Annotated in this window: 57 protein-coding genes and 1 pseudogene (2 of these 58 cut by a window edge); 34 read left to right on the top strand and 24 right to left on the bottom strand. The window is 63.9% G+C overall.

What is annotated here, in order from left to right; all coding sequences use genetic code 11:
* From tkt to P6U29_RS30600, 8 genes are all read left to right on the top strand, one after another.
* On the top strand, positions 1–1,909 hold the 3' portion of the coding sequence (tkt, locus tag P6U29_RS30635) for a transketolase (RefSeq protein ID WP_407114085.1). 107 nt of this gene lie to the left of the window's left edge; 1,909 of the gene's 2,016 nt are visible here — the last part of the coding sequence; its start codon lies beyond the left edge, outside the window; its stop codon occupies positions 1,907–1,909.
* A 14-nt stretch (positions 1,910–1,923) separates the two neighbouring features.
* Positions 1,924–3,009 (top strand): class II fructose-bisphosphate aldolase, encoded by a 1,086-nt coding sequence (fba, locus tag P6U29_RS30630; protein ID WP_407114084.1) that lies wholly within the window; start codon positions 1,924–1,926, stop codon positions 3,007–3,009.
* A gap of 31 nt (positions 3,010–3,040) precedes the next feature.
* Entirely contained in the window at positions 3,041–4,501 is a 1,461-nt protein-coding gene (locus P6U29_RS30625; RefSeq protein ID WP_407114083.1) for a form I ribulose bisphosphate carboxylase large subunit, read from the top strand.
* 11 nt (positions 4,502–4,512) lie between these two features.
* Positions 4,513–4,920, top strand: a complete 408-nt coding sequence (locus tag P6U29_RS30620) for a ribulose bisphosphate carboxylase small subunit (RefSeq protein WP_407114082.1) — start codon at positions 4,513–4,515, stop codon at positions 4,918–4,920.
* A 98-nt stretch (positions 4,921–5,018) separates the two neighbouring features.
* Positions 5,019–5,954 carry a CbbX protein gene (gene cbbX, locus P6U29_RS30615; protein WP_407114081.1) on the top strand — a complete coding sequence of 312 codons (936 nt, stop codon included), beginning with the start codon at positions 5,019–5,021 and terminating at the stop codon, positions 5,952–5,954.
* Positions 5,951–6,688 carry a ribulose-phosphate 3-epimerase gene (rpe, locus tag P6U29_RS30610; RefSeq protein WP_407114080.1) on the top strand — a complete coding sequence of 246 codons (738 nt, stop codon included), beginning with the start codon at positions 5,951–5,953 and terminating at the stop codon, positions 6,686–6,688. Before cbbX ends, rpe begins: the two co-directional genes overlap by 4 nt.
* A 253-nt stretch (positions 6,689–6,941) precedes the next feature.
* Positions 6,942–8,792, top strand: a complete 1,851-nt coding sequence (locus tag P6U29_RS30605) for a putative bifunctional diguanylate cyclase/phosphodiesterase (RefSeq protein WP_407114079.1) — start codon at positions 6,942–6,944, stop codon at positions 8,790–8,792.
* Between the two features lie 177 nt (positions 8,793–8,969).
* Positions 8,970–9,182: a hypothetical protein gene (locus tag P6U29_RS30600; RefSeq protein WP_407114078.1), complete on the top strand. Its 213-nt coding sequence runs from the start codon at positions 8,970–8,972 to the stop codon at positions 9,180–9,182.
* Positions 9,183–9,202: 20 nt separating this feature from the next.
* Here the strand turns inward: P6U29_RS30600 and P6U29_RS30595 are convergent, their stop codons facing one another.
* Entirely contained in the window at positions 9,203–10,039 is an 837-nt protein-coding gene (locus P6U29_RS30595) for a universal stress protein (RefSeq protein ID WP_407114077.1), read from the bottom strand.
* A gap of 203 nt (positions 10,040–10,242) precedes the next feature.
* Between P6U29_RS30595 and P6U29_RS30590 the strand changes: the two genes are divergently transcribed.
* Both P6U29_RS30590 and P6U29_RS30585 read left to right on the top strand, forming a co-directional pair.
* Positions 10,243–11,778, top strand: a complete 1,536-nt coding sequence (locus P6U29_RS30590; RefSeq protein WP_407114076.1) for a Do family serine endopeptidase — start codon at positions 10,243–10,245, stop codon at positions 11,776–11,778.
* Between the two features lie 272 nt (positions 11,779–12,050).
* A complete protein-coding gene (locus P6U29_RS30585; RefSeq protein ID WP_407119457.1) occupies positions 12,051–12,413 on the top strand; it encodes a hypothetical protein in 363 nt (120 codons plus the stop codon).
* Positions 12,414–12,425: 12 nt separating this feature from the next.
* On the opposite strand, the gene P6U29_RS30580 is transcribed toward P6U29_RS30585, so the two are convergent.
* Both P6U29_RS30580 and P6U29_RS30575 read right to left on the bottom strand, forming a co-directional pair.
* Entirely contained in the window at positions 12,426–12,713 is a 288-nt protein-coding gene (locus tag P6U29_RS30580; RefSeq protein WP_407114075.1) for a DUF6496 domain-containing protein, read from the bottom strand.
* Positions 12,714–12,801: 88 nt separating this feature from the next.
* On the bottom strand, positions 12,802–12,996 hold the full coding sequence (locus tag P6U29_RS30575; protein ID WP_407114074.1) for a DUF3072 domain-containing protein: 195 nt from the start codon (positions 12,994–12,996) through the stop codon (positions 12,802–12,804).
* A 115-nt stretch (positions 12,997–13,111) separates the two neighbouring features.
* Here P6U29_RS30575 and P6U29_RS30570 point away from each other — a divergent pair, with 115 nt between their 5' ends.
* Complete coding sequence (locus tag P6U29_RS30570; protein ID WP_407114073.1) at positions 13,112–13,333, top strand: hypothetical protein; 222 nt, start codon at positions 13,112–13,114, stop codon at positions 13,331–13,333.
* A 202-nt stretch (positions 13,334–13,535) separates the two neighbouring features.
* Here P6U29_RS30570 and P6U29_RS30565 read toward each other — a convergent pair whose 3' ends face one another.
* Both P6U29_RS30565 and P6U29_RS30560 read right to left on the bottom strand, forming a co-directional pair.
* A complete protein-coding gene (locus P6U29_RS30565; RefSeq protein ID WP_407114072.1) occupies positions 13,536–13,775 on the bottom strand; it encodes a hypothetical protein in 240 nt (79 codons plus the stop codon).
* A gap of 94 nt (positions 13,776–13,869) precedes the next feature.
* Positions 13,870–14,127 carry a hypothetical protein gene (locus tag P6U29_RS30560; protein WP_407114071.1) on the bottom strand — a complete coding sequence of 86 codons (258 nt, stop codon included), beginning with the start codon at positions 14,125–14,127 and terminating at the stop codon, positions 13,870–13,872.
* Between the two features lie 141 nt (positions 14,128–14,268).
* Here P6U29_RS30560 and P6U29_RS30555 point away from each other — a divergent pair, with 141 nt between their 5' ends.
* Entirely contained in the window at positions 14,269–14,490 is a 222-nt protein-coding gene (locus P6U29_RS30555) for a hypothetical protein (RefSeq protein ID WP_407114070.1), read from the top strand.
* On the opposite strand, the gene P6U29_RS30550 is transcribed toward P6U29_RS30555, so the two are convergent.
* Both P6U29_RS30550 and P6U29_RS30545 read right to left on the bottom strand, forming a co-directional pair.
* The gene (locus P6U29_RS30550) at positions 14,487–15,974 is read right to left on the bottom strand and encodes an HWE histidine kinase domain-containing protein (RefSeq protein ID WP_407114069.1); all 1,488 of its coding nucleotides are present in this window, start codon (positions 15,972–15,974) and stop codon (positions 14,487–14,489) included. The two genes, P6U29_RS30555 and P6U29_RS30550, sit on opposite strands and share 4 nt — an antisense overlap.
* Before the next feature lie 13 nt (positions 15,975–15,987).
* Positions 15,988–22,284: a HAMP domain-containing protein gene (locus tag P6U29_RS30545; protein ID WP_407114068.1), complete on the bottom strand. Its 6,297-nt coding sequence runs from the start codon at positions 22,282–22,284 to the stop codon at positions 15,988–15,990.
* A 284-nt stretch (positions 22,285–22,568) separates the two neighbouring features.
* Between P6U29_RS30545 and P6U29_RS30540 the strand changes: the two genes are divergently transcribed.
* Positions 22,569–22,865, top strand: coding sequence for a hypothetical protein (locus P6U29_RS30540; protein WP_407114067.1), 297 nt, complete (start codon positions 22,569–22,571; stop codon positions 22,863–22,865).
* A 6-nt stretch (positions 22,866–22,871) separates the two neighbouring features.
* Here the strand turns inward: P6U29_RS30540 and P6U29_RS30535 are convergent, their stop codons facing one another.
* A complete protein-coding gene (locus P6U29_RS30535) occupies positions 22,872–23,384 on the bottom strand; it encodes a DUF4142 domain-containing protein (RefSeq protein WP_407114066.1) in 513 nt (170 codons plus the stop codon).
* 93 nt (positions 23,385–23,477) lie between these two features.
* Here P6U29_RS30535 and P6U29_RS30530 point away from each other — a divergent pair, with 93 nt between their 5' ends.
* The 3 genes from P6U29_RS30530 to P6U29_RS30520 all read left to right on the top strand — a co-directional run bounded on the left by P6U29_RS30530 (position 23,478) and on the right by P6U29_RS30520 (position 24,182).
* Complete coding sequence (locus P6U29_RS30530) at positions 23,478–23,675, top strand: hypothetical protein (protein WP_407114065.1); 198 nt, start codon at positions 23,478–23,480, stop codon at positions 23,673–23,675.
* Entirely contained in the window at positions 23,672–23,908 is a 237-nt protein-coding gene (locus P6U29_RS30525; RefSeq protein WP_407114064.1) for a hypothetical protein, read from the top strand. The genes P6U29_RS30530 and P6U29_RS30525 overlap by 4 nt, the downstream gene beginning before the upstream one ends.
* Positions 23,909–23,978: 70 nt before the next feature.
* A complete protein-coding gene (locus tag P6U29_RS30520; protein ID WP_407114063.1) occupies positions 23,979–24,182 on the top strand; it encodes a hypothetical protein in 204 nt (67 codons plus the stop codon).
* Between the two features lie 133 nt (positions 24,183–24,315).
* On the opposite strand, the gene P6U29_RS30515 is transcribed toward P6U29_RS30520, so the two are convergent.
* A complete protein-coding gene (locus tag P6U29_RS30515) occupies positions 24,316–24,564 on the bottom strand; it encodes a hypothetical protein (RefSeq protein ID WP_407114062.1) in 249 nt (82 codons plus the stop codon).
* Between the two features lie 172 nt (positions 24,565–24,736).
* On the opposite strand from P6U29_RS30515, the gene P6U29_RS30510 reads away from it, so the two are divergent.
* On the top strand, positions 24,737–24,904 hold the full coding sequence (locus P6U29_RS30510) for a hypothetical protein (RefSeq protein ID WP_407114061.1): 168 nt from the start codon (positions 24,737–24,739) through the stop codon (positions 24,902–24,904).
* On the opposite strand, the gene P6U29_RS30505 is transcribed toward P6U29_RS30510, so the two are convergent.
* The 7 genes from P6U29_RS30505 to P6U29_RS30475 all read right to left on the bottom strand — a co-directional run bounded on the left by P6U29_RS30505 (position 24,901) and on the right by P6U29_RS30475 (position 30,188).
* The gene (locus P6U29_RS30505) at positions 24,901–25,386 is read right to left on the bottom strand and encodes a hypothetical protein (protein WP_407114060.1); all 486 of its coding nucleotides are present in this window, start codon (positions 25,384–25,386) and stop codon (positions 24,901–24,903) included. The two genes, P6U29_RS30510 and P6U29_RS30505, sit on opposite strands and share 4 nt — an antisense overlap.
* Positions 25,386–25,733, bottom strand: a complete 348-nt coding sequence (locus P6U29_RS30500; RefSeq protein ID WP_407114059.1) for a DUF3147 family protein — start codon at positions 25,731–25,733, stop codon at positions 25,386–25,388. The genes P6U29_RS30505 and P6U29_RS30500 overlap by 1 nt, the downstream gene beginning before the upstream one ends.
* Positions 25,730–26,317 carry a phosphatase PAP2 family protein gene (locus P6U29_RS30495; RefSeq protein ID WP_407114058.1) on the bottom strand — a complete coding sequence of 196 codons (588 nt, stop codon included), beginning with the start codon at positions 26,315–26,317 and terminating at the stop codon, positions 25,730–25,732. The genes P6U29_RS30500 and P6U29_RS30495 overlap by 4 nt, the downstream gene beginning before the upstream one ends.
* 99 nt (positions 26,318–26,416) lie before the next feature.
* Positions 26,417–27,415 (bottom strand): SDR family oxidoreductase, encoded by a 999-nt coding sequence (locus tag P6U29_RS30490; RefSeq protein WP_407114057.1) that lies wholly within the window; start codon positions 27,413–27,415, stop codon positions 26,417–26,419.
* A gap of 109 nt (positions 27,416–27,524) precedes the next feature.
* Positions 27,525–28,076 (bottom strand): DUF4142 domain-containing protein, encoded by a 552-nt coding sequence (locus P6U29_RS30485; protein WP_407114056.1) that lies wholly within the window; start codon positions 28,074–28,076, stop codon positions 27,525–27,527.
* Positions 28,077–28,164: 88 nt separating this feature from the next.
* A complete protein-coding gene (locus P6U29_RS30480; protein WP_407114055.1) occupies positions 28,165–28,392 on the bottom strand; it encodes a hypothetical protein in 228 nt (75 codons plus the stop codon).
* A gap of 8 nt (positions 28,393–28,400) precedes the next feature.
* A complete protein-coding gene (locus tag P6U29_RS30475; protein ID WP_407114054.1) occupies positions 28,401–30,188 on the bottom strand; it encodes a thiamine pyrophosphate-requiring protein in 1,788 nt (595 codons plus the stop codon).
* A 147-nt stretch (positions 30,189–30,335) separates the two neighbouring features.
* On the opposite strand from P6U29_RS30475, the gene P6U29_RS30470 reads away from it, so the two are divergent.
* The 4 genes from P6U29_RS30470 to P6U29_RS30455 all read left to right on the top strand — a co-directional run bounded on the left by P6U29_RS30470 (position 30,336) and on the right by P6U29_RS30455 (position 33,861).
* On the top strand, positions 30,336–30,710 hold the full coding sequence (locus tag P6U29_RS30470; protein WP_122404716.1) for a PRC-barrel domain-containing protein: 375 nt from the start codon (positions 30,336–30,338) through the stop codon (positions 30,708–30,710).
* Positions 30,711–30,732: 22 nt separating this feature from the next.
* On the top strand, positions 30,733–30,891 hold the full coding sequence (locus P6U29_RS30465; RefSeq protein WP_407114053.1) for a hypothetical protein: 159 nt from the start codon (positions 30,733–30,735) through the stop codon (positions 30,889–30,891).
* A gap of 199 nt (positions 30,892–31,090) precedes the next feature.
* Positions 31,091–32,245 (top strand): HlyD family secretion protein, encoded by a 1,155-nt coding sequence (locus P6U29_RS30460; RefSeq protein WP_407114052.1) that lies wholly within the window; start codon positions 31,091–31,093, stop codon positions 32,243–32,245.
* Positions 32,242–33,861, top strand: a complete 1,620-nt coding sequence (locus P6U29_RS30455; RefSeq protein ID WP_407114051.1) for a DHA2 family efflux MFS transporter permease subunit — start codon at positions 32,242–32,244, stop codon at positions 33,859–33,861. The genes P6U29_RS30460 and P6U29_RS30455 overlap by 4 nt, the downstream gene beginning before the upstream one ends.
* Positions 33,862–34,055: 194 nt before the next feature.
* On the opposite strand, the gene P6U29_RS30450 is transcribed toward P6U29_RS30455, so the two are convergent.
* Positions 34,056–34,529 carry a winged helix-turn-helix transcriptional regulator gene (locus P6U29_RS30450; protein ID WP_407114050.1) on the bottom strand — a complete coding sequence of 158 codons (474 nt, stop codon included), beginning with the start codon at positions 34,527–34,529 and terminating at the stop codon, positions 34,056–34,058.
* Between the two features lie 174 nt (positions 34,530–34,703).
* Between P6U29_RS30450 and P6U29_RS30445 the strand changes: the two are divergent.
* The 5 genes and pseudogenes from P6U29_RS30445 to P6U29_RS30425 all read left to right on the top strand — a co-directional run bounded on the left by P6U29_RS30445 (position 34,704) and on the right by P6U29_RS30425 (position 39,610).
* Positions 34,704–35,191: pseudogene (locus P6U29_RS30445) on the top strand (SDR family NAD(P)-dependent oxidoreductase).
* Between the two features lie 63 nt (positions 35,192–35,254).
* Positions 35,255–36,256, top strand: coding sequence for an NAD(P)H-dependent flavin oxidoreductase (locus tag P6U29_RS30440; protein ID WP_407114049.1), 1,002 nt, complete (start codon positions 35,255–35,257; stop codon positions 36,254–36,256).
* A 109-nt stretch (positions 36,257–36,365) separates the two neighbouring features.
* Positions 36,366–36,785, top strand: coding sequence for a hypothetical protein (locus P6U29_RS30435; protein ID WP_407114048.1), 420 nt, complete (start codon positions 36,366–36,368; stop codon positions 36,783–36,785).
* A gap of 296 nt (positions 36,786–37,081) precedes the next feature.
* Entirely contained in the window at positions 37,082–38,647 is a 1,566-nt protein-coding gene (locus tag P6U29_RS30430) for an alkaline phosphatase D family protein (protein WP_407114047.1), read from the top strand.
* Between the two features lie 144 nt (positions 38,648–38,791).
* Positions 38,792–39,610, top strand: a complete 819-nt coding sequence (locus P6U29_RS30425; protein WP_407114046.1) for an aldo/keto reductase — start codon at positions 38,792–38,794, stop codon at positions 39,608–39,610.
* Between the two features lie 63 nt (positions 39,611–39,673).
* Here the strand turns inward: P6U29_RS30425 and P6U29_RS30420 are convergent, their stop codons facing one another.
* From P6U29_RS30420 to P6U29_RS30405, 4 genes are all read right to left on the bottom strand, one after another.
* The gene (locus P6U29_RS30420) at positions 39,674–39,907 is read right to left on the bottom strand and encodes a hypothetical protein (RefSeq protein ID WP_407114045.1); all 234 of its coding nucleotides are present in this window, start codon (positions 39,905–39,907) and stop codon (positions 39,674–39,676) included.
* Between the two features lie 102 nt (positions 39,908–40,009).
* A complete protein-coding gene (locus P6U29_RS30415; protein WP_407114044.1) occupies positions 40,010–40,462 on the bottom strand; it encodes a hypothetical protein in 453 nt (150 codons plus the stop codon).
* A gap of 243 nt (positions 40,463–40,705) precedes the next feature.
* Positions 40,706–41,938, bottom strand: coding sequence for a PLP-dependent aminotransferase family protein (locus P6U29_RS30410; protein WP_407114043.1), 1,233 nt, complete (start codon positions 41,936–41,938; stop codon positions 40,706–40,708).
* Between the two features lie 52 nt (positions 41,939–41,990).
* A complete protein-coding gene (locus P6U29_RS30405) occupies positions 41,991–42,518 on the bottom strand; it encodes a DUF3124 domain-containing protein (RefSeq protein WP_407114042.1) in 528 nt (175 codons plus the stop codon).
* A gap of 67 nt (positions 42,519–42,585) precedes the next feature.
* On the opposite strand from P6U29_RS30405, the gene P6U29_RS30400 reads away from it, so the two are divergent.
* The 4 genes from P6U29_RS30400 to P6U29_RS30385 all read left to right on the top strand — a co-directional run bounded on the left by P6U29_RS30400 (position 42,586) and on the right by P6U29_RS30385 (position 47,974).
* Positions 42,586–44,313: a cation:proton antiporter gene (locus tag P6U29_RS30400; RefSeq protein ID WP_407114041.1), complete on the top strand. Its 1,728-nt coding sequence runs from the start codon at positions 42,586–42,588 to the stop codon at positions 44,311–44,313.
* Between the two features lie 176 nt (positions 44,314–44,489).
* Positions 44,490–45,566: a 3,4-dihydroxy-2-butanone-4-phosphate synthase gene (gene ribB, locus P6U29_RS30395; RefSeq protein WP_407114040.1), complete on the top strand. Its 1,077-nt coding sequence runs from the start codon at positions 44,490–44,492 to the stop codon at positions 45,564–45,566.
* A 132-nt stretch (positions 45,567–45,698) separates the two neighbouring features.
* Positions 45,699–46,913 (top strand): acyl-CoA dehydrogenase, encoded by a 1,215-nt coding sequence (locus P6U29_RS30390; protein WP_024340297.1) that lies wholly within the window; start codon positions 45,699–45,701, stop codon positions 46,911–46,913.
* A gap of 140 nt (positions 46,914–47,053) precedes the next feature.
* Entirely contained in the window at positions 47,054–47,974 is a 921-nt protein-coding gene (locus P6U29_RS30385) for an MBL fold metallo-hydrolase (RefSeq protein WP_407114039.1), read from the top strand.
* A 108-nt stretch (positions 47,975–48,082) separates the two neighbouring features.
* On the opposite strand, the gene P6U29_RS30380 is transcribed toward P6U29_RS30385, so the two are convergent.
* Together P6U29_RS30380 and P6U29_RS30375 are read right to left on the bottom strand one after the other, a co-directional pair.
* On the bottom strand, positions 48,083–48,937 hold the full coding sequence (locus P6U29_RS30380; protein WP_407114038.1) for a DUF1499 domain-containing protein: 855 nt from the start codon (positions 48,935–48,937) through the stop codon (positions 48,083–48,085).
* A gap of 206 nt (positions 48,938–49,143) precedes the next feature.
* Positions 49,144–50,772: a fatty-acid--CoA ligase gene (locus P6U29_RS30375; RefSeq protein ID WP_407114037.1), complete on the bottom strand. Its 1,629-nt coding sequence runs from the start codon at positions 50,770–50,772 to the stop codon at positions 49,144–49,146.
* A gap of 65 nt (positions 50,773–50,837) precedes the next feature.
* Here P6U29_RS30375 and P6U29_RS30370 point away from each other — a divergent pair, with 65 nt between their 5' ends.
* The gene (locus tag P6U29_RS30370; protein ID WP_407114036.1) at positions 50,838–51,947 is read left to right on the top strand and encodes an extensin family protein; all 1,110 of its coding nucleotides are present in this window, start codon (positions 50,838–50,840) and stop codon (positions 51,945–51,947) included.
* 36 nt (positions 51,948–51,983) lie between these two features.
* Here the strand turns inward: P6U29_RS30370 and P6U29_RS30365 are convergent, their stop codons facing one another.
* Positions 51,984–52,670 carry a L,D-transpeptidase gene (locus tag P6U29_RS30365; RefSeq protein WP_407114035.1) on the bottom strand — a complete coding sequence of 229 codons (687 nt, stop codon included), beginning with the start codon at positions 52,668–52,670 and terminating at the stop codon, positions 51,984–51,986.
* 337 nt (positions 52,671–53,007) lie between these two features.
* On the opposite strand from P6U29_RS30365, the gene P6U29_RS30360 reads away from it, so the two are divergent.
* From P6U29_RS30360 to P6U29_RS30350, 3 genes are all read left to right on the top strand, one after another.
* The gene (locus P6U29_RS30360) at positions 53,008–53,985 is read left to right on the top strand and encodes a magnesium transporter CorA family protein (protein ID WP_407114034.1); all 978 of its coding nucleotides are present in this window, start codon (positions 53,008–53,010) and stop codon (positions 53,983–53,985) included.
* A gap of 205 nt (positions 53,986–54,190) precedes the next feature.
* On the top strand, positions 54,191–54,409 hold the full coding sequence (locus P6U29_RS30355) for a hypothetical protein (protein ID WP_122404698.1): 219 nt from the start codon (positions 54,191–54,193) through the stop codon (positions 54,407–54,409).
* A 190-nt stretch (positions 54,410–54,599) separates the two neighbouring features.
* On the top strand, positions 54,600–54,915 hold the 5' portion of the coding sequence (locus tag P6U29_RS30350; protein ID WP_407114033.1) for a Uma2 family endonuclease. It continues 314 nt past the right edge of the window; the window shows 316 of its 630 coding nt (coding positions 1–316); its start codon is at positions 54,600–54,602; its stop codon lies beyond the right edge, outside the window.

Raw genomic sequence — 54,915 nt, 5'->3', positions numbered from 1 at the left:
CGGCCATCCCGGCCTGCCCATGGGCATGGCCGATGTCGCGACGGTGCTGTTTTCGCGCTTCCTGAAGTTCGACTCGGCGCACCCGAACTGGCCGGACCGCGACCGCTTCGTGCTGTCGGCGGGCCACGGCTCGATGCTGCTCTATGCGCTGCTGCACCTGACCGGCGGCGACGTCAGCCTCGACGACATCAAGGCTTTCCGCCAGTGGGGCTCGAAGACGCCGGGGCACCCCGAATATGGTCATACGCCGGGCGTCGAGACCACGACGGGCCCATTGGGGCAGGGGATCGCGACCGCGGTCGGCATGGCACTCGCCGAGCGCATGGCGAATGCGCGGCATGGTGACGGGCTTGTCGATCACTTCACCTACGTCATCGCGGGCGACGGCTGCCTGATGGAAGGCATCAGCCAGGAGGCGATCTCGCTTGCCGGCCATCTCGGGCTCGGCCGGCTGATCGTGCTGTTCGATGATAATGGCATCTCCATTGACGGCCCGACATCGCTGGCCACGTCCGATGATCAACTCGCGCGCTTCGCTGCCTCCGGCTGGTCGGTGCGCCGCGTCGACGGGCATGATCCCGAGGCCGTTGCGCAGGCGATTGCCGAAGAGCGCGAAACCGCAAAGCCGTCACTGATCGCCTGCCGCACCATCATCGGCTATGGCGCGCCTGATAGACAGGGCACCGAGAAGGCGCATGGCGCGCCGCTCGGCACGGAGCAGACGGCGGCGGCGCGCCGAGTGCTGGGCTGGGACTATCAGCCGTTCGTGGTGCCGATTCCGATCCAGAAGGCGTGGCGGATGATCGGGCAGCGCGGGCAGATCGAACGTCTCGCCTGGCTCGATCGCTACGAAGGTGCGACGCCAGACCAGCGCGATCTGTTCGTCGAAGGCAAGGCCGTGACTCTGCCCGCAGCCTACGCGCTTGCCGCGGCGAAATTGCGCGAACGCTTCGCCAGCGAGCGGCCAAAGCTCGCGACGCGGCAGGCCTCGCAACAGGTGCTCGATGCCATCGCCGGGACGATTCCCGGCCTGGTCGGTGGCTCCGCGGACCTGACGCATTCGAACCTGACGCATGCAAAGGCGCAGGCTCCGGTCAAGAGCGGTGCGTTCGCCGGCGACTACATCCATTACGGCATTCGCGAGCACGGCATGGCCGCCGCGATGAACGGCCTCGCGCTGCATGGCGGCTTCATTCCCTATGGCGGCACGTTCCTCGCGTTCTCGGACTACAGCCGGCCCGCGATCCGCCTTGCGGCCTTGATGCGGCTGCGCGTGATCCATGTGATGACGCACGACTCCATCGGTCTCGGGGAGGATGGGCCGACGCATCAGCCGGTCGAGCATCTCGCGGCGCTGCGCGTCATTCCGAACCTGCTCGTGTTCCGGCCGGCTGACGCCGTGGAGACGCTGGAGGCCTGGGACTGCGCGCTGGCGGCGGAGCATCGTCCGTCCGTGTTGTGCCTGTCGCGGCAGGCGTTGCCGACGTTCCGCAGCGATGTGCGCGGCAGAAATCGTGTCGCGAATGGTGCCTATCTCGTCGTCTCGCCGGATGGTGGTCGCGACGTGACGCTCATCGCGACCGGCTCGGAAGTCTCGATTGCGCTGGAAGCCGCGCGCCTGCTCGCGACTGAGCACATTCGTGCAGCCGTCGTCTCCGCGCCCTGCTTCGCGCTGTTCGAGGAGCAGCCGGAAGATTACCGCGCCTCCGTGCTCGGCACCGCGCCGCGCGTCGGCATCGAGGCGGCCGTGCAGGGCGACTGGTCGCGCTGGATCGGGATGGACGGCGAATTCGTCGGCATGCGCGGCTTCGGCGCCTCAGCGCCCGCGCCCGTGCTGTATCGCGAGTTTGCAATCACGCCGCAAAGCATTGCGGAAGCAGCCCGCCGGGCGATCGCCCGCAAGAGCTAATAAGGAGGACGACCTTGGCCCGTATCACCCTTCGCCAATTGCTCGATCACGCCGCGAGTCACGGCTATGCCGTGCCGGCGTTCAACATCAACAACATGGAGCAGGGCATCGCGATCATGCAGGCGGCGGCCGAGGTGGACGCGCCCGTGATCATCCAGGCTTCGCGCGGCGCGCGCAGCTATGCCGGCGATCTCATGCTCTCGCACATGATCGACGCGCTGGAGCGGACCTATCCGGACATTCCGCTCTGCATGCATCAGGACCACGGCAATGACGAAGCGACCTGCGCGTCCGCTATCGCCCACGGTTTCACCTCGGTGATGATGGACGGCTCGCTCAAGGCCGACGCCAAGACGGCGGCCGACTATGACTACAACGTCGCGATCACTCGCCGCGTCGTCGATCTCGCGCATTGGGTCGGCGCTTCCGTCGAAGGCGAGCTCGGCGTGCTCGGCTCGCTCGAGCACGGCGGCGGCGAGCAGGAGGATGGTCATGGTGTCGAGGGCAAGGTCAGTCACGACCAGCTGTTGACCGATCCGGACCAGGCCGTGGACTTCGTCCGCGCGACGAAGGTCGATGCGCTCGCGATCGCGATGGGCACCTCGCACGGCGCCTACAAGTTCAGCCGCAAGCCCGATGGTGACATCCTGGCGATGCGGGTGGTCGAGGAGATCCATCGCCGGCTTCCGAATACGCATCTCGTCATGCACGGCTCCTCCTCGGTGCCGCAGCCGCTCCAGGACATGTTCAACCAGTTCGGTGGCGAGATGCCGCAGACCTGGGGTGTGCCGGTCGAGGAGATCGTCAGGGGCATCAAGAGCGGCGTGCGCAAGGTCAATATCGATACCGACTGCCGGCTGGCGATGACTGCGGTGTTCCGGAAAGTGGCGGCGCAGGCGCGCTCCGAGTTCGATCCGCGCAAGTTCCTCAAGCCCGCGATGGATGCGATGCGCGAGCTGTGCCGCGAGCGCTTCGAACAGTTCGGCACGGCGGGTCACGCTAGCAAGATCAAAGTCGTTCCGATGAGCGAGATGGCGCGGCGCTATCGCGTCGGCGAGCTTGATCCGCGCATCGACGCCCGCGAACCGGTTGCAGCCTAGTCATTCAGAGAGAGAAGAGCAGGAGAGAGACATGAACGCACATGCAGGCACGGTCCGCGGCAAAGAGCGCTATCGCTCCGGCGTGATGGAATACAAGCGCATGGGCTATTGGGAGCCCGATTACACGCCCAAGGACACCGACGTCATCGCGCTGTTCCGCGTCACGCCGCAGGAGGGCGTCGACCCGATCGAGGCCTCGGCTGCGGTTGCCGGCGAATCCTCGACCGCGACGTGGACGGTGGTCTGGACCGATCGCCTGACGGCGGCCGAGAAATATCGCGCCAAGTGCTATCGCGTCGATCCCGTCCCGGGTTCACCCGGCTCGTACTTCGCCTACATCGCCTATGATCTCGACCTGTTCGAACCGGGCTCGATCGCCAACCTCTCGGCCTCGATCATCGGCAACGTGTTCGGCTTCAAGCCGCTGAAGGCGCTGCGCCTCGAGGACATGCGCTTTCCCGTCGCCTATGTGAAGACGTTCCAGGGGCCGGCGACCGGCATCGTGGTCGAGCGCGAGCGGCTTGACAAGTTCGGCCGGCCGCTGCTGGGCGCAACAGTGAAGCCGAAGCTCGGTCTGTCCGGCCGCAATTACGGCCGCGTGGTGTACGAGGCGCTCAAGGGCGGACTTGACTTCACCAAGGACGACGAGAACATCAACTCGCAGCCCTTCATGCATTGGCGCGATCGTTTCCTCTACTGCATGGAGGCGGTGAACCGGGCGCAGGCGGCCTCGGGCGAGGTGAAGGGCACGTACCTGAACGTCACCGCGGGCACGATGGAGGACATGTACGAGCGCGCGGAGTTCGCCAAGGAGCTCGGCTCGGTCATCGTCATGATCGACCTCGTGATCGGCTACACCGCGATCCAGTCCATGGCCAAATGGGCGCGCCGCAACGACATGATCCTGCATCTGCACCGCGCCGGTCACTCGACCTATACGCGGCAGAAGAGCCATGGCGTCTCGTTCCGCGTCATCGCCAAATGGATGCGGCTCTCCGGCGTCGACCACATCCACGCCGGCACCGTGGTCGGCAAGCTCGAAGGCGATCCCAACACCACGCGCGGCTATTACGATGTCTGCCGCGAGGACTTCAACCCGACCAAGCTCGAGCACGGCCTGTTCTTTGACCAGTCCTGGGCGAGCCTCAACAAGATGATGCCGGTCGCCTCCGGCGGCATTCATGCCGGCCAGATGCACCAGCTGCTCGATCTCCTCGGCGAGGACGTCGTGCTGCAGTTCGGCGGCGGCACCATCGGCCATCCCATGGGCATTGCGGCTGGCGCGACGGCCAATCGCGTGGCGCTGGAAGCGATGATCCTCGCCCGCAATGAGGGCCGCGACTATGTCCACGAAGGGCCGGAGATCCTCGCAAAGGCGGCCCAGACCTGCACGCCGCTGAAGGCCGCGCTCGAGGTCTGGAAGGACGTGACTTTCAACTATCAATCCACCGACACGCCGGACTTCGTGCCGACCGCGCTGGAAACCGTCTGAGGAGAATGGACATGAAGATCACCCAGGGCTGCTTCTCGTACCTGCCCGATCTGACCGATGACCAGATCTCCAAGCAGGTGCAATACTGTCTCGCCAATGGCTGGGCGGTGAACATCGAGTTCACAAACGATCCTCATCCCCGCAGCACCTATTGGGAGATGTGGGGCCTGCCGATGTTCGATCTCCAGGATGCCGCCGGCGTGATGATGGAGCTCGCCGAGTGCCGCAGGGTCTACGGCGACCGCTACATCCGCGTCAGCGGCTTCGATTCCAGCCACGGCTGGGAATCGGTGCGGATCTCCTTCCTCGTCAACCGGCCGAAACAAGAGGCGGAGTTCGAGCTGGTGCGGCAGGAGGTGGGTGGCCGCGCAATTCGCTACACTACGGTGCGCCGGCCGGCCGCGCACGCGTCAGCTTAAGTCATCCGCTTCCGCGCGGAGCTCTCCCTGCTCCGCATCCTTGGCGGACCACTGCTTCGCGGCTCCCCTGCGGCGAAGCCCTTTTATTCGAGGTGCCGATGCTCGATGTGCCCCACGCAACCACGACCGAACACAGCGAGACCCAATTCGATCTCCGCAAGGAGGCTGAAGCGGCCGGGATCACCGATACGCTGCAACAGCTCGATCAGGAGCTGATCGGGCTCAAGCCGGTGAAGAACCGCGTGCGCCAGATCGCCTCGTTGCTGCTGATCGAGCGCATCCGGCAGCGCGCGGGCCTTGCCGCCGCGCCGCCGACGCTGCACATGTCGTTCACGGGAAACCCCGGCACAGGCAAGACGACCGTCGCGCTGCGCATGGCCAAGATCCTGCACGGCCTCGGCTTCGTGCGCCGCGGGCAGGTGATCTCGGTGACGCGTGACGATCTCGTCGGCCAGTATATCGGCCACACCGCGCCGAAGACCAAGGAAATCCTGAAGAAGGCGATGGGCGGCGTGCTGTTCATCGATGAGGCCTACTATCTGCATCGTCCCGACAACGAGCGCGACTATGGCCAGGAATCGATCGAGATCCTGCTCCAGGTGATGGAGAACCAGCGCGAGGACCTCGTCGTGATCCTCGCCGGCTATGGCGAGCGGATGACGAGCTTCTTCGCGTCAAATCCCGGCTTCCGCTCGCGCATCGCGCACCACATCGAATTTCCGGATTATTCGGAAGCCGAGCTGCTCGTCATCGCCGAGCTGATGCTGAAGGAGCGGGGTTATCGCTTCTCGGCGGCAGCGCGCGATGCGTTCGAGAAGTACATCGCGCTGCGCCGGACCCAACCGTTCTTCTCCAATGCGCGCTCGGTCCGCAATGCCGTCGATCGCATCCGCTTGCGGCAGGCCGATCGCTTGGTGTCCGATCTCGACCGTTTGCTCGATGTCGCCGACCTCGAGACGATCGACCCGGCCGATGTCCTCGCAAGCCGCGTCTTCAACGGTGGTCCGGTTGCGGAAAGGAACGTGAAGGCATGACCGGCGAGATCCTTGTTGCCCCTTCGATCCTGGCCGCCGACTTCGCCCGTCTCGGCGAGGAGATCGCGGCCATCGATGCCGCCGGCGCCGACTGGATCCATTGCGATGTCATGGACGGACATTTCGTTCCGAACATCAGTTTCGGCGCCGATGTGATCAAGGCGATCCGGCCAATGACGAAGAAGGTCTTCGACGTGCATCTCATGATCGCGCCGGTCGATTCCTATCTCGAGGCGTTCGCGAAGGCAGGCGCTGACGTCATCACGATCCACGCCGAAGCGGGTCCGCATCTCGACCGCTCGCTGCAGGCGATCCGCGCGCTCGGCAAGAAGGCCGGCGTCAGCCTGTGCCCGGCGACGCCGGAAAGCGCGATCCAATACGTGCTCGATCGCGTCGATCTCGTGCTTGTCATGACGGTCAATCCCGGCTTCGGCGGTCAGTCCTTCCTCGAGTCCCAGATCGAGAAGATTAGACGAATTCGAACCATGATCGGCGACCGGCCGATCCGGCTCGAGGTCGATGGCGGCGTCACCGACGACACTGCGGCAGCGGTTGCTGCGGCCGGCGCGGATACGCTCGTGGCGGGCTCTGCCGTATTTCGCGGCAAGAATGGCGCGGAATATGCCGCAAACATCGCGGCCATTCGCCTCGCCGCAGAGGCGGCGCGGGTTACAAGACTGCGGGATATTTCCGGGCAGCCGTTGCGGACCAGGGAGACTTCGCGCATCCGATAGGGGGCGGACCACACCGTTCCGGTGCCTGTTGTCTCAAAGCGTGTCAATTCTCTCCGGGCTTTTACGGGACTTTCCGCGCAATGCCGTCCCCTCCTTCAGGCCAGGCTAACCAACGTCTTTGAGACGAACGCACGATTAACGCTTGCGCAACTCTAATCGTCTCAATCTCTGGTTTAGGAACGCGAGAGAGCGCGGGGATGCGGACTGAAGAAATTTGCGGGCGTGACGTCTGCGTGCGGCGTGGAGCGATGATTTGAGCCTACATCGCTTGTACGCCGAGCAGCTTCGTTGCGCGACCGATACGACTGGACAGGTCGATCTCGGCAAACTGGGTGAGCTCGTCAGCGCGGCCTACGAGACCCGTGAGTGTCAACGCATCACGGACTGGCACGCGCAGGCGCCGGGCGAGGCCGAGCAGGATTTGTTGGGGACCCGCGAATTCCTCGACACCATCATCGAGAACATCCCGATCGCCGTCTTCGCAAAATGCGCGAAGAGTTCGCGCTACATCCTGCTCAATCAGGCCGGAGAAGACTATTACGGCATGCCGCGCGAACAGATGCTGGGCCGAACGTCCGAAGAGATTTTCCCGGCCGACGTCGCCCGGGCGGTCAATGAGCAGGATCGACGCGTCGTTGCCACCGGCATGCCGATGTTCCTCGAGGAGCATCTGCTCGAAGTGGGCGTCAAAGGCCGCGACCGCGTCGTCAATTCACGCAAAATGCTGATCACAGATGGCGACGGGAATCCGCAATATCTGGTTGGCGTGATCGAGGACGTCACAGAGCGCGTCACTACCCGGCAGCGCATCAGCCATCTCGCGCATCATGACGTGCTGACTGACCTGCCGAACCGCAGCGCCTTCAACGCGGCGCTCGGCGAACGGTTGGAGCGTGCGCAGGAGGCGGCGACCAGCTTTGCCGTGCTGAGCCTCGATCTCGACCGCTTCAAGGAGGTCAACGACGTGTTCGGTCACCCCGTCGGCGACATGCTGATGCGAGCGGCGGCTGACCGACTTGCCACGGAAGCCGAAGGCGCCTTCGTCGCCCGCGTCGGCGGCGACGAGTTCATGGTCCTGATGCCCGAGAACACACGTCGTGAGGACGTTCTGGCGCTGGCTGAACGCCTGGTCGAGATGATCGGCAAGGAGCTGGAGGTCGACGACTATCTCTCCAACGTAGGCCTCAGCGTCGGCATCGCGTTCTATCCGGACGACGGCATGAACGCCGCGACGCTGCTCGCCAATGCTGACTCGGCCCTCTATCGTGCCAAGCGCGAGGGCAGGGGCCGGGTTCGCTGCTTCGTATCCGAGATGGACCAGGAGCTGCGCGACCGCAGGCTATTGCAGCACGATCTACGACAGGCGCTGGAGCAGAACCAGCTCCTCGTTCATTTCCAGCCGCAGGCGCGGGTGGATGGTGAGGTCATCGGTTTCGAGGCGCTGCTGCGCTGGAATCACCCGACGCGCGGCTTCGTGCCACCGGACCAGTTCATTCCGCTCGCCGAGGAGAACGGGCTGATCGTCCAGATCGGCGAATGGACCTTGCGCGAAGCATGCCGCGAGGCGGCATCCTGGCCACGGCCGCTCCAAGTCGCCGTCAATCTGTCGCCGGTCCAGTTCCAGGCCGGCGATCTCGAGCGGTCGATCCACCAGATCCTGTTGGAGACGGGGCTCGCGCCGACGCGGCTCGAGGTCGAGATCACCGAGGGCGTGCTGATTGGCGACTTCACCCGCGCGCTCAATCTGCTGCGGCGGCTGAAGGCGCTCGGCCTCCGCATTGCGATGGACGATTTCGGCACCGGCTATTCCTCGCTGTCCTATCTGCAGTCGTTCCCGTTCGACAAGATCAAGATCGATCGCAGCTTCATCTCGAATCTCGAGGCGACACCGCAATCGGCCGAGATTGTCCGCGCGGTCCTGAGCCTCGCGCACGCCCTGAATATTCCGGTCATTGCCGAAGGGGTGGAAACGGAAGCGCAGCGTACATTCCTGGCGCGGGAGGCCTGCGAGGAAATACAGGGCTATCTCGTCGGCCGGCCCGACCTGATCGAACGCTATCTCGACCTCGTCGGCGTGACCGTGCAGCGCCGCCTCTACGCCTAGCGCCTGGCCTGTGGCGGGGTTCCGGGCATCCGTCGGCGCTATTTGGAACTTTGGCCTGAATACTCATGACCCAAGAACGAGCCGAGTTCAGGTGCGGGGCGCAGCAAATCTTTTGCACAACCGCCATCGACCTGACGCAAATCAGGGCAATAACCCTAGCAAGCGAGGGAGAGTCTCATGGAGAACGTACGTCGCTATCGGGCGCTGGCGTCCCTCTGTCGCCAGCAGGCGGCCTATCGGCCGCTCCAGAATTGGGAACTCCTCGGCCGGGCCGAACATTTCGAACATCTCGCCGAAATCGAACTCAAGGCGCATTTCGACGCCTGCAACGTGCAACGCGACAAGGACGCTGCCGCGCCCGCAACATTGGAGGCTCCCGTCGCGGCGTGACGGCGCCAAACCGGCGCGGCTCAATGCGACATCTGTGTCGGGACCGTCATGGCTTCCAGCATGGCGCGCGTGACGCCGCCAAGAACGCGCTCCTGCAACCGCGAATGGCCGTAGCCGCCCATCACCAGGAGATTGAGACTCTCGTCCGCCGCCAGCGACAGGATGGTCGGTTGAATGTCGGCGCGCGTTGCCGAGAGGGCGACCGTGCGGGTCGACAGTCCGCGCCGGCGGAGATGCTTTGTCAGACTGTTCGCTGACGCTTCGCTGGAGGCGGCGTCGGTCTCGTTGATGGTGATGATCACGATCTCTGCGGCGCGCGCCAGGAACGGTGCTGCGTCGCGCACAGCGCGGGCAGCGAGGCGGCTGCCATCCCAGCAGATGCCGATCCGGTTTGCCTTGAAGGCTCCACGGAAGGTGTAAGGCAGGAACAGCACCGGGCCGCCCGCCTGGAACAGGATCTCGCGCGGCATGTCGTTGTCGAACGAGCCTTGCGTCGGATCAGGCTGGAGCACGATGCTGAGGTCGTGCAGTCGCGCCATCTCGCCGACCGAGCCGGCTGCATCCGCCGGGATCGCGCCGAGTGCGTGGCAGGCATAGGAGATGCCGGCGTTCGCCGCCTCGCTCTTGAACACGGCTAGCGCGGCCTCGGCCCGCTCTACGGCGCGCTCGCGTTCCAGTTCGAACACGGCCGCCATCGCGGCGCCGCCCTCCATCACGTAAGCTGCACTGGTTGCGACATAGCCGACCGCGACCGCGTCGAGATGCGCGTTCAGGTTCGCCGCGAGCGAGATCGAGCCTTCGATCGCCGAACGCATGGGACGTTCGGTGGGAATGTGGACGAGAATGTCTTTGTACATGGCGTGCCTCCAGTGGACATCATCCGGTGGTTGCAATTTTTCACTGCACCGTGTTGAGCTGCATCAAACGGCCAGCGACCATTTGCCTGCTGCGCCCGCTCACCCATTCTTTGCCGAGATTTAATCGGGTGGACGGGACGCCGTAAGGTAGCAACGACCATGTTGAGGGCAAGGCGACATCAGCTCAACATGGACATTTCGACATGAACGATCGCGTCAATTCCAACATTACCACGTCTCGCAAGATCTTGAGGCCGCGCCGGCTCGCGCTGCTCGGCACCGCGGCCGCGCTGGGCGTGGCCGCCCTGTCAATTGTCCCAGGCACTTCGCCGTTCGGGATGAACTCCTTCATTGCGCCGGCTCAGGCCACCGAAGCCGCCGTGACGCCGCCCGGCTTTGCCGATCTTGTCGCCAAGGTCAAACCCGCGGTGATCTCGGTGCGGGTCAAAATCGACCAGGACACTGACAAGAGCGCGATGCTGCAGCAGAATCGGATGGATTCGGACGAGGACACGCCGTTCGACCAGTTCTCGCGACAGTTCGGCTTCCGCTTCCCGGGCGGCCCGAACGGCATCCCGCGCCAGCGCCATCAGGTGATTACGGGCGAAGGCTCCGGCTTCTTCATTTCCGCGGACGGCTATGCCGTGACCAACAACCACGTCGTCGACCACACCGAGTCCGTGCAGGTGACGACCGATGACGGCACCATCTACACCGCAAAAGTGGTCGGCACCGATCCGAAGACCGACCTTGCCCTGATCAAGGTCGACGGCAAGAAGGACTTTCCGTTCGTCAAGTTCTCCGACCAGAAGCCGCGCATCGGCGACTGGGTGGTTGCGGTCGGCAACCCCTTCGGTCTTGGCGGCACTGTGACCGCCGGCATCGTCTCGGCCAGCGGCCGGGATATCGGCAACGGTCCTTATGACGACTTCATCCAGATCGATGCGCCTATCAACAAGGGCAATTCCGGCGGCCCGGCTTTCGACATGAACGGCAACGTCATCGGTGTGAACACTGCGATCTTCTCGCCCTCGGGCGGCTCGGTCGGCATCGGCTTCGATATTCCGGCCTCGACCGCCAAGCTCGTCGTCGCGCAATTGAAGGACAAGGGCGCGGTCACCCGGGGCTGGCTCGGCGTGCAGGTGCAGCCCGTGACCTCCGAGATCGCCGACAGCCTCGGCCTGAAGCAGGCGCGCGGTGCCATCGTCGATAATCCGCAGGACGGCAGCCCGGCGGCCAAGGCTGGTATCGAAGCGGGCGACGTCATCACCGCCGTCAACGGCAATGCGGTGAAGGACTCCCGCGATCTCGCCCGCACCATTGCCACGTTGGCGCCGGGCACCTCGGTGAAGCTAGAAGTCTTCCACAAGGGTGAAAGCAAGACCGTGACGTTGACGCTCGGCGAGTTGCCGAACGAGCGGCAGGCCAAGGCGGACGTCGGCCAGGTGCAGCCGAACGCCGGTACGCCGCGGCTTGGGCTCAGCCTGGCTCCGGCTGGCGAGGTGCAGGGCGCCGGCCAGGAGGGTGTGGTCGTGACCGAAGTCGACCCGCAAGGGCCGGCGGCGCAGCACGGCATCCAGACCGGCGACGTCATCCTCAATGTCGGCGGCAAGGCTGTCAGCAATGTCGGCGAGGTGCGTTCGGAGCTGGCGCAGGCCAAAGCGTCGGGCAAGCGCAGCGTTCTGTTGCAGGTCAGAAGCGCGGATGCCACCCGCTTCGTCGCGGTGCCGCTCGCGTAAGGCGAAGCTCGACCGGTACGAGTCCAGAAGGGCGGCCCTTGGGCCGCCTTTCGCATAAGCAATCAAGGTCGCCAAGGCCCGATAACATTCTCGTTAGCGGCAGGGATGATGAGCCCGTGCGTCCGAAAAAGCCGTGTTCGCCGGTCACAGTTCCACGGTGCCTCTGTGCTCTGCTGCAGCGTAGCAGCGGAGTCGAGTTGCAAGGGTGGAACTTCGAGCCTTCCCGGCGCTTTGTGGAACTGGCCGGTGGTTCACATTTGATCGGTGCCGACATGGATCGATTGAAGCTCTCGCTGAGGAGTGCGCTGCTCCTGGCGCCGTTGGTCTTCTGGAACGGAAACGCGCTCGGGCGCGACGACGGCCGCTACGCCGACTCGCCCCTCAAGCCATGGTTCGACAGTTTGCGCAGCCATCTGGGTCCGTGCTGCTCGGATGCGGATGGGGTCGCCGTTGCCGATCCCGACTGGGAGTCGCACAACGGGCGTTACCGCGTGCGTCTTGATGGACAGTGGATCGAGGTGCCGGACGAAGCCGTCATCACCGAGCCGAACCGGGCCGGCCGCACCATGGTGTGGCCGGTGAAGACTGCGTTCGGGATTTCGATCCGCTGCTTCATGCCGGGGAGCATGATCTGAGACTTGTCAGCGTCAGCGCTTGCTGGATTTGCGCTTCGACGACTTCTTCGACGACTTCTTCGATGACGTCCTGGACGTCTTCCTGGCGCTCTTGCGCTTCGAAGCCTTCTTCGGGACCTTCTTGCCCTTCTTGCGTGCCTTCGACAGTCCGATCGCGATCGCCTGCTTGCGGCTCTTCACGCGGCCGCCGCGTCCCCCACGGCCGCTTTTCGCGGTGCCCTTCTTGTAGCGCCGCATCTCGCTTTCGACATCGCTGCCGGCGCTGCGTGAGTAACGGCGTTTCTTTGCCTTGCGTGCCATGCATGTTCTCCCTTGGCCGAAGAAAAACCATTCGGCACCGCCATGGTTCCGGGAGCGCCTATGCAACGTTCCAGACGCGAACCGCTGCCTAGAAGGAATTCGCCAGCTCGATCTCCGCTTCGAGGGCCTGGATGCGCCGTGCGGCCTCGCTGAAGGACAGATCCCGCGCGTATTGGGCGGGTTGATAGGCCTCTTCACTCAGCCGTTTCAGCCTGAGGCCCTGCGCTCGCGTCATCTGCTCGCTCAGAAAAGCCCTGGCGTCGTATTTACCTTGAACCTGCATGCCGCTCCTCCGTCCTGAATTCGTGACTTGACTATATGTTCTTATTTTGTTCTAACAAGCCATGGACAACAGAATTAATGAAATTCGACGTAAAATCAGAGCTTTGAGGCTTGAGATGGCCGACGTCGAGGCGTCGGTGCGCGACCTCGTCGAGCGCGACCGCGACTGCACAGAAAGGGCCTTGGCGCAGATGGATCTGCGCCGGAAAATCAACCTCCTGATCGGCGAATGGAGGGCGGCTGGTGGCAGCGACGTTCTGCCTGATGTCCGCGACCGGGTTCGCCTTCGTCCCGTGAAGACAGTCGGCAATCCCGCACGCGCAATCGGACGCCGCTGAGATCTTTGGAAGCGTGTGGGGGAGGAAGAGCAGGACCCGTACCGGATCTCGCAACTGCGCGTCGAACCGCGATCGCGGTTGAATGTGCGCGTCCAACGCGAGTGCCCGAAGCTCGCGGATGCCGGATCCTGACAGCTTGGAGCGTCGAGCCCAGGGCAAGGGCTCCGCAATGGCGGAGCCCTGCATGGATTCCAGGGAGCGTCTATTTGGTATTGGTCATGCCGCCTTTTTTCGTCATGGTGCCGCCCTGATCGGAGCCGGGACCAGAGCCGCCTTGGCCGGAAGGATCAGCGCCCCTGGTAGACTTGGTATTGGCGCCGGTGGTCTGCGAGGATGACATCGAGGATCCATGCTTGGCCTTCGACTTGGCCTGGGCGGCGAACGGCGCGGCGGCTAGGCCGGTTGCCAACATCACGGCGAGAGCGAGCTTGGTCGTCTTCATGCGGGAAACTCCCTGAGTTAAATTGACGCAGGCAGCCAACCGCTATTCGCCGCAGGAGTTCCCAACGAAGCATTTCCCACGCGTCACGCACGCTTCAAGATTGCTTGTCCTCTGCGAGGATGAACACGACGCCAGTGAGCGTCGCGCCGATCGCGAACGTCGTCACCAAGGTGACGACGAAGACCGCAACGGCTTGGCTTCCGCCGTTATTGAGCAGGTTTGCCACGGCCGGATTGGACAGGACGAGCGCAAGACTGAAGATGAGGCCGAGGGCTGCGCCCATCATTACATGCGTCATCAGTTTGATAAGGCCGCTGGCGGAAATCAGCTCTGACGACTTCTTGGTGCGCATGGGACTGCATCCCGAACTGGCATGCCAACGCACGCGCAAGTCCCTGGTTCCATCCGATCGAAGGAATTTGTCATCACTGGCTTCATCCGACGTTCATGCCGGGCTTGCGAGGATGGGGGCCGTCAAAACGGGAATATCGCTATGGGCAAGGTAGTCTTTCTTTACCGCTCGCTGGCCTATCGTAACGCGGCCGCGGACATCTTGCGCAAAGCCCGCAGGCTGCCGCGCGGAGCAGAGCGAAATGCGGCACGCCGCTACGCCAGGGCGTTGCGCGATCTCGCCCGAACGGAGGCCTGGCTGGAAGGACGGGTCGCGCGTGAACCGCGGATGGCCCGGCGCGTGACGAGCGCAGCGTCCGGTTAGCCGGACGCGCGCTGCAATTCGGCGGGGCCGGCGGTATCGAATTTGCCGGGTGCGGTCGTCGCCGTCTTGCGTGTCAACGGCACCTCCAGACGGCACAACAGGCCCTCGGCACGCCAATCGAACTGCGCCTGTCCGCCAAGCTGGGACTCGATGCTCGCAAGCAGGCTCCGCGTGCCGAAGCCGCGCGATTTCGGTGTCATGACCAGCGGACCGCCCGATTCCTCCCAACACAGCGTGAGCAGCTCGTCCGCGACCTGCCAATGGATCGCGAGCCGTCCCGATCGGGTCGAGAGCGCGCCATACTTTGCCGAGTTGGTGAAGAGCTCGTGCAGTGCGAGCGCCAGCGTCTGGGCCGTTGCCGGCCGCAACTGAACTTCGGGACCTGCCAATCTGATCTGGTCGCCGAGCGAATAGGGCGCAAGCTCCTCGTCGATCAACTTGGAAAGCTCAGCGCCCTGCCAGCTCGACAGCGACAGGATGGTGTGCACGCGCGCCAGTGCATTGATGCGCCCCTCCACCGCGTTGACATAGGCCTTGACCCCGTCGGCCCGCGTGAGGCGCACGATCGACTGCGCCAGCGCCAGCGCATTTTTGGCGCGATGATCGACTTCCCGCGCGAGGAGGTTCTGCCGCTCCTCGGCGCGCTTGCGCTCGGTGATGTCGACGGTGACGCCGCTGACGCGCACCACGCGCCCGCTCTCGTCGACCGTCGCGGCCGCCGTGCCGACGCACCAGCGCACCTCGCCGTCGGGCCGCACGATGCGGAACTCTGTTTCGTAGGCGCGCGTGCCCTTGTTGAATTCGGCGATCGCTTTGCGCAATTGATCGACGTCATCGGGGTGCAACAGCGCCTGAACGTTGGCCGGATTGACCTCGAAGCTCTCCGGGCCGACGCCGAAGATGCGGTACTGCCCCTCGTCCCACATCCAATCGCCGCTGATCCAGTCCCAGTCCCAGGACCCCATCTTGCCGGCAGCGATCGCCATGCTGCGCCGCTGCTCACTCTCGCGCAGCTTCGCGGTGGAGCTCTCCAGTTCCGCGGTGCGTGCGCGGACGCGGTCCTCCAGTTCGTGGTTCAGCCGTTCGAGCTCGCGCGTCTTGCGATAGAGCTCAGCAAACACCTTGATCTTGGCGCGCAGCACTTCCGGCACGACCGGTACCGGCACGTAATCGACCGCGCCCATCTCGTAGCCGCGCAACCGGTCGATGTCGCTGACCTGGATGGCCGAGATGAAGATCATCGCGGTCTTCTGGAAGCGCGGATGCTCGCGGATCATCGCGGCGAGCTCGAAACCATCGAGCTCGGGCATGCAGACGTCGACCAGGATCACCGCGATCTCGGTCTTGAGCAGAACCTCCAACGCCTCACGCCCCGAGGAGGCGATCACGAGGTTCTCGCCGAGATCCTTCAGAATCACCTCATAGGCGAGCAGCTTGGCGGGCTGATCGTCGACGAGGAGGATGTTGACCTTTTCGTGGTCCATTCGCGGATTCCACTCAGCGGTGCAGCCACATGCGGATCGCAAGCAGCAATTGGTCGGTGTTGACCGGCTTGGCGAGGTAGTCGGACGCGCCGGCTTCGAGGCACTTCTCTCGGTCGCCCTTCATCGCCTTGGCGGTCAATGCAATGATCGGAACACGGGCGAAGGCCGGGTTCTCGCGGATCACGCCGATGGTCTGATAGCCATCCATCTGCGGCATCATGATGTCCATCAGCACGATCGCGATCTCCGGATTCGATTCGACCAGTGTCACCGCCTCGCTGCCGGTCGTCGCCGTCAGCACCTTCATGCCGCGTCGTTCCAGCACGCTCGACAGGGCGAAGATGTTCCGGGCGTCGTCATCGACGAGCAGTGCGGTCTTGCCGATCAGGTCCTCATCGGAACTGTTCAGCTTCTCCAGCATACGCTGCTTCTCGACCGGCAGCTCCGTGATCACGCGGTGCAGGAACAGCGCGGTCTCGTCGAGCAGGCGTTCCGGCGACTCCACGCCCTTGACCACGATGCTGCGCGCCATGGTGTGGAGCTCGGCATCCTCTTCCGCTGAGAGCTCGCGTCCGGTGAACACCACGACCGGGATGTTCGACAGCGTCTCGTCATTGCGGATCTGGTCAAGCACCTCGAATCCGCTCATGTCGGGCAGCCGCAGGTCGAGCACCACGCAATCGCAGGGCTGCTCGCGCAGCGTCGAGAGCGCGCCGGCCCCGGTATCCGTGGCTAAGATCTCGATGTCGTCGTGGTGCAGCAGCTCGCGGATCGAAAGCTGCTCGGCCTCGTTGTCCTCGACGATCAGCAGCCGCTTGCGCCGCGGTCGCGCATATTCCTTGATCTGCGTCAGTGCGGCCGATACGCCCTCGGTGGTTGTCGGCTTGTTGACGAAGGAGAACGCGCCGCGCGCCAGCGCATGCTGGCGGTCCTCGTCGAGCGTAATGATCTGCACGGGGATGTGGCGGGTCAGCGGATTGTGCTTGAGCTGGCTCAGGACGGTCCAGCCGAGCATGTCGGGCAGGAACACGTCGAGCGAGACGGCCGTCGGCTGGTACTGCTTGGCGAGATCCAGCGCCTCGGCTCCACGGGCAGCGACCAGAACCTTGAAGCCCCTGTCGCGGGCCAGATCGACCAGCACGCGGGCATAATGCGGGTCGTCCTCGACGATCAGGATGATGGTGTCCCCGGGCTCGAGGTTGAGTCGATCGTCGGGAAGCTGCTCGATGACGCGCTGCTGGTCAGGCACGGCCGGCTGTAGTGCCAGCGGCTGGCTGTATTGCTGTGACGCCGGCGCAGCCCGCGGCGCGAGCGTCGGGCCGGAATACTTCAGCGGCAGATAAAGCGTGAAGGACGAGCCCTTGCCCGGCGCGCTGCGCAGGTGGATTTCGCCTCCGAGCAGGCTCGCGAGCTCGCGGCTGATGGCGAGCCCGAGTCCGGTGCCGCCATACTTTCGGCTGGTGCCGGCATCCGCCTGCTGGAATGCCTCGAAGATCAGCTTCTGCTTCTCCAGGGGGATGCCGATGCCGGTATCGGACACTTCGAAGGCGATCACGGCCGGCGCGGAGTTCAGCACCGGGTGATCGGTCCCCCAGCCGCCGACCGCGCCGGCGACCTTCAGGCGCACTTCGCCTTCGGCGGTGAACTTGAAGGCGTTCGAGAGCAGGTTCTTCAGGACCTGTTGCAGGCGCTTGGAATCGGTGACGATGCTGCGCGGCAGGTTCGGATCGATGTCGATCTTGAACGACAGATTGCGGTTGTCTGCCTCGTGCCGGAACGGCCGGCCGACGGTCTCGAGCAGGTTCGCGGTCAGGATCTCCTCGGCGTCGACCGTCACCGTGCCGGACTCGATCTTGGAAAGATCGAGGATGTCGCTGATGAGGTTGAGCAGGTCGGTGCCGGCGCCGTGGATGGTGCGGGCGAATTCGACCTGCTTGGCCGAGAGGTTGCCATCCGGGTTGTCGCTGAGCTGCTGCCCGAGGATCAGGATCGAATTCAGCGGCGTGCGCAGCTCGTGGCTCATATTGGCGAGGAATTCGGACTTGTATTTCGAGGTCAGCGCGAGCTCGGTCGCCTTTTCCTCGAGCGCGCGGCGGGCCTGCTCGATCTCCTGGTTCTTGCGCTCGACCTCGACGTTGCGCTCGGCGAGCTGCTGCGCCTTCTGCTCGAGCTGGTCGTTGGTCTGCTGCAATTCGCGCTGCTGGGTCTGCAGCTCGCCGGCGAGCTGCTGCGACTGCTTGAGCAGACCTTCGGTCTGCATCGTAGCCTCGATCGAATTGAGCACGATGCCGATGGAGTCGGTGAGCTGCTCCAGGAACGTCATCTGCGAGGTGGTGAAGGAGACGAGCGAGGCGAGCTCGATCACGGCTTTGACCTGCCCCTCGAACAGGACCGGCAGCACGACGAGGTTCTTCGGCGCTACGCGGAACAGCGCCGAGTTGATCGGCACCACGTCGGATGGAATGTCGGCGACCATACGCGGCCGCTTGTCGAGAGCGCACTGGCCGATCAGGCCCTCGCCGAACTGCAAAACGCGCTGATAGGGGTAGACGCCATCGCTGGCGTACGAGGCGAGCAGCAGGAGCTGCGGGTCGTTCTCGTTCTCGACCTGGTAGATCACGCCGGTATGCGCGTTCACCAGCGGCGACAGTTCGGTGAGCAGCAGCCGGCCGACCGTGGTGAGGTCGCGCTGGCCCTGGAGCATGTTGGTGAATTTCGCGAGGTTCGTCTTCAGCCAATCCTGCTCGGTGTTCAGCTCGGTCGTGAGCCGCAGGTTGGTGATCATCGTGTTGATGTTGTCCTTGAGCTCCGCGACCTCGCCGCGGGCATCGACCTGGATCGAGCGCGTCAGGTCGCCCTTGGTCACTGCGGTCGCGACTTCCGCGATCGCGCGCACCTGCGAGGTGAGGTTGGCCGCGAGCAGATTGACGTTGCCGGTGAGATCTTTCCAGGTGCCGGCCGCGCCCGGCACGTTGGCCTGGCCTCCGAGCCGGCCTTCGACGCCGACCTCGCGCGCCACCGACGTCACCTGATCGGCGAAGGTCGCGAGCGTCTCGGTCATGTTGTTGATGGTGTCGGCGAGCGCCGCGACCTCGCCCTTCGATTTCACGGTGAGGTTCTGCTTCAAATCGCCATTGGCGACCGCGGTCACCACCTTGACGATGCCGCGCACCTGCTCCGTCAGGTTCGCCGCCATGAAATTGACGGTGTCGGTGAGATCCTTCCACGTCCCCGCAACGCCGGGCACCTGCGCCTGGCCACCGAGCTTGCCCTCGGTGCCGACCTCGCGCGCCACGCGCGTGACTTCGCCGGCGAAGGCGTTGAGCTGGTCCACCATGGTGTTGATGGTGTTCTTCAGCTCGAGGATCTCGCCCTTCACGTCCACGGTGATCTTGCGCGAGAGGTCGCCGCGCGCGACCGCCGTGGTCACTTCGGCGATGTTGCGGACCTGCGTGGTGAGATTCGCGGCGAGCAGGTTGACGTTGTCGGTGAGGTCCTTCCAGGTGCCGCCGACGCCGGGCACGACGGCCTGCCCGCCGAGCCGTCCCTCGGTGCCGACCTCGCGCGCGACGCGCGTCACTTCGGCGGCAAAGGAGCGGAGCTGCTCGACCATCGTGTTCAGCGTGTCCTTCAAGAGAAGGATCTCGCCGCGCACGTCCACCGTGATCTTCTTGGAGAGGTCGCCGCCGGCAATGGCGGTCGCGACCTCGGCGATGTTGCGGACCTGGGCCGTCAGGTTGGAGGCCATGAAGTTGACGTTGTCGGTGAGGTCCTTCCAGGTGCCGGCAACGCCGGGCACCTCGGCCTGACCGCCGAGCTTGCCTTCGGTGCCGACCTCGCGGGCGACGCGCGTGACTTCGCCGGCAAAGCCATTGAGCTGGTCCACCATGGTGTTGATGGTGTTCTTCAGTTCGAGGATTTCGCCCTTCACGTCGACGGTGATCTTGCGGGACAAGTCGCCGCGCGCCACGGCAGTCGTCACTTCGGCGATGTTGCGGACCTGGGCGGTGAGGTTGCCCGCCATCGAGTTCACGCTGTCGGTGAGGTCCTTCCAGGTGCCGGCCACGCCGGGCACATTGGCCTGACCGCCGAGACGGCCTTCGGTGCCGACCTCGCGCGCAACGCGCGTCACCTCGCCCGCGAAGCGGTTGAGCTGGTCGACCATCGTGTTCAGCGTGTCCTTGAGCTGAAGGATCTCGCCGCGCACGTCCACGGTGATCTTGCGGGACAGGTCACCACCGGCGATCGCGGTCGCGACTTCGGCGATGTTGCGCACCTGGGCGGTCAGATTGCCCGCCATCGAGTTCACGGAGTCGGTCAAATCCTTCCAGGTGCCGGCGACGCCGGGCACGTCCGCCTGGCCGCCGAGCTTGCCGTCGGTGCCGACCTCGCGGGCGACGCGCGTGACTTCGCCAGCGAAGGCGTTGAGCTGGTCGACCATGGTGTTGAGCGTCTCCTTCAGCTGAAGGATTTCGCCCGACACATTCACCGTGATCTTCTTGGACAAGTCGCCCTTCGCCACCGCCGTCGCGACCTCGGCAATGTTGCGGACCTGGCCGGTCAGGTTTGAGGCCATCGAGTTGACGCTGTCGGTGAGGTCCTTCCAAGTGCCGCCGACGCCGCGCACCACCGCCTGGCCGCCGAGCTTGCCTTCGGTGCCGACCTCGCGGGCGACGCGTGTGACTTCGCCGGCGAAGGCGTTGAGCTGGTCCACCATGGTGTTGATGGTGTCCTTCAGCTCCAGGATCTCGCCGCGCACGTCCACGGTGATCTTCTTCGACAGGTCGCCGCCGGCGACCGCCGTCGTCACCTCCGCGATGTTGCGGACCTGCGCGGTCAGGTTCGAGGCCATCGAGTTGACGCTCTCGGTCAGGTCCTTCCAGGTGCCGGCGACGCCGAGCACGTTGGCCTGGCCGCCGAGGCGGCCTTCGGTGCCGACCTCGCGTGCGACGCGCGTCACCTCGCCGGCGAAGGCGTTGAGCTGGTCGACCATGGTATTGAGCGTCTCCTTCAGCTGAAGGATTTCGCCCGAGACGTTCACCGTGATCTTCTTCGAGAGGTCGCCGCTTGCGATGGCGGTGGCGACATCGGCGATGTTGCGGACCTGCGCGGTCAGGTTTGAGGCCATGAAGTTGACGTTGTCGGTCAGGTCCTTCCAGGTGCCGGCCACGCCGGGCACCTGGGCCTGGCCGCCGAGCTTACCTTCCGTGCCCACCTCGCGCGCCACGCGCGTCACTTCCGAGGCGAAGGAGTTGAGCTGGTCCACCATGGTATTGATGGTGTCCTTCAGCTCCAGGATCTCGCCGCGCACGTCGACCGTGATCTTGCGTGAGAGGTCGCCGCGCGCCACGGCGGTGGTGACGTTGGCGATGTTGCGGACCTGCGCGGTGAGGTTGCCGCACATCGCGTTGACGGAGTCGGTCAGGTCCTTCCAGGTGCCGGCGACGCCGGGCACGATGGCCTGGCCACCGAGCTTGCCGTCGGTACCGACCTCGCGCGCGACGCGCGTCACTTCGGAAGCGAAAGAGCGGAGCTGGTCCACCATCGTGTTGATGGCTTCCTTGAGCTGAAGGATCTCGCCGCGGACGTCAACCGTGATCTTCTTGGAGAGGTCGCCGTTGGCGACCGCGATCGTCACCTCGGCGATGTTGCGAACCTGGTTGGTCAGGTTGTTCGCCATCGAGTTGACGCTCTCGGTCAGATCCTTCCAGACGCCGGTCACCTCCGGCACTTGGGCCTGGCCTCCGAGCTTGCCTTCGGTGCCGACCTCGCGCGCGACGCGCGTCACCTCGGAGGTGAACACGCCGAGCTGCTTGATCATGGTGTTGACGATGGTCGCCGACTGCAAAAACTCGCCGCCGAGCGGACGGCCATCGACGTCGAGCTTGACGGTCTGGAGCAGGTCACCTTGTGCGACGGCGGCGACTGCGCGCGTCACCTCGCGCGTCGGCCACAAGAGGTCGTCGATCAGCGTGTTGACCGAACCTTCCATGTCGGCCCAGGAGCCTGAGGCGAGGCCGAACTTCACGCGCTGGCGGGTCTTGCCTTCGCGCCCCACCACCTGGCCGACCAGCTCGAGCTGCTGCGCCATGCGCTGGTTGGCGGCGATGATTTCGTTGAGGGTGTCGGCAATCTTGCCGTCGATGCCGAGATAGTCGCCGCTCATCCGCACCGAAAAGTCACCGCTGCGCATCGCCTGCAAGGCGAGCAACAGCTCCGCCCGGGAATCCGGCTCCGACGTACCATTGGTTCTTGGCTTTGGGACGCGACGACCGGAGCGGGATGCAGTTCCGGGATCGAGGTCGCTCATATGATTCCCCCGCAGGCGTCGGCCGAATCCACGGCAAGACGCGTTTGGTAATGAAATAGAGCGTCAGCCAAACTCGAAATCAAGCGCCAACGTGCGGCGCTAGGAAATGGAACCCGCTTTGCTCAGCCCGGCCGAGATAACGATGATCCTCCGAATTGGTTCCAAGCCACTCAGAAGGAAATGTCCTCGGCCGCCCGCCGCTCTGCTCATCCATTCCGGCATTCACTGTTCGGAACGAAGCGCCGCGCCCGACGGTTAGCCAGCAACGACAGGGAGAAACGGATTTGAAAGCAGGATTTGCCGCCATCGCTGTCATCCTGTTTGCCGCGGGATCGGCTTTGGCACAGGGCGGTGCGCCCAGTGGGCGCGGGGCAGTGACCGGCGACCCCGCCGCAAGCTCAGCCAACCCGCGGGCGGAAACGCCGACCACCGGCAGGGCCAATCGGTCGAATCCGAGCGGCAGCGGCACGTCATCTTCGGGCGGCAAGGACGACAACGACGATGCGGGCCGGGACAAGATGCCGGAGAGCGACCGCACCGTGCGGCCGCAGAGCCAGCAACATCATCCGAACGACAAGTAGAGGCGGCTATTTGTCCGCCATGGTGCGCTCCGCGTCCGTGACCTGCGAGCGCAGCACCGGGAGCTGTTCGCGCGCGAACGCTGCGAGCGCTGCATTGTCGGGCGCCTTCAGATAGCGCTCAAGCAGGCTGATGATCGATTCGTACTCGGGAATCTGCGCGGCATAGAAGCTTCTGACGTAGGTTGGACCATCCGACATTTCGGGCTCGACGAGGCTCGCGGTCGAGGATGTTGCCCTGCCGATGTGCAGCTCCGCGCCGATTGCCTCCTGGATCTCCTTCAGACTCTTGTCGCGCTTGGCCGCTTCCTCGGCGCGCAGGGCGGCGAGATTCTTGACCTCCGCGTTGCCCTTGAGGTCGGTGTTCTCAAGAAGACGCTGTTGAAATCGGCCGAAACTGTAGACGCCGCTGATAACCTCGACGGCGGTCGGTTGCCGTTCGCCAAGCTTTCGCTCGCCGGTACTGTCGGCAAGTGCCGAGGTGCTGATGAATGCCAGGATAATCGCGGCAACAACTCGCATCGGTATCAATGACGAACCACGTGCCAGGTTCCCTGAGTATTACGATCCGGTAATCGGGTTGCGACGCGAGAGTTCCGTCCCCACGTCCTCCCCATGAAACAGTCTGACATCTTCAGAGATAACGCCGACAACTGTCTTCAGCTTGCCGAGCGAGCCGAGGGGCAGCCCGCCCATAAGCGCTATTCGCGCATGGCCGAGGCCTGGACGGCGCTCGCGAACGAGCAGGATTGGCTCGACGGCGAGATCTCGCCCGTTCCGCTCCACGCTGCTGCTCCGAAGCGAGGCGTATGAATCTGCGTGTGAGATCGCTCACGGAAGGCAAGCAACTGATTTGGGGATCATCGGGAACTGTCGATCGCGTCGATTTCCAGTTTCAGAAGGAGGTTTTGGCGATGGCTCCACGTCTGGCTCTTCTTTCCCTCATTCTCGCCTTTGGCGTCTCGGTCGCGTTCGCGACGGTGACGACGGTACGGCAGGTGCATCTCGAGAACGCATCTACTGCCGTCCACGCGGCGCGCAGCTAGTTCTGTATCGGAACATTCGACGTCGCAGTGCGTAAGCGCTCTGAGACACCAGGAGAAGCGAGAGCCCATCATGGCCCATTCCGACCATGGCATCGTCAAGGACAAGCGTGCGGAGGAGCAGCCGCGCGACAAGCAGCGTGCACAGTCCGTGCACAAGACGGATCCGAAAGGCTCGCCCTCGCGTGAAGCGACGCGCGATCCCAAGCTGAACGATGATAGCAAGACGCCAGGATCCGGCGTGATGCCGGACGACTCGAGCGACGCAACAGGCTAGTTCTCACGGGAACGAATTCTCGCGGGATGAGTCGACGGATTGCTTCCGGTTGTCATGCCCCCGGTGCGCCGGAAGCAATCTCCAAGGACGGTCCTGGCACTCCCGTGCCGGGGCCGTTTGCTTATGGACGGAGTCAGCCGCCGTTGCCGCTCTCTGGATCCCCCTGGGTATGTCCGTCAGGCCCGCGGCCGAACACGCCGAAGCTGCTCGACTTCACGCCGGCGGTGGCATCGACGCCCACGGCGGCCAGTCCGAACTTGAGGAGTTCGCGGACCGCTGCCGCCCGCGTCGGCATGCGGTGTTTGAACCGGAAATCGTCAATGGCGGCCAACTCTTCCGGCGAGAGCATGACCTGAAGGCGCTCGGCGCGAAGGTCGTTCATGGCGATCACGCAAATTGAGTAGGTTGAGTAGTTTACTCAACGAACCAACTTGGAGGGAGTTCCTCTAGAGTCAGAAATGTCTCGAAATGAGTAGAGATACGTTGTAAAATCAACGAGTTGTTTTTGAAACGTATCCTGCCATGACGCATTCTTCCCAAAAGGGAGAGAGGCCATGACGGACGAGGTCAGGCTACCTCGCAAGCTTTCCGAAGAGCCCGAAGCACCCGAGCCGGTGCGGCCGAGCCATCAGAAGGTCATCGATCAGGTCGAGCGCTGGGCCAACAGTCCGGGGCTCCAGCCGCCGCAATCGCAGACTTCGACGGAGGCGAAAGCGAGCTAAGGCTTCACGAAGCGAGAGCCCTTTGCCGATGGCGGGCGGGCTGATCGGTGCGATCTGTGCGTGACACGAAGCTTACGCCTGAGCCACCAGGCCGACACGGAAACGCTTGCCCAAACCGTCAACGCTGCGATGAAAGCGAATGCGATGCTTGCGCCGACGGTGGCATGGAAGATGGCGGCGAACGCCGCGAGGCCGATGCTGCCGAGCGCCGCGCCTGCGGCATCGAGCGCCGCCGCCTTCTGTCCGCGACGCCGTCCGCTCAGGCCGGCCTTCTCCTTGGCGTGACGCTCGTGGCTTTCGATCAGCGTCGCACTGGCACAGAAGATCGCCGGAAGTGCAAGAAAGAGCCCGCCGACAGTAACGCCGAATTGCGAGCCGATGACTCCGGCGAGCACCGTCGCGCAGCCGCCGAGCACGAAACGAATGGCGTATTCGTACCAGCGCGTTTCTTTCAGCGCCGATGACGATAACTTAACCAGCATCAGGCGGCACCTCCCAAACCGGCGAGCAGACCGAAGGCGACCACGAGCCATACGACGAAGGAGAGGACCGTGGCGGGGAGCGCGCCGAGACGGAATCTCATCAGCAGGTGGCAGACGACGAGGCTGTAGCAGGCGAGCGCGATGGCGCCATAGATCATCGTCCAGCTCTCGGCGGCGGCATATTGCGCGCCGTGCTGGACCACGGCGATGCCGAGGGTGGCCAGCGCCACCGACGGCGCCGCGCCGAGCAGCCCGGCAAAGCTTTTTGGCCGCAGCATGTCACCAAGGATTGCGAAGACGGATACGATCAGACCGCCGGCGACGAAGCGCACGAGATATTCCGTCATGGCCGTGCCCGCGAGGCTTCGGACGGCTGCTGCCGTGACTTCGCCAGCGTGAACGGCCTGAACAGTCGCTCCACGACGATGCCGAGCGTGAAGCCCGCCACCACGTCGCTGGTCCAGTGCGCGAGCAGCGCCACCCGCGTCAGCGACAGCACTACCGCCAGCGAACGTGCCAAGCGGCGCGAGGCCGGCGGCAACAGGCCGGCGGCTGAGGCAAGGGCGCCCATATGCACGGCGTGACCTGAGGGAAACGCGTCGCGGGGACGCCCCGAATAAGGAACACCGCGCCAGTGGCCGCTCACCGTCAGCCGGTCCGGCCTCGTCTGATCGAACAAGGTTTTCAAGACATGCGGCAAAACGGCCGTCACCAGCGAAACCATCAGGACGTGATCGGCAATGGGACGCTGCTGCGGATGCCGGAGGCGGGTGTAGAGCCATCCCGCCGCAGCGAGCGCGACCAGCACGTGCTCGTCGGCGCCCCAGGTCATTGCTTGGGCGGCGCGCTCGAGGTCTGAATTGGTGTTCTGTGCGATCTCGTTCGCGACCGCCGTATCGATCCGGGTGGGTTTGACTGTTACGAGCGCCATCGGTCCGCCGGCGAGATGTCCTCCATGACGATTTTGTAAAGCTCGCAGATAAAGAAGGTTCCTGAGCTCCAGCCGGGGCATCAGCCCACGGCGCCGCGACTACGGCTGCCCGGATCCGCCGGCGGAGCCATAGATCTGGCCCGTCGCATAGCTTGCGTCGGCGGCGGCGAGCTGCACGTAGATCGAGGCGAGCTCGACGGGCTGGCCAGGACGGCCGAGCGGTGTCATGCCGCCGAACTTCTCGAGCTTGTCCATCGTAGCGCCGCCGGAGACCTGAAGCGGTGTCCAGATCGGTCCTGGCGCCACGCCATTGACACGGATGCCCTTGGAGGCGAGCTGCTTGGCCAGCGACTTCACGTAGTTCATCGTCGCTGCCTTGGTCTGCGCATAGTCGTAGAGATCCGGGGAAGGATCGTAGGCCTGCTCGGACGTCGTGCCGATGATGCAGGAGCCGGGCTTGAGATGCGGCAGCGCTGCCTTGATGATCCAAAACGGCGCGTAAATGTTGGTCTTCATCGTTGCATCGAAATCCTCTGTCGATACGTCGAGAACAGAAGCGCGCGCTTGTTGCCGCGCGGCGTTGCAGATGACGATGTCGAGTCCGCCGAGGCCCTGCACCGCCTGTTCTACCAACTGCTTGCAAAAGGCTTCGTCCTTGAGATCACCGGGGATCGCAAGTCCGGTGCGTCCTGCTTTCCTGATCAGCGCGATCACCTCCTGCGCATCCGGCTCCTCCGCCGGCAGATAGTTGATGGCGACATCGGCGCCTTCGCGCGCATAGGCGATCGCGGCCGCGCGGCCCATGCCCGAATCCCCGCCGGTGATCAGCGCCTTGCGGCCGGCGAGCCGATCGGAGCCCTTGTAGCTGGTTTCGCCATGATCCGGCCGCGGCTCCATCTTGCCGGCCAGACCCGGCCAGGGCTGCGACTGTTTCTTGAATGGCGGCTTCGGGTAGCGGCCGACGGGATCGATCAGGGCGTGCTCGGCCATGGACGTATCTCCTTTCGCGGTGGATGCCAGCGAAGCCGCCGCGAGCGTTGTGCTCGCGTCGTGGACGACGTGCCGGCGGGATATTGAGGTCTTTTCTTGCTGCGTCATGATGCTCTCCGCGATGTTGAGATCCCAACACGCCGAGAGCCGCATCGTTGCTAGGACGCGAAGGACGCCGGCCAGGCCGGCGTCCTCGTTGAAATATCGGCTGAGGAGCCTATTTGGACTGACCGACGCTCGGTGCCTTGCCGAGCTCCTTGGCCATGTCGAGATGGTGCTTGAGTGCTGGCAGGGTCTTGCCGGCCCAATCCTTCAGCGCAGCATTGTCGCCGCCCTTGGCGTAGCGTTCGAACAGCGACACGGCGTCTTCATGGGCGCTGACCTGGTAGGAATTGTAGTCCGAGCTGAAATCCTTGCCCGTCGCGCTCTTCAACTTGTCGAGCTTGCTCTGGTGCGAGCTGTCCAATGCCGTCGGCAGGGTCGCCTGGACCTTGCCGTTGCCGACCAGTCCCTTCAGCTCGCCGCTGGTCTTGGTGTGATCGGTCACCATCTGCTGAGCGAAGGATTTCTCCTGCGCATTGCCCTTCTGCTCGGCGAGCTTGCTCGACTCAATCTCGAACATGTCGCTGATGGCGACCTGCTTGACGAAGTCAGCTGTAGTTGGCGCGACCCCGAGCGCCGAGTTGATGCCGGTCTTCTCGCCCAGCGATTGGGCCAATGCGGGGCCTGCCAGAAGCACGCAAGCAATGGCGACGATAGTTCGTTTCATGATCCGATCCCTCCAATTGGTCGCGCGGCCACTTGCCGCGTCATGTTGCGCCGATCAACACGCCGCGAAAGGCGAGGTTCCTAACGGACTAGTCCGTGGGATTGCGCCCCGTGCGCGGATTGATGGGATCAGTCGCCTTGCGTCGAAGCCGCTCGGGCAGAAACGGCTCGGCCGGCGTAGCGGTTGCGTCAGCCCGCACGTCCGCATGACGCTGCGCCCGCTCATGCGGCGTTCGGTTGTCGTTGAAATGCCACTTCACGTCGACGCCGTCGACGGGATCGTTGACGCCGTGCTGGATATCGCGGAAGTCACTCATGGTTCGCCTCATTGCTTTCCGGGCAGGATCGATTCGAGCACCTGCCGCGCTGCTCCCTTGATCATCCCACTTTCGTTCGGATCGCCCTTCATCAGGGCGAGTGAAAAATTCTTTGCCTGCTGAAGCGTGATATGCGGCGGCAGCGGCGGCACCTCGGGATCGGTCTTCACTTCCAGCACGATCGGAATCTCGCTCGCCAGCGCTTGCTCCCAGGCGGAGCCGAGCAGCTGTGGGCTATCAACGAAGATGCCGCGCAGGCCGATCAGATCGGCGAAGCGCGAATAGGAGACGTCGGGAATGCGCTGCGAAGCCTCGAATTTGGGATCACCGTTGATGATGCGCTGCTCCCAAGTGACCTGGTTGAGATCCTCGTTGTTAAAGACGCAGACGATGAAGCGCGGGTCCTTCCAATCGCGCCAATACTTCGCAGCGGTGATCAGCTCGGCCATGTTGTTCATCTGCATGGCGCCGTCGCCGACGAGTGCAATCACGGGACGATCTGGACGGGCGTATTTGGCCGCGAGCGCGTAAGGCACCGCGGCGCCCATCGAGGCGAGGCCGCCGGAGAGCGAGGCCGCCATGCCGCGCCGCATCTTGAGGTCCCGCGCGAACCAGTTGGCGCAGGAGCCGGAATCGCTGGCGATGATGACGCGGTCGGGCAGGCGGGGGGACAATTCCCAGGCGACGAGCTGTGGATTGACCGGCGCCGCGTGCTGATGCGCGCGGTCATCCAAGGTCTTCCACCATCTCGCAACGTCCTCTTCGATAGCTCTGCGCCAGCCGTTGTCGGCTTTGGGCTGGAGTCGCGGCAACAATGCGCGCAGCGTCTCGGCGGCGTCTCCGACGAGGCCGACCTCCATGGGAAAGCGGATCGACATCATGCCGGCGTCGATGTCGATCTGCACGCCGCGCGCCGCTCCTTCCTTCGGCAGGAATTCGGCGTAAGGAAAGGCCGAGCCCACCATCAGCAGCGTATCGCATTCCATCATCATGTTGTAGCTGGGCTCGGTGCCGAGCAGGCCGATCGAGCCGGTGACCCATGGCAGGTCGTCGGGCAGCGCGGCCTTGCCGAGCAGTGCCTTGGCGCAGCCGGCCGACAGCCGGTCGGCGACCGCGATGACTTCGTCGGTTGCATGAAGCGCGCCCGCGCCGACGAGGATCGCGACCTTCTTGCCGGCGTTGAGCACCTGCGCGGCGCGGTCAAGATCCGCCTCACGCGGCGTGATGCTGGGGGCGCTATAGCCGATGCCGGAATGCAGCGTGCCGTGTGCGCGGGGCGGATTCTCGTAAGCCTCTTCCTGTAGGTCGTTGGGCAGGATGATCACGGTCGGGGTCCGCCGCGCCAGCGCAATCCGCACCGCACGATCGATCAGGTGTCGCACTTGCGCAGGCGAGGATGCCTGCATGACGTAGGCACCGGCGACGTCCTTGAACATCGAGAGAAGATCGAGTTCCTGCTGATAGTGCCCGCCGAGGGCATTGCGCGACTGCTGGCCGACAATAGCCAGCACCGGCTGGTGATCGAGCAGCGCATCGTAGAGCCCGGTGACCAGATGGGAGGCGCCGGGGCCAGAGGTCGCAATGCAGACGCCGAGCTCGCCCGAGAACTTTGCGTAAGCGGTTGCCATGAATGCCGCCATCTCCTCGTGCCGCGCCTGAACGAACCCGATCCTGCCTTCGGCCCGGTTCATTGCACCGAACACGCCGTTGATGCCGTCGCCGGGATAGCCAAAGATGTGGCGCACGCCCCATTGATGCAGTCGCTGGACGATGAAGTCGGAGACGGTTTGGGACATTGCGCGTGGCCCTTGGTTTGGCAGGTGTATGAAACTCAGAGAACCGCCCGTTTCGTGCGATGTTCCTGGCCCGCTCACGGAACATGCATCGGAACGATCGCGTGCCTATCCGGTTGGTTTTGCAGGTGGCTGAGTGGAGAATTTTCGATGTTGAACCAAAACGAACTGGAACGTAGTGAGACGGGCCGTTTGATTGGCAGCGACAAGGTCGAGGGAACATCGGTCTATGGCGCGGATCGCAACCGGATCGGTTCGATCGAACGCGTGATGATCGACAAGATCAGTGGCCAAGTGTCATACGCCGTGCTCGGCTTTGGTGGATTCCTGGGACTCGGCAACGACCATTACCCGTTGCCTTGGCAGTCGTTGAAATACGACACCGAGCTTGGCGGTTATGTCACCGGCATCACCACCAAGGAGTTGGAGGGGGCGCCGAAATACGGCGCACGAAGCGATTGGAACTGGAGTGACGACGCCGCGGTGCGTGGCATCAACTCCTACTACGGCGTTCCCTTCGTTTGAGATTTCAGGGAAAGGGAGATCGATGAGCAAGGAACGGCCCAATGACGATCCCCGGCAGCAGAACGACTGGGGCTCGCACCGGCAGACAGACAAGCCCTGGAAGGGCAATCCCGAGAAGGAGCAGGGCTCCGACAACGTGAAGCCCGACCTCGAGAAGTGGCACGAGACCAAGACGCACTGAGCCAAGTGCGCCACATTGACACTTCAGGCAAGCGCGGCGCGGAGGGTGCCGCGCTTGTTTTTTTGAGCAGTGCAATCACGAATGGCGGTGAGCTTCTTCAAAGCCGGAACCATGCATCAGTGCTGCGGTTAGGCTCGCAGCGCGCGAGCTGCTCGTCTCTGCTCTCCCGCCGGTTTAGTCCGCAAGAAAGGTGTTCACCGTGGATGCTCAGACACGGCAGCGTGATCCGTTCGCGGAGCAGCCGCAGAGGGCGAACGAAGCGCCAAAGGCCTCTCCCGATCAGTCCCGCGACGCCGACGGCCAGAAGCCCGCGAAGACACAGTCGCTGCGCGACCGGCTTCGTGAGCACTGGCTGCTGGCGAGCGTCGGCACCGTCGTGCTGATCGCGGCCCTCATTGGCGGCCTGCTCTATTGGCTCGAGGTGCGCCACTATGAATCCACCGACGATGCCTTCGTCGCGGCGCGCAGCTTTTCCGTGGCCTCGAAGGTCGGCGGCTACGTGACCGACGTGCCGGTCACCGACAACCAGCATGTCAATGCCGGCGATCTACTGGCGAAGATTGACGATCGCGACTACCGGATCGCGGTCGATCAGGCCATTGCTCAGGTTGAAGTCTCCAAAGCCAACATCGCCAATGTCGAGGCGCAGATCGTCTCCCAGGAGGAGCAGATCAAGCAGGCCCAGGCGCAGCTCGATCAGGCGCAAGCCCAGCTCCAGTTCGCGCAAGAGGAGTTCAAGCGCGCAGAAGATCTCGTCGAGAAAGGGGCCGGCACCGTGCAGCGCCAGCAGCAGACCCGCTCAGACCTTCAGGCGCAGCAGGCCAACACCGAGCGCGCCAAGACCGCGGTGACGACTGCACAGGTCGGCATCAAGACGCTGCAGGCCCAGCTCGAAGGCGCCAAGGCACAGCTCGAACAATCGCAGGCGCAGCTCGATCAGGCGAAGCTGAATCTGCAATACACCAGCGTCGTCGCGGCACAGTCCGGCCGCGTGGTAAAGCTGTCGGGCGCCAAGGGCACATTCGTCACGGCCGGCCAAAGCCTGATGATGTTCGTGCCCGACGAGGTCTGGGTCGTCGCCAACTACAAGGAGACGCAGCTCAACGACATGCGTCCGGGCCAGCCGGTCGAGATCCGCATCGATGCCTATCCAGGCCGTAAGCTGACCGGCCACGTCGATTCCGTGCAACCGGGCTCGGGCACCGCGTTCAGCCTGCTGCCGGCGGAGAACGCCACCGGCAACTACGTCAAAGTGGTGCAGCGCGTGCCGGTGAAGATCGTGGTCGACAACTGGCCGGCCGATCTGCCGGTTGGTCCCGGCATGTCGGTCGTGCCCTGGACCAGGGTGCGATGACGGACGTTACGCAAGGCGGCGCGTCCGCCGGCGGCTGGTCGCCGGAGCGCTCGGCGGCGGGCGGGCACAATCCCTATCTGATCGCCTTCGTGGTCTCGATCGCGACCTTCATGGAGGTGCTCGACACCACCATCGCCAATGTCGCGTTGCGCCACATCGCCGGCGGCCTCGCGGTCGGCATCGACGAGAGTACCTACGTCATCACCAGCTATCTCGTCGCCAACGCCGTCGTGCTGTCGATATCGGGCTGGCTGTCGACCGTGATCGGCCGCAAGCGCTTCTACATGATGTGCGTCGCGACGTTCTCGATCGCATCGCTCCTGTGCGGCTTCGCCTGGAATTTGCAATCGCTGGTCTTGTTCCGGATCTTGCAGGGCCTCGGTGGCGGCGGCATGGCAACGAGCGAGCAGGCGATCCTCGCCGACTCCTTCCCACCGCATAAGCGCGGCCAGGCCTTTGCCATCTATGGGGTCGCCGTCGTGGTCGCGCCGGTGATCGGCCCGACGCTCGGCGGCTGGATTACCGATACGTATACATGGCACTGGGTGTTCCTGATCAACGTTCCCATGGGATTGCTGTCGTTGTTCCTGGTCGGCACGCTGGTCAAGGAGCCGTCGGGTGCGGAGGAGGAGAGGCAGAAGCTGCTCAGCAAGGGTCTGCACGTCGATTATGTCGGCTTCGCCCTCGTCGCGATCGGGCTTGGCTCGCTCGAATTCGTGCTCGACGAAGGCCAGCGCAATGACTGGTTCGGATCGAACATGATCGTGGTGTTCGCGGTGCTCGCGGCCGTCTCGCTGCTCGCGCTGATCCCGTGGGAGCTGACGCGGGAGGATCCCATCGTCGACCTCCGCCTGCTTGGCCGTCGTCAGTTCGGTGCCTGCTTCCTCGTGATGCTCGGCACCGGCGCGGTGCTGATCTCGACGACGCAGCTCCTGCCGCAATTGCTTCAGACCGAGCTGAACTACACGGCCATGCTGGCCGGCCTTGCGCTGTCACCTGGCGGCATCGCGACCCTGGTGCTGATGCCGGTGGTGGGACGCCTCGTCGGTATGGTGCAGCCGAAATATCTCATCATGTTCGGTGCCGCCATCGTCGCCTTCTCGATGTGGCATCTCACGGGGCTCACCGGCGACATCACCTACGGTTACGCTGCGCTGTCGCGCATCTTCCTCGCACTCGGCCTTCCCTTCCTGTTCCTGCCGGTGACGACGGCATCCTATGACGGCGTTCCGCCTGACAGGACCAATCAGGCCTCCGCCCTGATCAACGTTGCCCGCAACATCGGTGGCTCCATGGGGGTCGCGCTGGCGCAGACCATTCTGGCGCAGCGGCAGCAATTCCATCAGAGCCGCCTGATCGAGCACGCCGCGCCCTCGGATCTTGGCTACCAGCAGACCATCGATGCGATGACGCGCTACTTCCAGGCGCAGGGCTCGAATGCGAGCGATGCGGCGTCACAGGCGATCGCCTGGGTCGGCAAGACGTTGCAGCAGCAGGTCGACCTGCTCGCCTATATCGACGTGTTCTGGATGCTCGCAATCGTCGCTGTACTGATGATTCCCACGGCGGCGGTGCTGCGCCCGATCGATTTGAGAGCGCCAGCGCGAGGGCACTAGAGCATGATGAGATCAGGCTGATCGCTGCGCCGACGGAAGTGCACTCCCTCTCCCGCTTGTGGGAAAGGGTGTTTCCGCGAAGGGACAATCCCCAAGAGGAGAAAGCCCTCACCCGGCGCTTCGCGCCGACCTCTCCCGCAAGCGGGAGAGGTGAGCGAGCCGCGGCAACCGATTCAACCTAAAACCATTCTGTTTCAGGAAGTACCGAGACCTGCTTCCCTCCGCCCCGGCCCCGCATGCACGTGCACCTGCTTGGCATGCAGCACGTCGCCGCATTCCGAGCACACCATGACGGGATCGAACAGCTTGCCGCAAGTCTTGTGCTCGTGCAGCAGCGGGCGGCCGCGCTCGTCGCCCATATGGGTGTCGCCCCAATGCACCATCGCCATGATGACCGGGTAGAGGTCGAGCCCCTTCTGGGTGAGGATGTATTCGTAGCGCTTCGGCGCCTCGGAATAGGGGACGCGGCGCAGGATGCCGAAGCGGACCAGCTTCTTTAGCCGCTCCGAGAGCAGATGGCGCGTGATCTGAAGCGAGGACTGGAACGCCTCGAACCGCCGTACCCGCAAGAAGCACTCGCGCAGGATCAGCAGCGTCCAGCGATCGCCGACCACGGCGACGGTGCGGGAGAGCGAGCAGGGCTCTTCGTCCAGCGTGTCCCATTTCATGATGCGGTTCTCGCAACTAGTAAGTCTGAAAAAAGAACTAACCTGGGTTGTCAGGGATATTTTCCTGGAAGTCTAGCATTCGGCCGCTCAATTTGACAGTTCTATTTTAGAACTATAGCCTCCCTTACATTGCACGCCGCGCGCCCAAAATGCGGCTCACCGGAGGAGGCGATCTTGTCCAAGCGAAACGCCACTGCGGCCGTCATCGGGGCCGGCGATTTCATCGGCTCCGAGATCGCCAAGAAGTTTGCCGCCGAAGGGTTCTCGATCTTCGCCGGCCGCCGCAATGGCGACAAGCTAGCGCCGCTAGTGAAAGACATCGCAACATCTTCTTTACTGGTGCCACGGCCTCCTTACGCGGCGGGAGCGGCTTTGCCGCCTTTGCTAGCGCCAAGTTCGGCCTGCGCGCGGTGGCACAGGCGATGGCGCGCGAGCTCGGGCCGAAGAACATTCACGTCGCTCATCTCATCATCGATTCCGGGGTCGACACCGAATGGGTGCGCCAGCGCCGGCTCGAAGCGCTCGGGCCGAACGCGCTTGATAATCCCGATCTGCTGATGCCGCCGTCGTCGGTCGCGAATGCCTATTGGCAGCTCTATCAGCAGCCGAAGAGCGCCTGGACGTTCGAGATGGAGATCCGCCCGTTCGGAGAGAAATGGTGACCGCGGCACGCAACCACGGTTAGACTGATCCCAACACCACGCAAAATTCCGGGAGGTACCTAAGTGAAGACCGCGATCACCGAATTGTTCGGCATCGAGCACCCCATCATTCAGGGCGGCATGCATTTCGTCGGCTTTGCCGAGCTGGCCGCTGCCGTCTCCAATGCCGGCGGACTCGGCATCATCACCGGTCTCACGCAAAAGACGCCGGAATTGCTCGCGAAGGAGATCGCGCGCTGCCGCGACATGACCGACAAGCCGTTCGGTGTGAACCTCACCTTCCTGCCAGCCTTCTCGGCGCCGCCCTATCCCGAATACATTGCGGCCATCGTCGAAGGCGGCATCAAGGCGGTGGAGACCGCGGGCCGCAGCCCGGAAGCCTATATGCCGGCGTTGAAGGCCGCCGGCATCAACGTCATCCACAAATGCACGTCGGTGCGCCACTCGTTGAAGGCGGAGCGCATCGGCTGCGACGCCGTCAGCGTCGACGGTTTTGAATGTGGCGGACATCCGGGCGAGGACGACATTCCCAACATGATCCTGCTGCCGCGCGCGGCCGAGGCGTTGAAGATCCCGTTCGTCGCCTCCGGCGGCATGGCCGACGGACGCAGCCTGGTCGCCGCGCTGTCGCTGGGTGCGGCGGGTATGAACATGGGCACGCGCTTCATCGCCACCAAGGAAGCGCCGGTGCATCAGAACGTCAAGAACGCGCTGGTCGCGGCCACCGAGCTCGACACCCGCCTGATCATGCGGGCGCTGCGCAACACCGAGCGCGTCCTCAAGAACGCCAATGTCGACCGCCTGCTCGAGATCGAGCGCGAGAAGGGCGACAAGCTCACGATCGACGATATCCACGACCAGGTCGCGGGCGTCTATCCCAGCATCATGCTGGACGGCCAGATGGACGCCGGCGCCTGGAGCTGCGGCATGGTCGCGGGCCTGATCCACGACATTCCATCCTGCAAGGAGCTCATTGATCGCATCATGGGTGAGGCGGAAACCATCATCCGCAGCCGCCTGATGGGGTTCCTGGACGGAACGGAAGCGACGCGAAAGGTCGCCTGACCCCGCCAAACGTCTTAACCACGGCCGCATTTGGCCGCTGGAATTGCGCGCGACGCCTCCTAAATAGGGGTAAATTACCCCTTTAATAAATCAATTTCAGGAGGCGTCTGTGGTCCTGAAAAGCGTTCCCTTCGCAATTGTCTTTGCCCTCGTGGTCGCAGGGAGCGGGGCTGCGCGCGCTGACGACTACAAGCCAGACGAATATCTCGGCCTCGATCTCTCCAAGGCCGTGCTGTCGCCGAAGCGTCTTGGGCCGGAGACGCACTTCGCACCGGTCGCACTCGAAGCGCGCGGCGGCAACGAGGCGCAGGCTCGCGCTGAGCCCCTCGACGTGCCGAAGAAGGTTGCCGCCGAACGGGTCCGTGTGGCCGTGCCGAAGGTCGCGCATACGAAGAGCACCCAGCCGCGTGGCGCAGCACGCACCAGACTGTCGCATCGCCGTGGCAATCCGCTCGATGCACAGGCGATGGACACGCGCATTCAGACCTGGCCCTGCCGCTCCGGCGGTATCTGCAACTGGAAGCGGTAGGCGCGACGTTGAGGCCGCTTCACCTCGCCCCGCTTGCGGGGGGAGGTCGGATTGCATCGAAGATGCAATCCGGGTGAGGGGGTCTCTCCGCGAGTCCAACTGTCACCGTCCCCGCGGAGACTCCCCCTCACCCCAACCCTCTCGCCGCAAGCGGGGCGAGGGAGCGCACCACCGCCGGCGCTGCATCTCGAACGTCATCTCCGCGTCGCAAAACCGTAGGCGCGGAGTCAAAAAACCGTAAGCCGCTAGTCAAGGAGCGCGGGCACCTTCGTCGCGATTCGACGAAGGTCTCCTGAATGGCAACACTCCGCGCCTCGCGCGCATGGACCCGGCGGCAGTTCCTGGTCCGCTCCGCCTCCAGCCTCGCCATCGCCTCCCTTGCGAAGCCTCACCTGAGCCGCGCCGCTGATCGCCCGCAGATCGCGGGCGGCATCCAGTCCGGTGATGTCTCGGGCGGCTCCGCCGTGATCTGGGCGCGCGCCGACCGGCCCGCTCGGATGCAGGTGGAATGCTCGACCGTCGAGAGCTTCAAGACGATCATCGCGTCAGCCTCGGGCGATGCACTGCCCGACGCCGATCTCACCTCAAAACTGCTGCTGAACGATCTGCCCCCCGGGCAGGACATCTTCTACCGTGTCCGCTTCGACGACATTACCACTGGTCTTGCCGGCGAAAGCCGCGTCGGTCATTTCCGCACCGCGCCGGCAGCTGGCCAGTCGATCTCGTTCCTGTGGTCCGGCGACACCGCGGGGCAGGGCTGGGGCATCGACGTCTCGCGCGGCGGCTATCGCAGCTACCGGACCATGCTCGACAACCGTCCGGATTTCTTCATTCACTCCGGCGATCACATCTATGCAGACTGCACGATTCCCGCCGAACAAGAGCTTCCGAACGGCGAGACATGGCGCAACATCGTCACCGAGGAGAAATCCGAGGTCGCGCACACGCTGGCGCAGTTCCGCGGCAATTACAGATACAACCACCTCGACGAGCACTTCCGCGCCTTCCACGCGGAGGTGCCGATGTTCGCGCAATGGGACGATCACGAGGTGACCAACGACTGGTCCCCCGTCGGCAGTTATGACGAGGCCGGCTATGAGGACGATGGCACGCCGCGCTTGGTCGCGCGTGCCCGTCGCGCCTTTTTCGAATTTATGCCGATCCGCGACATCGGCGCGCGAACAGGACGCGTCTATCGCAAGATCGGCTACGGCCCGCTGCTGGACGTCTTCATCATCGACATGCGCAGCTACCGCGACAATAACTGGAACAAAGGCGATGATCACCGCGGCTGGATCCTGGGCGCTGAGCAGCTCGCTTGGCTGAAGCGCGAGCTCGCCGCCTCGCGCGCGACCTGGAAAGTGATCGCGGCCGATTTGCCGATCGGCCTGATCAGCCTGGATGCCGTCGCGCTCGGCGATGGGCCGCCCGACCGACGCGAGCACGAGATCGCCGATCTGCTTTCCTCCATCAAGCGCGCCGGCATCCGTAACGTCGTCTGGCTCACCGCCGACATGCACTACACCGCCGCGCACTATTACGATCCGAACAAGGCGCAATTTCAGGATTTCGACCCGTTCTGGGAGTTCGTCTCCGGCCCGCTGCATGCCGGCACCTGGGGGCCGGGCGAACTCGACGACACTTTTGGCCCGGTCGCGATGTACCAGCATGGCTGTAGCCCCGCGCAGGGCGACAATCTGGCGCCGTGCTTCGGCTTGCAGTTCTTCGGCCGCGTCGACATCGATGGCCGCAGCGGTGTGATGACCGTGACTCTGAAGGACGTCGACAACCGTGACTTGTGGTCGGTCGATATCGTGCCGCAGCCGCAGGCACGACCAGCCGTGGTGGCACAGCGTTCGTAGGCTGCTAACCCGATCTTGATTGGGCGCCGTGCCCCTCCCGCGTTAGGCTGAGGGTTCCCGCCACTTCTTTTCCATCACCGAAAAGTCTGCTCACGCGGCCTCGCCGCGCGCATCCGGCGGGCTGAAATATCAGGAGCCTGTTTCATGGATCATCTGAAAACACAGGGTATCAGCGTGCCCAAGCTCGGCCTCGGTACCTTCCGCATGCAGGGCGATGCCTGCCGAGCCGCGGTCGAGAGCGCGCTGTCGATCGGCTATCGCCACATCGATACTGCCGAGATGTATGCCAATGAGGAGCCGATCGGCGCGGCCATCGCGTCGTCCCGCGTGCCGCGCGGCGAGCTGCACGTCACCACAAAAGTCTGGCACGAGAACCTCGCCCCGGACGCGATCCGCCGCGCTTTCGACGCCAGCCTGCAAAAGCTCCGGCTAGACCATGTCGATCTCTATCTCGTGCATTGGCCGTCGAGGGCTGCGAACTGGGGTGCGGTGTTCGAGACCCTGATGAAGCTGAAGGAGGAGGGGCGCACGCGGGCCATCGGCGTTGCCAATTTCACCACCGCGCTGCTCAAGGTCGCTATCGAGGACATCAAGGCGCCGATCGCCTGCAACCAGGTCGAATATCACGCCATGCTTGATCAATCGAAGCTGCTGGCTTATCTCCAGCTCAAGTCGATCCCGCTGGTTGCCTATTGTCCGCTGGCACAAGGACGTTTCGCGACCGATCCGGTGCTGGCCGAAATCGGCGCCAGGCACGACACGACCGCCGCGCAGGTCGCGTTGAAATGGCTGCTCGACCAGGATGGTGTCGCCGCGATCCCGAAGGCCTCGCGCCGTGAGAGCCAGCAGGCCAATCTCGACGCGCTGAAGATCACGCTCGACGATGCCGATCGCAAGAAGATCGCTGGGCTGGCGAAGGACAAGCGCTGCGTCAATCCCGGCTTCGCACCAGCGTGGGATTAGCCCGGAGTGCTTCGAACGCAAAGAGATGGCCCCGTGAGGGGCCATCTCCTGCTGCGTTGCGCATTAGTCCCAGTGGTGGTGGCGATGGCTGCGCTTGATCACGACGACCTTGTCACCGCGATGGTGCCAGCCACGATGCCAGCCGCGGTCATGGTGCATGCGATATTCGGCGCGGGCGCCGTACGGGCTGTGATGATGATGACCGCGTTTGATCACCACCGTCTCGGCGCTCGCCAGCGTTGGCGCCGCAATCACGAGCGCGCCGAGAGCTGCAACCACATAACCAAGCTTCTTCATGACGTCCTCCTCCAAACGAATGCACATCTAAACCGCAGATTTGCGCGAACGTTCCGGAGGGACGAGGAGAGAATTCTGAACGGATGTTCAGACGAGGCGTCGCTAATCGCAGCGCTGCTGCGCGGGAGTTGGTGCGCCGGTGGCGATGTAATTGCCGTCCCTGATCGTGTACTCGCCGCGCTCGCTGCGATTATAGATCGCGCGCAGGCTGCCGTCCTTCTGTAACAGGAGTCCAAATTCACGCGTCTGGTGCAGAGAGGGGAAGTACACCATCACATTGAGCAGGCCTTCGGCGTTGACCGTGGCGGACACCAGTTCGTTCTCGTCCCTGGCCTCGCCGAAATCGCGGCGGTACATCACCCGGCCGTCTTTCCGGATTTCGTAAGTCAGGAGCGCCCCCTTGTCGCGGTCCGGCCGGGCCGCGCAGTCGACCGCCCACGAGCCGAGCAGGCCCCATTGCTCCACGGTCGCGGCCAGCGTCTCGGCGCCGGCCATGGAGGTGAACGCGACCCACAGCACCGCAGCCGCGGTCCAGCGGCTCAAACAACGCATCATGTCCTGAAAGACCCCGCCTCGAAGAATTCCAAAGTGTAGCATTACGCGCGCGGCCGTTCCACGGCAGCCGCCGAATCGCTCGCGAATTTGATCCGCGTCAATGAGGCAGGGCGTTTCGAAGGTAGGATGGCATTTCCCGAAGGCGAATGTGGATAGACTTCGATCGTCCTGTTGCTGCGACGTGCCTCCGCGATCCACGGCAGTCAGCCGCAGGTGGCCTGAGGAGGCAGTCTAAACCGGACTTTAAGCTCGCTTCTCCACATTGGCGCTACGGGCGGGCACGCCGAACTCCTTGCGGCAGACCTCGGCCAGCACGGCGACGCCATCGCGGATCTGCTGATGCGTGGGGCTGGCAAAGCACAGCCGCAGCCGCGAGCTGGAATGGCCCTTGTTGGTCGACCATTCCGGCCCCGGATTGATCGAGACGCCGGCGGCGAGCGCGGCCTGATACAGTTTTAGCGTATCAACCTGGTCGGGCAGCTTCACCCAGAGGAAGATGCCGCCCTTCGGCTCCTCGAATTCGGCGGCCGTCCCGAACTGCTCGTTGAGCGCTTCCATCAGCGTGTCGAGCTTGGTGCGCAGCGCCTTCGTCAGCGCCGGGACATGGCTTGCGAAATGCGGCTTGCAATAGGCCGCGAGCACCATCTGCTCCAGTGCACCCGAGCCCGCATCCGTCTTCAGCGCCAGCATCCGCGACATCACCTCCCAGGGCGCCACGACGAAGCCGACGCGCAGCGCCGGCGCGATCGACTTGGAGAACGAGCCGATATGGATCACCCCGCCATTCGGGCTCATCGCGTAGATCGCCGGCGGCCGCTGACCCGACCAGACCAGGTCGGCATAACAATCGTCCTCGAAAATGGGCACGCTGTATTCGGTCGCGAGCCGCACCAGTTCGGCGCGTCGGCTCTCGGGCATGATGCTGCCGGTCGGGTTCTGCACCGTCGGAATGGTGTAGATGTATTTTGGGCGGATGCCGCGGCTCTTCAGGTCGGCCAGCGTCGTCGCCAACACGTCCATGCGCATGCCGTCCTTGTCGAGGGGAATGCCGACGACGTTGACACCGAGCCGCGCCAGGCGTGTCAGTGAGCCCTGATAGCTCTCCTGCTCGAAAATCACGGTGTCGCCGCGCGCCAGCAGCGTCGCATTGACGAGATCGAGTGCCTGGAGCGAGCCGGACACGATCAAGAGGTCGTCGACCGTGCAGCTGATGCCGGCGTCTCGCTTGAGTTTCGTCACCAGGAATTCGCGCAAGGGCAGGTAGCCCTGTGGGCCATGCGCCAGCCCGTAAGTGGCGAGCGAGCGGCCCTCGCGCCGCAGCACCGTGTTGGTCGCCTCGATCAGCTCGTCGAGCGGCACCTGTTCGGAATCGTTGTTGCCGCCGACGAAGCTGTATTTGGCAAGGCCCGTCCAGCGCGCAGAAGGGGCCGGCAGCCCTGCCGGAAACAGGGGCGCGAAATCGAAGCTGGACGTCATGGGGGCGTTCCTCGTTTTGTTCTTGTTGAGCGGCGGCTTTGCGCCGGCCGCCTTACTTCTTGCCGGCCGTCCGGGTCGGGCGGCCCTGGCTGATGAAAGCGTAATGCGCGTTGGCGATGCCGCCAACCATCAGCGCTTCGACCACCGGCTCGGCGATCTCGCCCGCGGCGGCCCAGTCGACGAGAAAATTAGCTCCGGTCCCGCCGCGCACGTCGTCGGTCGGAATGAAGATCGAGACGGTGGCGAGCGGCCTCAGCGCCACCGGCGTCTTCAGATAACTCTCGACCTGCTTGCCTGCGGTGTCGAAATAGGCGATGCGTTTGATGACCAGCGGCTGGGTCTCGGAGGCGTTGTGTACGCTGAGCGTCACCGAGAAGTCGACACGCAACTTGCCCTGGCTCATCGCGACGCTGGAATAGGCGGGCACGTAGAACCCGCCGGAGACGGCGAGTGCCTCCTTCGGCAGCGCGGTGAGCGAATCAGCAAAGTTTTGTTCGATATTGACCTTGGATTGCGCGGCGGCGGGCACGGCAAAGGCGAAGGGACCTAGCAGCACGGCTGCGACGAGCCCTCTCCGCATGTGACGAATTGCTCGCTTGCCGCACCGCAACCCGTCTCTAGGGTGCGGCAAAACGGACCAATTTGGCATGCACGAGCTCATTCGCGACATTACTCTCTCTATCCTGTTTGCCTGGATGCTGGGACTTCTCGCCCATTTCTCCCGGCAACCGCTGATCCTGGCTTATCTTATCGCCGGCTTTTGCATAGGTCCATTCGGCGCCGGCTGGGTCCATTCGCAGGAATCGATCAGCGTCATCTCCGAGCTCGGCCTGATCTTCATGCTGTTCATGATCGGGCTCGAGATCGACCTGAAGAAGATCGTGCGGGCGGGGCGAGTGATCCTGTTCGCGGCGGGCGGCCAGCTGCTCGGCGGCTGTCTGCTCGGGGTCTTGTTCTTCGTCGGCATCGGCCTGTCGCTCGGCGGGCATTTCGATGCGGTCTATCTCTGCGTCGCGTGCGCGCTGTCGAGCACCGTCATCATCGTCAAGGTGCTCTATGAGAAACGCGAGCTCGATACACTGCCGGGTCGCATCACCCTCGGCATCCTGGTGCTCCAGGACATCTTCGCCATCCTGTTCCTGGCAGTGCAGCCGAGCCTGGCCAATCTGCAGGTCAGCGTCATCCTGCTCTCGATCGGCCGCGTCGCGGTACTGGTCGCGGCCGCGCTTCTGGTCAGCCGCTACGTGCTGCCGCGCCTGTTCCACCAGATCGCCCGACGGCCCGAGCTGATCCTGCTCGGCGCGCTCGCCTGGTGCTTTCTCGTCGCTGAGACCGCCGAGCGGCTCTCGCTGTCGCGCGAGATGGGCGCGCTGATCGCCGGCGTCTCGCTCTCGACCTTCCCTTACGCGCTCGACGTCACCGCCAAGGTCACCACACTTCGCGACTTCTTCATCACGCTGTTCTTCGTCGCGCTCGGCATGACCATTCCCGTGCCCGGCCTCTCGGTGATCGGCCTTGCCTTGATGATCGCGGCGTTCACAGTGGTTAGCCGCCTCGTCACGACGTTTACGCCGCTCTACCTGATGAAGCAGGGGCTGCGCGCCAGCCTGTTGCCGGCGCTCAACCTCGCGCAGATCTCGGAATTCTCGCTGGTGGTGATCCAGACCGGCGTCACCGACCACCACATCGCAGCCGAGACGGCGAATGCCGCCTCTTTCGCCTTCGTGGTGCTGGCGGTGCTCTCCACCTTCGTGATGACCCGCAGCGACGAGATCACCCGCTGGGCGATCGGCCCCTTGAAGCGGATCGGCCTGCGCGATCTCGACCATGGCAACGGCCATGCCGAGGAAGGACACGGAGGCGGCCATGGCGAGGCCCGCCGCATCGTCATCCTCGGCTTTTTCCGTGCGGCGAGCGCGCTTCTAGCCGAGATCGAACGGCAGACGCCGGTGCTGCTCGAGCAGATCACCGTGGTCGATTTCAACCCCAATGTGTACCAGACCTTGCTCTCGCGCGGTTTGCACGTGATCTATGGCGACATCAGCAATGTCGATACGCTGCTCCATGCCGGCGTCGGCAAGTCCGAGATGATCATCCTCAGCGTGCCGGATTCGCTGCTGAAAGGCGCCACCAACGAGAAGCTGGTCCGCCACGTCCGCGCACTCAATCCGACTGCCCTGATCGTCGCCACGGCCGATCTCTTGGGCGACGTCGGCGCGCTCTACGAGGCCGGCGCCAGTTACGTCACCGTAACCCGGCTCAGCGATGCACATGAGCTGTTTACCGTCATCGAAGCCGCCCAGGCCGGGCTGCTCGCGGACAAGCGCGCCGAGCTCGATCAGCGCCTCGGCGAGCGCCGCGAGGTGCTGCCTTGATGGCGTCCGGCCGCCTTCCTTGCGGGCGATCTGCGCTTATATTGCTGGTATGCCCGGTGCAAGCCTGAACCCCCTTGGCAGGCCTGCCGTCTGGCATATGTGGTTGCGCTGAGGAGACTAGCGCCCCGACCCAAGTCCGGCTAAGCCTCCCGGCCATAACCGATAGAGATTGGGAAATGCCCGATAGCGTTCAGGAAGTCTTGCAGGCCTTTGCCCGGGGTGAGCTCGTGGTCGTCACCGACGACGAGGACCGTGAGGGCGAGGGCGATCTGATCGTTGCCGCCTCGCTCTGCACCGCCGAGAAGATGGCGTTCATCATCCGCCATACCTCCGGCATCGTCTGCGCGCCCGTGACCACCGAGGACGCGCGTCGCCTGCGGCTCGATCCGATGGTCGCCCACAACGATTCCGCGCACACCACCGCGTTCACGGTCTCGATCGACTATAAGCCCGATGGCGGCACCGGCATCTCCGCCGAGGAGCGCGCCTCGTGCTGCCGTGCGCTCGCCAATCCCAATGTCGGCGCCCACGACTTCGCCCGGCCGGGTCACATCTTCCCCCTGATCGCCAAGGACGGCGGCGTGCTTTTGCGCTCCGGTCACACCGAGGCCGCCGTCGATCTCTGCAAGCTCTCCGGCCTGCCGCCGGTCGGCGTCATCAGCGAGTTGATGAACGACGACGGCAGCGTGATGAAGGGTGAGCAGGTTGCCCGCTTCGCCGCCGAGCACAAGCTCAAGCACGTCACCATCGCGGATATGATCGCCTACCGCCAGGCGCGCGAGAAACTGATCGAGCGGGTTTCGACCTTCGTCACCGAGAGCCCGATCGGTCCCTTGCAGGGCTATGCCTACCGCTCGCCGTTCGATTCCATCGCCCACGTTGCCTTCGTCTACAACGGCGTCGGCGACGGCAAGAACGTGCTGACGCGCTTCCACAAGCCGAACATCGTCAGGGACACCTTCACCGGCCACAAGCGCATGGCGGTCGTGCTCGAGCACTTCAAGAAATCGGGCCGTGGCGTGCTGGTTTACTTGCGCGACGGCGCGGCCGGTGTCCCCGTGGCGCCGCTGCCGGACGAGTCGTCAACCGAGGCCGACCGCAACCGTCAGTGGCGCGAGGTCGGCGTTGGCGCGCAGATCCTGCGCGACCTCGGCGTCACCTCGATCCGGCATCTCACCTCCTCGGTGCACGACTACAAGGGTCTGTCGGGCTTCGGCATCGAGATCGTCGCCAACGAGCAGCTCGAAAGCTGACCACATCGCTTCCAGGTGCGCGCCGTTGCGCCGCCCCGGAACGATCGAAACCAGGATGCAATTGAACTTGTTGCCGCGGCGCTTTAATTTGTCGGGCAATTATCGACGGAACCAGACGCGAAAGGACGTTTCATGAGCGTGCGCCCTCAGGCCAAGGACAAGCCGGCTGCGGCTTCTTTCCAGTGGGACGATCCGTTCCTGCTTGACGAGCAGCTCACCGAAGACGAGCGCATGGTGCGCGACACCGCCCGCGCCTACGCCCAGGACAAGCTGCTGCCGCGCGTTTCCAAGGCCTATCTCGAAGAGAAGACCGACCGCGAGATCTTCAACGAGATGGGCGAGCTCGGCCTGATCGGCATCACGCTGCCGGAAGAGTATGGCTGTGCCAATGCGAGCTACGTCGCCTATGGCCTCGTCGCGCGCGAGATCGAACGGGTCGATTCCGGCTATCGATCGATGAACTCGGTGCAGTCCTCGCTGGTGATGTACCCGATCTACGCCTATGGCGACGAGAACCAGCGCAAGAAGTACCTTCCGAAGCTGGCCAGCGGCGAGTGGGTCGGCTGCTTCGGCCTGACGGAGCCCGACGCCGGCTCCGATCCGGCCGGCATGAAGACCCGCGCGGAGAAGGTCTCGGACGGCTATCGCCTCACCGGCAGCAAGATGTGGATCTCGAACGCGCCGATCGCGGACGTGTTCGTGGTCTGGGCCAAGTCGGCCGCGCACGACAACCAGATCCGCGGCTTCGTGCTGGAGAAGGGCATGAAGGGCCTCTCCGCGCCGAAGATCGGCGGCAAGCTCTCACTTCGCGCCTCCATCACCGGTGAGGTCGTGATGGACGGCGTGGTGGTTCCCGAAGACGCGCTGCTGCCCAACGTCTCCGGCCTCAAAGGCCCGTTCGGCTGCCTCAATCGCGCCCGTTACGGCATCTCCTGGGGTGCGCTCGGGGCCGCCGAGGACTGCATGCATCGCGCCCGCCAGTACACGCTCGACCGCAAGCAGTTCGGCAAGCCGCTCGCAGCGACCCAGCTCGTGCAGAAGAAGCTCGCGGACATGGAAACCGAGATCGCGCTGGGCCTGCAAGCCTCGTTGCGCGTCGGCCGCCTGATGGACGAGGGCAAGTTCGCGCCCGAGATGATCTCGATCGTCAAGCGCAACAATTGCGGCAAGGCCCTCGACATTGCCCGCACCGCCCGCGACATGCACGGCGGCAACGGCATCTCGATCGAGTATCACGTGATGCGCCACGTCCATAACCTCGAGACGGTCAACACTTACGAGGGCACCCACGACGTCCACGCCCTGATCCTCGGCCGCGCGATCACGGGCATTCAGGCGTTTTTCTGAGCGTCTAAGGGGACGAGGCGAGGAAACTCTTCTCCGTCATGGCCGGGCTTGTCCCGGCCATCCACGTCTTAGGCCGCGAGAAGAACGTGGATGCCCGGCACAAGGCCGGGCATGACGAAGTCAGCGAGGTATGAGCTGCCATGGCCGACAATGACGACGTCCCGTTCAACCGCAACTTTCCGCTGAAGCCCGGCATCGTCGAGGAGGTCCGCCCCGGCGTGCGGCGCGTGCTCTGCAACAATCCGAGCCCATTCACCTTCACCGGCACGGTCAGCTACATCGTCGGCAAGGGCAATGTCGCTATCATCGATCCCGGTCCGGATGATCCGGCGCATGCGGCAGCGCTGCTTGATGCCGTGCGTGGCGAGACGGTGACGCACATCTTCGTCACCCACACCCATCGTGACCATTCGCCGAACACCGCGCGGATCAAGCAGGCGACGGGTGCGCCGGTCTATGCCGAAGGCCCGCATCGCGCCTCCCGCCCGCGTTTCGAGAGCGAGAAGCACAATCCGGAATCCGGCGCAGATCGCGATTTCGCGCCCGATGTCAGGATCGCCCACGGCGACGTCGTGGAAGGCGACGGCTGGCGGCTCGAGGCCGTGGCGACGCCTGGCCACACGGCCAATCATCTGGCATTCGCCTGGCCCGAGCGAAAGTTCAATTTCGTCGGCGATCACGTGATGGGCTGGTCGACCTCGATCGTGGCGCCGCCCGACGGCTCGATGACCGACTACATGGACTCGCTGGACCGGCTCGCGGCACGCGAGGAGGATCTCTATTTCTCAGGCCACGGCCCCGAGATTCCCGAGGGGCCGCGCTTTGCGCGGTTCCTGATCCGTCACCGCAAGGCACGTGAGGCCTCGATCCTGCACCGCCTTGCCAAGGGCGAGACCGATATCCCCACGATGGTCCGCGCGATTTATATCGGTATCGATCCGAGGCTGATGACGGCCGCCGGCTATTCCGTGCTGGCGCACCTCGAAGACTTGGTCGCCCGCGGCGTGGTCGCGACCGAGGGCGATCCCGTGATTGGCGGGACGTATCGGATGGCAAGCTAGCTGCCCGTCATTCCGGGGCGCGCGTCAGCGCGAACCCGGAATCTCGCGCCACAATCTCGAGATCCCGGGTTCGCCCGCGTTGCGACGCCCCGGGATGACGCTATCGCGTTACTTCTTCACCGTCTTCGCCGGCGCCTTGGGCGGCGCGACCGGCGTCTTCTTCACCGGCTTGAGCGCGTCGGCATCGGCGGCGGTGTTGAGATCGTCGATGAATTTTTTGACGCGCGCGGCGTTGCTGCCGAGATCACTGTCGAAATTGCGCGAAGCAGAGCGGATATCGACGCGGGAATCATCGCCATCGGGCACGACCCTTATCGAAACGTCCTCGCGAAAACCCATGATCGGCGTGCGCGCGACCGCTTCGATGCGGCCGATGCGGCGCGGTGGCTGCGGTGCGCGCTCATCGATCACGATCCATTTGCGCTTGTGGACGATCTGGAGCGCGATCGCATAGGCGCGGTCGACCGAAATCTCCAGCTCGACGGGCTCGATGTCGGGATAGAAATGGCGCTGCTGCTCCGCCGAATATAGGCCGGCGTAGACCGCAGTGTTGGTTCCCTCGCCGGTACGCAGCCGCGCCAGCGCCTCGAAGCGAGGCGGATCGATCGGATCGGTGGTGACGTCGTAAATCGACGGCAGCTTACGATATTGCAGGCCGAGATAGGCGGGGTAGGCGAGGATCGCCCCGTCGATCAGGAAGGCGAGCAGGATGCGCGCCATGCCACGCGAGCCGTTCTGCCAGATCGCAGCAAAGCCGGCGAGCCCGAACAAGATCGAGAGGCCGGCGATCGCGAGCCCGCCGAAGAAAGTCACAAGCGCCGGCTTCGGCTCCAGGAAATCGAAGCGCACGATGATGACCGACACCACCACCGCCACCACCGCGAACACGGCCAGATTGCGCGCCCAGCTCGCCAGGCTGGACACGGGCTCCGACTGGTAGGGAGCGGAAAACCTGCGGGCCATCGGGTGACTCTGCCGGATGTTGAGGGCGGCGCCGGCCGATCTGGCGCGACGATGCGCCGTTGAGACCACGGCCCGGAGGCAAATTCAAGGGAGTCGGGACTGTTACTGGCCCGTCATTCCGGGGCGTCCGAAGGACGAACCCGGAATCTCGAGATTCCGGGTTCGATGCCGTCGGCATCGCCCCGGAATGACATGTGCGAGCCCTGTTACGCCGCCGCGTTCGGGAAGCGATAGTCCTTGAATTGGTCGCGCAGTGCCGTCTTCAGGATCTTACCCGTCGCGGTATGCGGGATACCGTCGACGAAGACGACATCGTCGGGCATCCACCATTTGGCGATTTTGCCATCCATGTATTTGAGGATGTCCTCGCGTGTGGCCTGCTGGCCCTGCTTGAGTTGCACGATCAGCAGCGGCCGCTCATCCCATTTTGGGTGGAACACGCCGATCACGGCGGCTTCCGCCACGGCCGGGTGGCCGACCGCGAGGTTTTCGAGGTCGATCGAGGAGATCCACTCGCCGCCGGACTTGATCACGTCCTTGGAGCGGTCGGTGATCCGCATGTAGCCGTCCTCGTCGATGGTCGAGACGTCGCCGGTGTCGAAGAAGCCTTCCTCGTCGAGGATATTGGCGTCGACGTGGTAATAGGCCTTAGCGACGGCGGGCCCGGAGACCTTGAGGCGGCCGAAGGTCTTGCCGTCCCAGGGCAGCTCCTTGCCGGCGTCGTCGGTGATCTTCATCTGCACGCCGAAGGGCGCATAACCCTGCATCTGGAGCACGTCGAGCTTGGCATCGCCCGTTGCATTCTGGAACGGCGGCTTCAGCGCCGCAACGCTGCCGATCGGGCTCATTTCGGTCATGCCCCAGGCGTGACGGACGTTCGAGCCCATGTCGAGGAAGGCCTTGATCATCGAGCGCGGCATCGCCGAGCCGCCGCAGATCACCATCTTCAGATCGGGCAGCTTGAGATTGTTGGCGGCCATGTGCTGCAGCAGCATCAGCCAAACCGTGGGCACGCCGGCGGTGTGCGTCACCTTCTCGGTCGAGAGCAGTTCATAGACCGAGGCGCCGTCGAGCTTGGCGCCGGGCATCACCAGCTTGGTGCCCTGCGAGGGCGCGGAGAAAGCGATGCCCCAGCTGTTGGCGTGGAACAGCGGAACCACCGGCAGCATCGTCTCGGAGGCGCTGGTGCCGAGCGCGTCGACATTGTTGGCCATCAGCGCGTGCAGCACGTTGGAGCGATGCGAGTACAGCACGCCCTTCGGGTCGCCCGTGGTGCCCGACGTGTAGCACATCGCGGCCGCCGTGTTCTCGTCAAAGTCCTTCCATTTGAATTTGCCGTCGGCCTGCGCAATCCAGTCCTCGTAGGCGACCACATTCTTCAGCGAGGTCTCGGGCATGTGCGCCTTGTCGGTGAGCACGATGTAGCGCTCCACGCTTGGCAGCTTGTCGGCGATCTTCTCCAGGATCGGAACGAAGGTGATGTCGGTCATCACGATGCGATCTTGCGCATGGTTGATGATCCAGGCGATCTGCTCGGGGAAAAGCCGGGGATTGACGGTATGGCAGATGGCGCCGATCCCCATGATGCCGTACCACGCCTCAAGATGGCGCCAGGTGTTCCAGGCGATCGTTGCGACGCGGTCGCCGAGCTTGATGCCGTCGCGCTCCAGCATCTGCGAAACCTTGAGCGCGCGCTTGTGGATCTCGGCGTAGTTGGTGCGATGGATCGGTCCCTCGACCGAGCGTGTGACCACCTCCTGCTTGCCATGAATCCTGGCGGCGTGTTCGATGATCCGGTGGCAGAGCAGGGGCCAATCTTGCATCAAACCAAGCATTCCGACGTTCCTCCGAGAAGTCGCTGGGCGTTTTGTCGCTCTCAGCGTTGGGCCAAAGAATTGACATGACTTTTAGCCTGCCGGACTTTCGCCGCAAATGGTCTTGTCGCGGCTATATGTCCGCTGGCGCGGCAATGGTTACCGCTGCGCTTGGGCTGTTGCTCGTGCCTGCCGAGAGGGCAGAGGCGCGGAAATATTCTGCGCCACTCGATATCTTCGGCCTTGGTACACCACGGCCGCGCGCGGCCGTTCATGCCGCCAGGATTCCGCTTCCAAGACCGCGCCCTGAAGAGGCCCCCAAGCCGCTGGAAAAGGCGCTGGAAAAGGCACCGGACGAGGCTCCGGCGGAGGTTGAGGGAAAGCCGTCTCCGGACCAACCGGGCGCCGACAAGCCTGCCGAGGCTGCGTCGTCACCCCCGAAGCAGGTCTCAGCCTGCCGCCTCGCGCTGACCGAGGACATTGCGATCGCGCCCTCAATCCCGGATATCCGTGGCCCCGGTGCCTGCGGCGGCGAGGATCTGGTGCGGCTGGAAGCCATCGTGCTGCCGGATAAGCGCAAGGTGACGGTCAAGCCGGCGGCGATCCTTCGCTGCACCATGGCGTCCGCGATCGCCGATTGGGTGCGCAAGGACATGGTGCCGCTGGCCACCAGCCTCGGCTCGCCCATCAGCGAGCTCGATAATTTCGATTCGTTCGAATGCCGCGGCCGCAACCGCGTCGCTGGCGCGATGCTGTCCGAGCACGGCAAGGCCAATGCCATCGACATCCGCGCCATCAAGCTCGCCAATGGGCAGTCGATCGGCCTCACCGACCGCGCCATGTCGCGCGAGGTGCGCGAGCGCGTGCTGCACTCGGTGTGCGCGCGCTTCTCCACCGTGCTCGGCCCGGGCTCGGACTGGTATCACGAGGACCACATCCATCTCGACCTGGCGCAGCGACGCAACGACTACCGGATCTGCCAGTGGAATGTCTGGGATCCCCTGCCGCAGGTCGCTCCGCTCTTGCCGGCGGAGCGCCCTGAGGAGGCGCCGCCACGCGAGGTCGCAGCCAAGCCTGAGGCGAAGGAAGGCGCGGAGGACGAGGCGACGGAGAAATCCCCCGCGCCTGCCGAGAACTCGGTGGCCGATGGCAACAAAGCCCAGCCGCACAAGCCGGCAACAAAAAAGCGCCGGTAAAACCGACGCTTTTGGATTTCAGAGATCAGGGCGCGATCAGTAGCTGCCCGCTTGGCCGTTTTGGCTGCTGCCGAGCGCCAGCCGCGAGTTGTAGGGGGAGTCGCCATGCTTGGGCTCAAGCACCACGACGATCGTGCCGACCTTGACGCGGTTATAGAGGTCGATCGCGTCTTCGTTGGTCAGGCGGATGCAGCCCGACGAGATCGAGGCGCCGATGTATTCCGGCTGGTTGGTGCCGTGGATGCGGAACAGCGTGTCCTTGCCGCCCGAATAGAGATACATCGCACGGGAGCCCATCGGATTGTCCGGACCCGGGGCGACATAGGTCGGAACGCCCAGGCGCGAAATCTCGCCCGGGGTCGGATGCCAGGCCGGCCACTCGGTCATGCTGCCAACCTTGGCGATGCCCGACCAAGCCATGGCCTCTTCGCCGACGGTGATGCCGTAACGGATCGCCTTGCCGCCATCGAGCACGTAATAGAGGTAGTGATTGTCGGAATCGACCACGATCGAGCCCGGGGACTCCTTGCGGTGGTATTCGACGATGGCGCGGCGGAACGGCTCTGCAACGGGGGTATTTTCGTACCGGACCTTGGCCAGGAGTTCCTTGTCCTTCGGCTTGAACGCCTTGGTGTCGGTCGCTTCATAGTGCGTGGCCTGCATACAGCCCGACAGCATCAGGCCAGCGGCCAAAATCCCCAACTTAACTTTCAGCGACGACATGGTTTGGTTCCAATCAAAACAATACCGTGCGGAAGGCCTGAGCTTAGCGCCCAAGTTCCTCGACTCCGTTAATCCCATTATCGTCGAAATCTGCCACAATTCCAGCGCTGAAGCCCTTTTCCCGCGCTGCAAGAGCCCAGCTGTGGCTTTTCTGCCGCAAATTTGGGGATGTTGTGAGGGTTTTTTGGCCTGACGCGCCAGACTGTCGATTCCGTGCCACAGTTGAGCCCCGGGGACGCCGCAAATGCAAACGCTCCGTTAATGTTGTTGTCATCGTGAACCTGTCAGAATCGCGCTAAGGGGCTGTCATTCTGTCGCAGGATCTCTGGAGCTTTTGATGTTTTCGGTGTTTGTTCCGTCCGAGGCCGCCCTCAAGAAGGCTGTCATCGAGGATCTTGCGACAGTGCCGGAGAACGCCGTCTGGATCGACCTCGTCAATCCGAGCGCGGCCGAGGATAAGGCGGTGGAGCGGCTCGCGGGCATCGCCATCCCGACCCGGGAAGACATGCAGGAGATCGAGATCTCCAGCCGCCTCTATATGGAGAACGGCGCGCGCTACATGACTGCGACGCTGATGTGCCACTCCGATACCGACATGCCCCGGACCACGGCGGTGACCTTCATCCTCGGCGACCACCGCCTGGTGACGGTGCGCTACGACCTGCCGAAGCCGTTCGCCCTGGTCGAGGCCAAGCTCGCTCGCTCCTGCACGCCCTCAATCACCGGCGAGATGGTGCTGATGGAACTGCTGGACGCCGTGATCGACCGCTGCGCCGACATTCTGGAGCGTTGCGGCACCGAGATCGATCAGGTCTCGCACGACATCTTCGAGCCTGAGAGCGAGCGCCACGGGCAGGCAAAGAGATATTCCCAGATCTTGATCTCAATCGGCCGCAAGGGCGATTTGACCTCGAAGGTTCGCGAAAGTCTGGTGTCGATCGGTCGCGTCGTGACGTTCCTGTCCGCGGTGGTCGAGGGCGTGAAATGGTCGAAGGACATGCGCGAGCAGCTCAAGACCATGCAGCGCGACGTCGCCTCGCTGACCGACCACGCCTCCTATCTCTCCAACAAGATCACATTCGTGCTCGACGCCATGCTCGGAGTCGTCAATCTCGAGCAGAACAACATCATCAAGCTGTTTTCGGTCATGGCAGTTGTCCTGATGCCGCCGACACTGATCGCCTCAGTCTACGGCATGAATTTCAAGGTAATGCCGGAGCTCGAATGGGTGCACGGCTATCCGATGGCGCTGGTGATGATGCTGATCGCCGCCGTCGTCCCGTACTGGATCTTCAAGTGGAAGAAGTGGCTGTAGGTGCCGTGCTCGAGCAAAGATACCTACCGAGATATTACGCCGCTCGCTGAGACACGGTGAATCGTGTCGCAGAATAGATCGGGATTGCGGCGGCGCGGTGATGTGTGCGCCGTGCCGCAATTCCTCCGGTAAAATTTGAGCGGTGGGCTGAACGTTTGCGCGAAACTTGTCTGCGATAAGCAGTGCGTAGCCGCGAGGAACAGCCATGGTTGAAAAACACATAACGTCGCCCCGCAACGTCATCGATCTGGCGAACTATCGTCAGGTCCTTGCGAGCGGCAAGGCGCCGTCGATGTCGGCGCGCATGTGCCGGCACTGTGGTGCTCCGCTGCTCGATGGTGAGAACGACGACGACTGCTCGACCGCATTCAATGCCGCAGCTCCCCGGCTGCGCGATCGCTCACGTCGGATTCGAATCGATTGAGGAACGGAAGGGCGGGCGATCCAGGTCTTGCGGCGGCGTTGTCTGGATCGCCTTGCTTCCGTCCAAGCTTCCCTGACGTTGGGCCGTGCGTCCGATTTGGGCCATGGCGCCTCCCCCCGATCCTTCCTATCTCTATTGGTATTCGTAACGGAGCCGGTTAGGCTCGCGTCTTATGACGTCGGAGGCGCCGATGGGTGTTGGAATCAAAGAACCCACCAAGGCCGGGCACATGTCCGGCGAGCGCTTTCGTGCGTTCCAGGAAGGTCGCCCGGATCATGAACGCTGGGAGCTCGTTGCAGGTGTCCCGATAATGATGACTCCCCCAACGATCGCGCACAACCGCATCGCAGGAAACCTCGAGCGTCTGCTCAATGATGCGTTGGCGCGGTACGACCAGGGTCGTATTGCCATGCAGCGTCCCGGCATCGAGCTCGGCTCGGGCGAATTTCGCCCGGAGCCGGACGTCGCGGTCATCGATGCGGAGTACGAGCCGGACCAGAGGTTTG

The organism is Bradyrhizobium sp. LMG 9283, from assembly GCF_045571415.1.
Lineage (GTDB): Bacteria > Pseudomonadota > Alphaproteobacteria > Rhizobiales > Xanthobacteraceae > Bradyrhizobium.
The sequence above is the reverse complement of the archived record's forward strand: the minus strand, read 5'-3'. Positions and strand labels throughout refer to the sequence as shown.

What these genes read in the sequence shown, in the direction of transcription:
- P6U29_RS30625 (WP_407114083.1), top strand. Translation starts at nt 3,041, where the DNA reads ATGAACGCACATGCAGGCACGGTCCGCGGCAAAGAGCGCTATCGCTCC.
- P6U29_RS30620 (WP_407114082.1), top strand. Translation starts at nt 4,513, where the DNA reads ATGAAGATCACCCAGGGCTGCTTCTCGTACCTGCCCGATCTGACCGAT.
- cbbX (WP_407114081.1), top strand. Translation starts at nt 5,019, where the DNA reads ATGCTCGATGTGCCCCACGCAACCACGACCGAACACAGCGAGACCCAA.
- rpe (WP_407114080.1), top strand. Translation starts at nt 5,951, where the DNA reads ATGACCGGCGAGATCCTTGTTGCCCCTTCGATCCTGGCCGCCGACTTC.
- P6U29_RS30600 (WP_407114078.1), top strand. Translation starts at nt 8,970, where the DNA reads ATGGAGAACGTACGTCGCTATCGGGCGCTGGCGTCCCTCTGTCGCCAG.
- P6U29_RS30595 (WP_407114077.1), bottom strand. Translation starts at nt 10,039, where the DNA reads ATGTACAAAGACATTCTCGTCCACATTCCCACCGAACGTCCCATGCGT.
- P6U29_RS30590 (WP_407114076.1), top strand. Translation starts at nt 10,243, where the DNA reads ATGAACGATCGCGTCAATTCCAACATTACCACGTCTCGCAAGATCTTG.
- P6U29_RS30585 (WP_407119457.1), top strand. Translation starts at nt 12,051, where the DNA reads ATGGATCGATTGAAGCTCTCGCTGAGGAGTGCGCTGCTCCTGGCGCCG.
- P6U29_RS30580 (WP_407114075.1), bottom strand. Translation starts at nt 12,713, where the DNA reads ATGGCACGCAAGGCAAAGAAACGCCGTTACTCACGCAGCGCCGGCAGC.
- P6U29_RS30575 (WP_407114074.1), bottom strand. Translation starts at nt 12,996, where the DNA reads ATGCAGGTTCAAGGTAAATACGACGCCAGGGCTTTTCTGAGCGAGCAG.
- P6U29_RS30570 (WP_407114073.1), top strand. Translation starts at nt 13,112, where the DNA reads ATGGCCGACGTCGAGGCGTCGGTGCGCGACCTCGTCGAGCGCGACCGC.
- P6U29_RS30565 (WP_407114072.1), bottom strand. Translation starts at nt 13,775, where the DNA reads ATGAAGACGACCAAGCTCGCTCTCGCCGTGATGTTGGCAACCGGCCTA.
- P6U29_RS30560 (WP_407114071.1), bottom strand. Translation starts at nt 14,127, where the DNA reads ATGCGCACCAAGAAGTCGTCAGAGCTGATTTCCGCCAGCGGCCTTATC.
- P6U29_RS30555 (WP_407114070.1), top strand. Translation starts at nt 14,269, where the DNA reads ATGGGCAAGGTAGTCTTTCTTTACCGCTCGCTGGCCTATCGTAACGCG.
- P6U29_RS30550 (WP_407114069.1), bottom strand. Translation starts at nt 15,974, where the DNA reads ATGGACCACGAAAAGGTCAACATCCTCCTCGTCGACGATCAGCCCGCC.
- P6U29_RS30545 (WP_407114068.1), bottom strand. Translation starts at nt 22,284, where the DNA reads ATGAGCGACCTCGATCCCGGAACTGCATCCCGCTCCGGTCGTCGCGTC.
- P6U29_RS30535 (WP_407114066.1), bottom strand. Translation starts at nt 23,384, where the DNA reads ATGCGAGTTGTTGCCGCGATTATCCTGGCATTCATCAGCACCTCGGCA.
- P6U29_RS30530 (WP_407114065.1), top strand. Translation starts at nt 23,478, where the DNA reads ATGAAACAGTCTGACATCTTCAGAGATAACGCCGACAACTGTCTTCAG.
- P6U29_RS30525 (WP_407114064.1), top strand. Translation starts at nt 23,672, where the DNA reads ATGAATCTGCGTGTGAGATCGCTCACGGAAGGCAAGCAACTGATTTGG.
- P6U29_RS30520 (WP_407114063.1), top strand. Translation starts at nt 23,979, where the DNA reads ATGGCCCATTCCGACCATGGCATCGTCAAGGACAAGCGTGCGGAGGAG.
- P6U29_RS30515 (WP_407114062.1), bottom strand. Translation starts at nt 24,564, where the DNA reads ATGAACGACCTTCGCGCCGAGCGCCTTCAGGTCATGCTCTCGCCGGAA.
- P6U29_RS30510 (WP_407114061.1), top strand. Translation starts at nt 24,737, where the DNA reads ATGACGGACGAGGTCAGGCTACCTCGCAAGCTTTCCGAAGAGCCCGAA.
- P6U29_RS30505 (WP_407114060.1), bottom strand. Translation starts at nt 25,386, where the DNA reads ATGCTGGTTAAGTTATCGTCATCGGCGCTGAAAGAAACGCGCTGGTAC.
- P6U29_RS30500 (WP_407114059.1), bottom strand. Translation starts at nt 25,733, where the DNA reads ATGACGGAATATCTCGTGCGCTTCGTCGCCGGCGGTCTGATCGTATCC.
- P6U29_RS30495 (WP_407114058.1), bottom strand. Translation starts at nt 26,317, where the DNA reads ATGGCGCTCGTAACAGTCAAACCCACCCGGATCGATACGGCGGTCGCG.
- P6U29_RS30490 (WP_407114057.1), bottom strand. Translation starts at nt 27,415, where the DNA reads ATGACGCAGCAAGAAAAGACCTCAATATCCCGCCGGCACGTCGTCCAC.
- P6U29_RS30485 (WP_407114056.1), bottom strand. Translation starts at nt 28,076, where the DNA reads ATGAAACGAACTATCGTCGCCATTGCTTGCGTGCTTCTGGCAGGCCCC.
- P6U29_RS30480 (WP_407114055.1), bottom strand. Translation starts at nt 28,392, where the DNA reads ATGAGTGACTTCCGCGATATCCAGCACGGCGTCAACGATCCCGTCGAC.
- P6U29_RS30475 (WP_407114054.1), bottom strand. Translation starts at nt 30,188, where the DNA reads ATGTCCCAAACCGTCTCCGACTTCATCGTCCAGCGACTGCATCAATGG.
- P6U29_RS30470 (WP_122404716.1), top strand. Translation starts at nt 30,336, where the DNA reads ATGTTGAACCAAAACGAACTGGAACGTAGTGAGACGGGCCGTTTGATT.
- P6U29_RS30465 (WP_407114053.1), top strand. Translation starts at nt 30,733, where the DNA reads ATGAGCAAGGAACGGCCCAATGACGATCCCCGGCAGCAGAACGACTGG.
- P6U29_RS30455 (WP_407114051.1), top strand. Translation starts at nt 32,242, where the DNA reads ATGACGGACGTTACGCAAGGCGGCGCGTCCGCCGGCGGCTGGTCGCCG.
- P6U29_RS30450 (WP_407114050.1), bottom strand. Translation starts at nt 34,529, where the DNA reads ATGAAATGGGACACGCTGGACGAAGAGCCCTGCTCGCTCTCCCGCACC.
- P6U29_RS30430 (WP_407114047.1), top strand. Translation starts at nt 37,082, where the DNA reads ATGGCAACACTCCGCGCCTCGCGCGCATGGACCCGGCGGCAGTTCCTG.
- P6U29_RS30425 (WP_407114046.1), top strand. Translation starts at nt 38,792, where the DNA reads ATGGATCATCTGAAAACACAGGGTATCAGCGTGCCCAAGCTCGGCCTC.
- P6U29_RS30420 (WP_407114045.1), bottom strand. Translation starts at nt 39,907, where the DNA reads ATGAAGAAGCTTGGTTATGTGGTTGCAGCTCTCGGCGCGCTCGTGATT.
- P6U29_RS30415 (WP_407114044.1), bottom strand. Translation starts at nt 40,462, where the DNA reads ATGATGCGTTGTTTGAGCCGCTGGACCGCGGCTGCGGTGCTGTGGGTC.
- P6U29_RS30410 (WP_407114043.1), bottom strand. Translation starts at nt 41,938, where the DNA reads ATGACGTCCAGCTTCGATTTCGCGCCCCTGTTTCCGGCAGGGCTGCCG.
- P6U29_RS30405 (WP_407114042.1), bottom strand. Translation starts at nt 42,518, where the DNA reads ATGCGGAGAGGGCTCGTCGCAGCCGTGCTGCTAGGTCCCTTCGCCTTT.
- P6U29_RS30400 (WP_407114041.1), top strand. Translation starts at nt 42,586, where the DNA reads ATGCACGAGCTCATTCGCGACATTACTCTCTCTATCCTGTTTGCCTGG.
- ribB (WP_407114040.1), top strand. Translation starts at nt 44,490, where the DNA reads ATGCCCGATAGCGTTCAGGAAGTCTTGCAGGCCTTTGCCCGGGGTGAG.
- P6U29_RS30390 (WP_024340297.1), top strand. Translation starts at nt 45,699, where the DNA reads ATGAGCGTGCGCCCTCAGGCCAAGGACAAGCCGGCTGCGGCTTCTTTC.
- P6U29_RS30385 (WP_407114039.1), top strand. Translation starts at nt 47,054, where the DNA reads ATGGCCGACAATGACGACGTCCCGTTCAACCGCAACTTTCCGCTGAAG.
- P6U29_RS30380 (WP_407114038.1), bottom strand. Translation starts at nt 48,937, where the DNA reads ATGGCCCGCAGGTTTTCCGCTCCCTACCAGTCGGAGCCCGTGTCCAGC.
- P6U29_RS30375 (WP_407114037.1), bottom strand. Translation starts at nt 50,772, where the DNA reads ATGCTTGGTTTGATGCAAGATTGGCCCCTGCTCTGCCACCGGATCATC.
- P6U29_RS30370 (WP_407114036.1), top strand. Translation starts at nt 50,838, where the DNA reads ATGACTTTTAGCCTGCCGGACTTTCGCCGCAAATGGTCTTGTCGCGGC.
- P6U29_RS30365 (WP_407114035.1), bottom strand. Translation starts at nt 52,670, where the DNA reads ATGTCGTCGCTGAAAGTTAAGTTGGGGATTTTGGCCGCTGGCCTGATG.
- P6U29_RS30360 (WP_407114034.1), top strand. Translation starts at nt 53,008, where the DNA reads ATGTTTTCGGTGTTTGTTCCGTCCGAGGCCGCCCTCAAGAAGGCTGTC.
- P6U29_RS30355 (WP_122404698.1), top strand. Translation starts at nt 54,191, where the DNA reads ATGGTTGAAAAACACATAACGTCGCCCCGCAACGTCATCGATCTGGCG.